General features: G+C 34.9%; 37 protein-coding genes. 22 read left to right on the forward strand and 15 right to left on the reverse strand.

Annotated features, from left to right (window positions below; translation table 11 throughout):
• Positions 1-800 precede the first annotated feature (800 nt).
• From PQO00_RS10000 to PQO00_RS10040, 9 genes are all read left to right on the forward strand, one after another.
• Positions 801-5003, forward strand: a complete 4203-nt coding sequence (locus PQO00_RS10000) for a hybrid sensor histidine kinase/response regulator transcription factor (RefSeq protein WP_274184712.1) — start codon at positions 801-803, stop codon at positions 5001-5003.
• Between the two features lie 202 nt (positions 5004-5205).
• Positions 5206-8262 (forward strand): TonB-dependent receptor, encoded by a 3057-nt coding sequence (locus tag PQO00_RS10005; RefSeq protein ID WP_274184713.1) that lies wholly within the window; start codon positions 5206-5208, stop codon positions 8260-8262.
• A gap of 10 nt (positions 8263-8272) precedes the next feature.
• Positions 8273-9760, forward strand: coding sequence for a RagB/SusD family nutrient uptake outer membrane protein (locus PQO00_RS10010; RefSeq protein ID WP_274184714.1), 1488 nt, complete (start codon positions 8273-8275; stop codon positions 9758-9760).
• Positions 9761-9943: 183 nt separating this feature from the next.
• The gene (locus PQO00_RS10015) at positions 9944-11269 is read left to right on the forward strand and encodes a hypothetical protein (RefSeq protein ID WP_274184715.1); all 1326 of its coding nucleotides are present in this window, start codon (positions 9944-9946) and stop codon (positions 11267-11269) included.
• 25 nt (positions 11270-11294) lie between these two features.
• Positions 11295-12350, forward strand: coding sequence for a glycoside hydrolase family 130 protein (locus PQO00_RS10020; RefSeq protein ID WP_274184716.1), 1056 nt, complete (start codon positions 11295-11297; stop codon positions 12348-12350).
• A complete protein-coding gene (locus PQO00_RS10025) occupies positions 12344-13612 on the forward strand; it encodes an MFS transporter (protein ID WP_274184717.1) in 1269 nt (422 codons plus the stop codon). The genes PQO00_RS10020 and PQO00_RS10025 overlap by 7 nt, the downstream gene beginning before the upstream one ends.
• 65 nt (positions 13613-13677) lie before the next feature.
• Positions 13678-15582, forward strand: a complete 1905-nt coding sequence (locus PQO00_RS10030) for a hypothetical protein (RefSeq protein ID WP_274184718.1) — start codon at positions 13678-13680, stop codon at positions 15580-15582.
• 32 nt (positions 15583-15614) lie between these two features.
• The gene (locus tag PQO00_RS10035; RefSeq protein ID WP_274184719.1) at positions 15615-18062 is read left to right on the forward strand and encodes a hypothetical protein; all 2448 of its coding nucleotides are present in this window, start codon (positions 15615-15617) and stop codon (positions 18060-18062) included.
• A 52-nt stretch (positions 18063-18114) separates the two neighbouring features.
• Positions 18115-18345 (forward strand): hypothetical protein, encoded by a 231-nt coding sequence (locus PQO00_RS10040; RefSeq protein ID WP_274184720.1) that lies wholly within the window; start codon positions 18115-18117, stop codon positions 18343-18345.
• Between the two features lie 693 nt (positions 18346-19038).
• Here the strand turns inward: PQO00_RS10040 and PQO00_RS10045 are convergent.
• From PQO00_RS10045 to PQO00_RS10075, 8 genes are all read right to left on the reverse strand, one after another.
• Positions 19039-21228, reverse strand: a complete 2190-nt coding sequence (locus PQO00_RS10045; protein ID WP_274184721.1) for a beta-1,3-glucanase family protein — start codon at positions 21226-21228, stop codon at positions 19039-19041.
• Between the two features lie 27 nt (positions 21229-21255).
• Complete coding sequence (locus PQO00_RS10050; RefSeq protein WP_274184722.1) at positions 21256-23679, reverse strand: carbohydrate-binding protein; 2424 nt, start codon at positions 23677-23679, stop codon at positions 21256-21258.
• Positions 23680-23886: 207 nt separating this feature from the next.
• On the reverse strand, positions 23887-25335 hold the full coding sequence (locus PQO00_RS10055) for a carbohydrate-binding protein (protein ID WP_274184723.1): 1449 nt from the start codon (positions 25333-25335) through the stop codon (positions 23887-23889).
• A 360-nt stretch (positions 25336-25695) separates the two neighbouring features.
• Entirely contained in the window at positions 25696-25797 is a 102-nt protein-coding gene (locus tag PQO00_RS20395; RefSeq protein ID WP_369128010.1) for a T9SS type A sorting domain-containing protein, read from the reverse strand.
• Between the two features lie 69 nt (positions 25798-25866).
• Positions 25867-31689, reverse strand: coding sequence for a glycosyl hydrolase family 18 protein (locus PQO00_RS10060; protein ID WP_274184724.1), 5823 nt, complete (start codon positions 31687-31689; stop codon positions 25867-25869).
• A 319-nt stretch (positions 31690-32008) separates the two neighbouring features.
• Entirely contained in the window at positions 32009-32524 is a 516-nt protein-coding gene (locus PQO00_RS10065) for a transcription termination/antitermination protein NusG (RefSeq protein WP_274184725.1), read from the reverse strand.
• Positions 32525-32964: 440 nt separating this feature from the next.
• Positions 32965-33183: a hypothetical protein gene (locus PQO00_RS10070; RefSeq protein WP_274184726.1), complete on the reverse strand. Its 219-nt coding sequence runs from the start codon at positions 33181-33183 to the stop codon at positions 32965-32967.
• Positions 33184-33373: 190 nt separating this feature from the next.
• Complete coding sequence (locus PQO00_RS10075; protein WP_274184727.1) at positions 33374-33655, reverse strand: hypothetical protein; 282 nt, start codon at positions 33653-33655, stop codon at positions 33374-33376.
• 189 nt (positions 33656-33844) lie between these two features.
• On the opposite strand from PQO00_RS10075, the gene PQO00_RS10080 reads away from it, so the two are divergent.
• Positions 33845-34078: a hypothetical protein gene (locus tag PQO00_RS10080; RefSeq protein ID WP_337992835.1), complete on the forward strand. Its 234-nt coding sequence runs from the start codon at positions 33845-33847 to the stop codon at positions 34076-34078.
• A gap of 298 nt (positions 34079-34376) precedes the next feature.
• Here the strand turns inward: PQO00_RS10080 and murF are convergent, their stop codons facing one another.
• Positions 34377-35660, reverse strand: a complete 1284-nt coding sequence (gene murF, locus PQO00_RS10085; protein ID WP_274184729.1) for a UDP-N-acetylmuramoyl-tripeptide--D-alanyl-D-alanine ligase — start codon at positions 35658-35660, stop codon at positions 34377-34379.
• 93 nt (positions 35661-35753) lie between these two features.
• Positions 35754-37460: a gliding motility lipoprotein GldJ gene (gldJ, locus tag PQO00_RS10090; RefSeq protein ID WP_274184730.1), complete on the reverse strand. Its 1707-nt coding sequence runs from the start codon at positions 37458-37460 to the stop codon at positions 35754-35756.
• A 264-nt stretch (positions 37461-37724) separates the two neighbouring features.
• On the opposite strand from gldJ, the gene porU reads away from it, so the two are divergent.
• The 3 genes from porU (at position 37725) to cdd (ending at position 43660) form a co-directional block, all read left to right on the forward strand.
• Positions 37725-41615, forward strand: coding sequence for a type IX secretion system sortase PorU (porU, locus tag PQO00_RS10095; protein WP_274184731.1), 3891 nt, complete (start codon positions 37725-37727; stop codon positions 41613-41615).
• A 78-nt stretch (positions 41616-41693) separates the two neighbouring features.
• Complete coding sequence (gene porV / locus PQO00_RS10100) at positions 41694-42896, forward strand: type IX secretion system outer membrane channel protein PorV (protein WP_274184732.1); 1203 nt, start codon at positions 41694-41696, stop codon at positions 42894-42896.
• 281 nt (positions 42897-43177) lie between these two features.
• Positions 43178-43660 carry a cytidine deaminase gene (gene cdd / locus PQO00_RS10105; RefSeq protein WP_274184733.1) on the forward strand — a complete coding sequence of 161 codons (483 nt, stop codon included), beginning with the start codon at positions 43178-43180 and terminating at the stop codon, positions 43658-43660.
• 371 nt (positions 43661-44031) lie between these two features.
• On the opposite strand, the gene PQO00_RS10110 is transcribed toward cdd, so the two are convergent.
• The 3 genes from PQO00_RS10110 to PQO00_RS10120 form a co-directional block, all read right to left on the reverse strand.
• Complete coding sequence (locus PQO00_RS10110; protein ID WP_274184734.1) at positions 44032-44316, reverse strand: response regulator; 285 nt, start codon at positions 44314-44316, stop codon at positions 44032-44034.
• A 33-nt stretch (positions 44317-44349) separates the two neighbouring features.
• The gene (locus PQO00_RS10115) at positions 44350-44613 is read right to left on the reverse strand and encodes a hypothetical protein (RefSeq protein ID WP_274184735.1); all 264 of its coding nucleotides are present in this window, start codon (positions 44611-44613) and stop codon (positions 44350-44352) included.
• A gap of 123 nt (positions 44614-44736) precedes the next feature.
• Positions 44737-44979 (reverse strand): PAS domain-containing protein, encoded by a 243-nt coding sequence (locus PQO00_RS10120; RefSeq protein WP_274184736.1) that lies wholly within the window; start codon positions 44977-44979, stop codon positions 44737-44739.
• 504 nt (positions 44980-45483) lie between these two features.
• Between PQO00_RS10120 and pdhA the strand changes: the two genes are divergently transcribed.
• From pdhA to PQO00_RS10165, 9 genes are all read left to right on the forward strand, one after another.
• Positions 45484-46482, forward strand: coding sequence for a pyruvate dehydrogenase (acetyl-transferring) E1 component subunit alpha (gene pdhA / locus PQO00_RS10125; protein ID WP_274184737.1), 999 nt, complete (start codon positions 45484-45486; stop codon positions 46480-46482).
• 3 nt (positions 46483-46485) lie between these two features.
• A complete protein-coding gene (locus PQO00_RS10130) occupies positions 46486-48117 on the forward strand; it encodes a pyruvate dehydrogenase complex dihydrolipoamide acetyltransferase (protein ID WP_274184738.1) in 1632 nt (543 codons plus the stop codon).
• A gap of 100 nt (positions 48118-48217) precedes the next feature.
• Entirely contained in the window at positions 48218-49204 is a 987-nt protein-coding gene (locus tag PQO00_RS10135) for a M20/M25/M40 family metallo-hydrolase (RefSeq protein ID WP_274184739.1), read from the forward strand.
• Entirely contained in the window at positions 49197-49880 is a 684-nt protein-coding gene (locus PQO00_RS10140; RefSeq protein ID WP_274184740.1) for an SDR family oxidoreductase, read from the forward strand. The genes PQO00_RS10135 and PQO00_RS10140 overlap by 8 nt, the downstream gene beginning before the upstream one ends.
• 142 nt (positions 49881-50022) lie before the next feature.
• A complete protein-coding gene (locus PQO00_RS10145; RefSeq protein WP_274184741.1) occupies positions 50023-52821 on the forward strand; it encodes a gliding motility-associated C-terminal domain-containing protein in 2799 nt (932 codons plus the stop codon).
• 15 nt (positions 52822-52836) lie between these two features.
• On the forward strand, positions 52837-53748 hold the full coding sequence (locus tag PQO00_RS10150; RefSeq protein WP_274184742.1) for a type IX secretion system membrane protein PorP/SprF: 912 nt from the start codon (positions 52837-52839) through the stop codon (positions 53746-53748).
• A gap of 2 nt (positions 53749-53750) precedes the next feature.
• Complete coding sequence (locus tag PQO00_RS10155; RefSeq protein ID WP_274184743.1) at positions 53751-55778, forward strand: OmpA family protein; 2028 nt, start codon at positions 53751-53753, stop codon at positions 55776-55778.
• A gap of 11 nt (positions 55779-55789) precedes the next feature.
• Positions 55790-56143: a hypothetical protein gene (locus PQO00_RS10160; protein ID WP_274184744.1), complete on the forward strand. Its 354-nt coding sequence runs from the start codon at positions 55790-55792 to the stop codon at positions 56141-56143.
• Entirely contained in the window at positions 56083-56424 is a 342-nt protein-coding gene (locus tag PQO00_RS10165) for an HAD-IA family hydrolase (protein WP_274184745.1), read from the forward strand. Before PQO00_RS10160 ends, PQO00_RS10165 begins: the two co-directional genes overlap by 61 nt.
• A 320-nt stretch (positions 56425-56744) precedes the next feature.
• Here PQO00_RS10165 and PQO00_RS20335 read toward each other — a convergent pair whose 3' ends face one another.
• Positions 56745-56960 carry a type II toxin-antitoxin system RelE/ParE family toxin gene (locus tag PQO00_RS20335; RefSeq protein ID WP_337992836.1) on the reverse strand — a complete coding sequence of 72 codons (216 nt, stop codon included), beginning with the start codon at positions 56958-56960 and terminating at the stop codon, positions 56745-56747.
• 70 nt (positions 56961-57030) lie between these two features.
• A complete protein-coding gene (locus PQO00_RS10170) occupies positions 57031-57270 on the reverse strand; it encodes a type II toxin-antitoxin system ParD family antitoxin (RefSeq protein ID WP_274184746.1) in 240 nt (79 codons plus the stop codon).
• Positions 57271-57671: the final 401 nt, after the last annotated feature.

Raw genomic sequence — 57671 nt, forward strand, 5'->3', positions numbered from 1 at the left:
AACTATTGGCAAGGGTTTTTGCTGTAGTGAACAGAGGGGTACCATATGTTGATACAATGGGATATGCCGCTTAAGACAATAGAGAAAATTTATGATAAAAAATTTGCTAAAGTCATAGGATACGAAATGCTAATAAAAACTAGAACTCCAATAGGTCTTCGACTTTAGCCTGTCTTGAGCGGAGCCGAAAGGCTCAGACTGACATTACGGCCTTAACTTAATGACATTGAGCCGTAGCTACGGTTTTTTTTCTAATGAGTTAGAATGGGAAAAAGGGTGTTTTATTTCAGTAGATTCTATTGATGTTTGGTATTTAGCACGACATTCGTTGTAGTGGATCGGGTGTCGTGTTTTTTTAAAGAATAGAAAATAATATATAAATAGTAGTTTTTTTCATACCATTTCAATAAACTGTTAGTCATAGTTTATTTGATTGTAGCATGGACACTTTAGCCTTATAGAGTGTCCATGTTTATTTAATAGAATGTTCAAGAAAAACCATAATAGGTTATGCAAATATCACAACCAAAATATATTAAAATTGGTAAAAGAAAAGGAGTTAGTTTGGACTTTGAACATTGCTTTCAGCAGTATTAGGAATAATATTGTTTTCAAAAGACTTACGTATGTCTATTCGTCCTACAATGACTAATCAATATTTTGGTCGATATTTTTAAATAATCATTAAAAACCAAACAATATTTTTGTAAAATTCGTATTCTTGTGTATATAGGGGTAACAATTGTCTAAAATGTTGTTTTTTATTTGTTTTCCTAAGTTTTAATCAATCAAATTTAGTTTTGAAGTCTAGTCAATTATTATTAGCAATCATTTTTTTATCAATTACTGGTTGTACTAAAAAACATGGGCAAGCATCATTAAATATTCTCCCTAAAAATAAAATTGAAATATCTTCATTAAAAGACACTAATATTGATAAATCAAACGCTTTTGATGTTAAATACTCTATAGAGCAATTAGATAATACAAATGGACTTTCCAATAGTTCGGTAAATACCATTTTTCAAGATTCTGAAAATTTGTTATGGATTGGTACATGGGATGGATTAAACAGATACGATGGTCATAGTTTTAAGATTTTCAGACCTGAATTGAATAATGATAACAGTCTTACCAACCAAGTAATCCTTAAAGTTAATGAAGATAATACTGGACATATTTGGGTATTGACCGTGCATGGCATAAATAGATATGACAAAAAATCTAACACATTTAACAGATATTATTTTTCCAGAAAAGACAAGCCTCCTTTTTCTGAATCAGAATTCAATATGGCCCTTGACAATTCCAAAATGGTCTTTTGTGCAGTTAAAGACTGGGGAATTGGGTATTTTAATGGTGACAGTTTTCAATTATTGAAAATTAAAAACCTTCCTAGTCATGCTGTTAATAAAATGACTTTCTCGCAAAACGGCGAATTACTTTTACTATTAGATAACAATGAACTTTATTCCTTGAAAATAAAGACCAATACGGAAGGCGCAAAAGTAGTTTCTAAAGTTGAAAGGATTTTAACGAATGTAAGAGATTTTGATGTTCTACCTCAAAAGAAATTGTGCTTCATCACCCTTTCTGGCAATCCTGTTTTGTATTCTTTTAATGATAAAACTGAGAAAAAAATAGATGAAAACAACATTAGTAAGGTTGTGTCTAGAACTAAAGGGGGGCTTTTGTTATATAATGATTCAGGGTATTTTGTCATTGATAGTTTAGGAAGGACAATACATAATACCTGGACCAAAAAACTTAAGAACCAAAAAATAACAACCTTGTTGCAAGGCACTGAAAATGTTATTTGGACAGGAACCGATGGTGATGGCCTTTTTAAAATGTACCCACAAAAAAAAGTGTTTAATTTGGTTTCTAAAGCGCAAATACCTGAAATAGATGGTGGTATTGTAAGAGCATTTTTAGAAGTAAACGGAAATTCATTTTGGGTAGGAACAAAAGGGAAAGGCTTGTTTCGTTTTCCTTCAAAATTCTACTTAAACACCAACCAACCATTAACATATCAAAACTTCAATGAGAGTAATAGCTCCATCAACAATGCGGTATTTTCACTTTATGAGGGCCAAGACGATCTGGTTTTTGTTGGTACTGATGGTGCAGGAATCAATGTTTTTGATTTAAAAAAATCAAAACTTCTTGGTTGGCCTGATATTATTGGACATGAAGCATGCTCATATTTTAAGTCTACTTACGCTATTTATCAAGATGAGAACGGGTTCATTTGGTTGGGAACCAATGGTTATGGAATGATTCGGTTTAAAATTTCACGTTCTGGAGAGGCTTTAAAAATAACGGACTTTAAACAATATCTGGCTGCAAATGGCGCAAAGAAATCTTTAAGCAGCAATATTATTTTTTCCATAATACCCAAAAACAATAATGAGCTTTGGATAGGAACCAGGTTAGGTGGCTTGAATCTTTTCAACAAGTCGACTAGTATTTTTGAAACATTCAAAAACAAAAAAAATGATCCTCAAAGCTTGTCAAACAATGATATTTTATGTCTTCATACCGATTCAGCAAAAAGACTTTGGATAGGAACTAGCTTTGGCTTAAATGTACTGGAAGCGTTTAATAGCGGTGAAGCGCCTAGATTTAAAAATTTTACTGTAAAAGAAGGTCTTCCAAACAATACGGTGCACGGGATTGTTTCAGATACAGAATCCAATCTTTGGATAAGCACAAATTTTGGGTTGTCTAATTTTGTTTTCAAAGAATCAAAGTTCATTAATTATAGTAAAAATGAGGGTTTGCAAAACAATGAATTTGCAGACGGTGCTTTTTATCAAAATGATAATTCGGATTTTATTTTTATGGGAGGAATAAAGGGGTTTAATTATTTTTTGCCTTCTAAAATAGAAGAATCCCAAGTTGTCCCCGACATTCTTATTGATAAAATTAGTGGTCAAAATCAGGAAACCCCATACTATCAAGGATTGGTAGTATCTCCAAATTCAAAAACATTTCCTTCTATAGTTTTGCAACACAATCAAAACTTTTTTGATGTAGAACTGTCAGCTTTAACATACATAAACAGTGAAAAATGCCAATACGCTTATAAATTAAACAATTTTGATCAAAATTGGAATTCCATCAATAACAGAAAAATCATCTCTTTTACCAATGTGCCAAAAGGATCTTATTCTTTATGGATTAAATGGTCCAATAGTGATGGTATTTGGAGTAACCCCGTTCATGCTATTGATATTGAAATCAAACCTGTTTTTTGGCAATCAAATGTGGCCATATTCGTTTATTTTATTTTACTGTTTTTATTTCTCCTTTTTGTTTGGAGCTATTTTAATAAACAATATAAATTAAGACAAACTATTCTTTTCCAAAAACAAGAGGAGGAAATTCATCAAAATAGACTGACGTTTTTTACAAATATTGCCCACGAATTTCAAACACCTCTAACCTTAATAGTAGGACCTGTACAAAAGCTTGTCGAATCTGAAAATATGGGCGAGCGAAGTAAGAAGTTTATAAATATGATTCAGAGAAATTCTTCTAGGCTTCTTTTTTTAACACAACAATTACTTGAATTTAGAAAGGCTGAATATGATTATTTGGAAGTTACCGTAACGCAGTTTGATTTGGTCAATTTAATAGAGCAAATAGCAGAGCTGTTTGATGAATGGGCTTTAGATAAAAATATTGAATATGATTTAGAATTACCTACAGAATTAATAGGTTGGTACGATAAGGACAAAATTGAAAAAATAATTTTTAACCTGTTGTCCAATGCGTTTAAATATACACCTAAAGATGGCCATATCAAATTAGAGTTCAATATAGAGGGGGATGAATCAAAAATACTATCCATAAAAGTATCCAATTCAGGAAAAGGAATTTCCAAAGAAAAACTTGACTCTTTATTTGATCGGTTTTTTTTAACGGATACAGCAGATAAATCAGATAGGGATTTGTTTAGAACTGGGATTGGATTGGCGTATATTAAAAAACTGGTAACGGTGTTGAGGGGAGACATCGATGTGTCTAGCAAACCAAATAAAGAGACTGTTTTTTCAATCATGATTCCATGCAGTAAGGAATCATTTAAGAGCAAGGAAATTGATATAGAGGAAAGTCAAGTTTTAATTTCAGATTATCTTAAAAATATACTTGATGAAAGTCCAAATGACTCAGAAGGAGTATTTAACAAAATGTCATCACTTGAGGCCTTTTTAGAAAAGCGTAAAGTGATATTGATTGTTGAAGATGAAATGGAAATACAGTTGTTTTTGAATGAATTATTAAAAGAAAAGTATAAAATCATTATTGCGAATAATGGCTTGGAGGCTTTGGAAAAGATAAAAAGTAATCTTCCCGATATCATTATTACGGATGTTATGATGCCGGTAATGGATGGTATTGAATTTTGCAAAAAAGTTAAAAACGATGATAAGACCTGCCATATTCCTGTTATAATGCTTACGGCTAAGAGTTCTATTTTACACCGTATTGAAGGGTTGGAGAGTGGAGCGAACTCATATATTCCAAAACCATTCCATCCAGAGCATATCCTTATCAGGATTAAAAAACTTTTACAAGAACGGGAACTTATTTTAAAACATTTGGCTCAAGATACGCTTATTGAAAACATTAAAGATCTTGAAGTACATAATGACGATAAGGAATTGTTAAGAAATGTTATCGATTTAATTCGTAATAACATAGAAAATGACAATCTGCAAAGCTCGTTTATTGAAGAAAATCTAGGTATTAGTAATTCACAATTATATAGAAAAATTAAACAAAATTTTGGTTTTTCTCCAGGAGATCTAATTCGAACCATAAGGCTACAGTATGCAGCCGAACTATTGAAAAAAAGCAATTTTACCGTCTCAGAGATTTGTTATCGATCAGGTTTTAATAACCGATCTTATTTTTATAGGGAGTTCAAAAAAATGTATAATCAAACCCCTAAAAATTATCAAATCAAAAATAATTCGAGTATAAATCAAGAATAACTCATTTTAATTGTCTTAAAAAGAGGTTATTAACAGTTAGTGTACATTTTTGACGACATAGTGTACACTATTTGTTGTGCTCTCAATCTATATTTATCATCAGATTTTCAAAATCAGATTTGATAACATATTAACTCACTAAACTAATTAATATCATGAAAACAAGTACTCAAATTATTAATCAATTTAATTCTCTTTTATTATGAAAAAGCGCATTATATATAACCTATATTTTATAGGATTTATGTTATTTGGAAGTGCGTTATGTGCACAAACCGTAACGGGAATTGTAACAGATAACAATGGCCCCATGCCTGGTGCAAATGTTATTGTAAAAGGAACATCGTTAGGAACCGCAACAGATTTTGATGGAAATTACACTATAGAAAATGTGGCTTCAAATGCTGTACTTGTTTTTAGTATGGTAGGCTATGCAACTCAAGAGGTTAGTGTTAACGGACAATCCCAAATCAATATCAAATTGACGGAAGATTTGCAGTCATTGGATGAAGTGGTGCTTGTGGGATACTCGTCAAGAAAAAAATCAACCTTAACAGGTGCGGTTTCTGTAGTGGACATGGGAGACCTTGAAAAAACAAGGGTGGTAAATGTTACACAAGCCTTACAAGGACAAATTGCTGGTGTACAAGTAACATCCAGTACGGGTGCTCCTGGTGACCCGATTGAAGTGCGTATTCGTGGATTAGGAACTATTGGTGATAATAACCCATTATATGTAATAGATGGTATTCCAACAAGGGATATCGGGTTTTTGAATCAGGCTGATATAAAATCAATGACCGTTTTAAAAGATGCATCTGCTGCCGCTATATACGGTTCAAGAGCTTCGGGTGGTGTAGTACTAATTACAACAAAAAGTGGAAATGAGGGGAAAATAACTTTTGATGTAAACTATTTTACAGGACTACATTATGCCTCTAACTTACCAAATATGCTGAATGCAGAACAATACATGAATACTGTTGAAAAGGCATGGAATAATTCTGATAGAACAGGTGTAAATCCTTATACGGCAGACAAGGGAAGAGCTGATTTCTCTAATACTGATTGGCTCGATGAATTATTTGAAACAGGAAGATCCCAAAACCTGCAATTTACGGCAAGTGGAGGAAGTGATAAAATCCAATTTTTAATGTCATTAGGGTATTATGGTCAAGATGGTATGGTCATATTTGATAATGACAAATACAAAAGATTAAGTTATAGAACCAACCTTAATGTCGATTTAACAGATCGTTTAAAAATTGGAACCAATCTTCAGTTAACTTATGCCACACAAGATAAATTATCATCAAAGGGTGATGCGCCTGGAATTATAAGACATGCACTATTGAGACCACCAGTTATTGGGGTTTATAAGAATGTTAACGATCCTACCTATTCTCAAAGAGATCCTTTTACAGATTTGCCTTTTTATTTGCATAATGATAGAGATAATGGCGGATGGGAAAGTGATAAATACGAATGGTCACAAAACCCGATTGCATTGGCTTATTTTACAGATGATGTAAGAAAGGATTTTAGAACATTTGGAAACATATATGCCGAGTATTCTTTTTTAAAGGATAAAGAACTGACTTTTAGAACTAATGTTGGTGTCGATTTATCATTTATTCACAATAAGGCATTTCGTGAAAATTTTGGTGATGATGATGGCGGTGGAAATGCTACCGACCAAGGATTGGGAAGACAAAATCGCCCCAATAATTTAAGTGAAGAACGAGGCGAAGCCCGTACCATTACGTTTAATAATACATTAAACTATGCAAAGGCTTTTAATGATAAACATGATATCAGTGCTTTGATAGGAATGGAATATATTGATAATTATAGCTCTTCAATTGGAGCGAGCAGAGCGCGTTTTGATAATACGGATAGCACCTTTAGATATATTGATTATGGTGCAACAGAAGCCGATTTATGGAATGGAGGAAGTGCTTCAGAATGGGCATTGTTCTCTTACTTTGGTTCGGCATCCTATGTGCTTGATAGTAAATATATGGTTACGGCCAATATGAGGGCAGATGCATCTTCAAGATTTTCAGAAAAAAACCGATGGGGTTATTTCCCTTCAATTTCTGCTGGATGGAAAATTTCTGATGAAGCCTTTTTAAAAGATGTGAAGTGGCTATCCAATTTAAAGCTTAGAGCAGGTTGGGGTAAATTGGGAAATCAAGAGATTGACAACTATGCCTTTTTAACTTTAATTAATCAAACAGACGGAAAGGTTGTTGTAAACCGATATGGAAACGAAGATTTAAAATGGGAAAGTTCAGAATCAACCAATATAGGTGTTGATGTAGGTTTCTTAAAAAACAAATTGATTTTTTCAGCGGAATATTATGTAAAAAACACATCAGATATTCTATTGCCAATTGGTTTGCCAAGTATTGTTGGAGATGTTTCCCCTACCATTGTAAACGCTGGAGAGGTAAGCAACAAAGGGTTTGAGTTTTCTTTAAACTATAGAGAGTCAAGCAAAGCATTCCAATACAGCATAAACGCAAACTTAGGAACTGTAGTAAACAATGTTGAGAAATTACATCCTAATGTTCCAAACCTTGTTGGAGAAGTGACAAGAACACAAGTTGGTCAACCCCTAAATGCATATTACGGTTATAAAATGATTGGAATTTATCAAAATCAAGCTGAAATTGACAGTCATTTAAGCGGCACCTTAAACCCTAGTGTAAAACCAGGGGATATTAAATTTGAGGATTTAAACGATGATGGCATTGTCAATTCTGATGACAGGAAATTCCTTGGAAGCTCCATACCAGATTTAACTTATGGAATGTCGTTTTCATCATCGTATAAGAACTTTGATTTTTCTTTCCTTTTTCAAGGTGTAGAAGGCGTTGATAGATATAATGACTCGAAGAAAATATTAGACTACGATACGCGCCCATTTAATTATACAACCAACATTTTAGGTGCTTGGGACGGTGAAGGAACCAGCAACACAATTCCTCGTGTCGCTTTTGAAGATAATGGAAGCAGTAAAGTGTCAAGTATTTTTGTTGAAGATGCTTCTTACTTACGTCTTAAAAATATTGAGTTGGGATATACCATAAATAGCGTAAAAGGAGTTCAAGACATCCGTCTTTATGTCTCTGGTCAAAATTTATTTACTGCAACCAAATATACAGGTATGGATCCTGAATCCACAGATTTAATGGATAGAGGAACGTATCCTTCATCATCATCGGTTTTGTTCGGTTTAAATGTTAAATTTTAAAAGCTTAATTATGAAAAAAATATATAATAGTTTAATCGCAATTTGTATCATAACAACCTTTGCAGGTTGTAATGATGAACTAACCAAAGACCCCATAGGTCTACTTACTTTGGATCAAATCGATACAACACCAACCATAACAACGCTTGAGTCTTCTGTAAGCTCCTCATATCAACTTCTCGCTAGCACTTTGAACCTTATAGGTGAGTGGAATTGGGATGGAGGAGCCGTTCTTAGAAATGATTTTATATTACAGGACATTGCATCCAATGACATGAATAAAAAATGGAACCCAGATGGCGATCAAGCATGGATGGATGAATTGAGTGCATTTAGTTTTACACCAGATAATGGTGCTTTTAACGGAATTTGGCTTTATGATTATGAAGGAATTAACAGGATAAACTTGGCCATAAGTTATTTAACCAACCCTGAAGTCATCCAGGAAGTTGGTATTGCAGAGGCCCGTAAAAATCAATTATTGGGAGAAGCTTATTTTTTAAGAGCCTTCTATTATTTTGATTTGGTAAATAATTTTGGTGATGTACCACTTTTAACCGTTCCATTAAAATCATTTGAAGAAGCTTTCGACGTTGCAGTACGAGTACCAGCTACAGACATTTGGACACAGATAAATTCAGATTTGACAGAAGCAAAAACGCTATTGCCAAATTCAAAATACCCATCTCCTTCTGAACCGTGGAGGGCTTCAAAAGGAGCCGTCATTGCATTGCAAGCTAAAGCAGCCTTATTTAATGAAGATTGGGCAACGGTGATTAGCCTTGTCAATGAATTGGACGCCCTTGGGTTTTATAGTTTAAACACTAATTATTTTGATAGTTTTGACGTCACCAAAGAGTTTTCCGAAAACGAGGTCATTTTTGCTTACGATCATATATCAGATCAAAACCCTAGAAAAGGCAATGGCTTATGTGCTTTAGTGGGTTGGGGCTTCATAGCACCAAGTGCGGACTTTATAAATGCTTTTGAACCCAATGACCCTAGGTTATTGTATACCGTAGATGTAGCCAATCAAAATGTTTCAAAATTATTGGGCAATACCGTTGGGGATTATAAAGGAAATGATGATGCGCCTAACAACAAAATCTATATCCGTTATGCCGATGTACTACTTTGGAAAGCAGAAGCGTTGAACGACACAGGAGATTATCCTGGAGCTATTGCAATTATAAATCAAGTTAGAGCAAGGGCAAGAACAACTCCCACTGCAGATGGCTCTATGGTTCCTGTAGGGACTTTAGCCGACAGACCAAGTTCAACAGATCCAGCGCAAATAAAAGGATGGCTGATGTCTGAAAGAAGAGTTGAATTAGGTTTTGAGTCTCAAAGATTCAATGACCTAAAACGATGGGGAACTGCAAAATCTGTTTTAACAGGCCTTGGAAAGAATTTTCAAGACAAAAATTACTTGTACCCAATTCCACAGGGAGAAATTGATAAGTCAGGGGGAACTATCACCCAAAATCCTAGTTATTAAATTGTCTTTCAAAATAGTCAATTTTTGAGTTTAGTTTATTTGTTTAAAGAGAAGTAGTTATTAGTTTGCTACTTCTCTTTTAACCAAATATCATGTGGTTTCATCTTTAAAACAATCTACACTTGTTTAAGTGCGGTCATAACTAGTTGGCTAACCAATAACTATAAATACAAATTTCAATACATGATATTTACGTTTAAAATAAATACCCATTTTTTAATTATGTTGCTTTTGTTAGTGTCATCATGCCATGATAGTAACACCACTTTTCCTGATAAGGCCCCTGCAGAAAATATTTCAAATCCTGATATGGAGATCATCCCTTCTGAACCACTACCAAATGGAGCAATAAATTTTAGCCATTTCAACCATCTTTATAATGAGATTAATTTTAATGGTAAAAAAGTTGGGATCATTCATATCTACAGTGAATATCCAAATTATGCGTATGCCATTGAACCAAACGAGGGCTTTACCTGTGTAGATGATGTATCAAGGGCCATGGTCATGTTAACCAAATATTTAGAATTATATGGGGATGATGACATAGCAAGGGAAAAGCTTAAAAACCTTACCGAGTTTGTGTTACAAATGCAAAACGAAAATGGCTACTTTAATAATTTTATATGGAATGACCTTACAGTAAACACGACCTACCGGACTTCAACGGCTACTCTTGATTGGTGGTCATTCAGGGCATTATGGGCCATAGAGTCTGCGTATCCTTTTTTGAAGTCTGATGAGGATATGGCAAATAGAATAGCCATGGCTTCAGAAAGATTGATAGCAAATATTAAAAGAGACCTTCCAACATCTTATTTAACTACAGAAGTTATTAATACGATTGAATTGCCAACATGGTTGCCTGGAAAATCAGCTTCAGACCAATCAGCGATATTAATTCTGGGATTGTTGAATAATTATATAAGGACAGGAGATAACGATTCCAAAACTTTAATTGATCATCTAGCTCAAGGCATTATCCTTATGCAAAAGGGCGCTGCTAACAAGTATCCTTATGGTGCTTTTTTAAGTGCTGAGAATTTATGGCACGCTTGGGGAAACAACCAAGCTTATGCACTATTGAGAGCAGGTCAAACTTTTGATAACCAAGACTATATTGATAGCGCTCTCATGGAGATTGAAAATTTTTATCCTTGGTTGTTGCAAAATGGGCTTGCTGAAGCTTTTTGGATACATAAAGTAGATACTAATTTTATTGAAGTAGAGAAGAATAAGTATCCTCAAATTGCCTATGGCATTCGACCCATGCTTTGGGCGACGGCCGAAGCATATCGTTATTCAAATGACGATAAATATTTGGTTATAGCCAAAGAACTAGAATTATGGATGTCTGGTAAAAACGATGCTAATAAAGCCATGTATAACCCAAGTACAGGAGTTTGTTTTGATGGTATTACTGGTTTAAATGAAGTCAATAAAAACTCAGGGGCAGAATCAACTTTAGAAATGTTACTCATGCTATTGGAAATAGAAAAAACAAAATAGCGAACCATTATAAATTTAAATTTTTATGAAAGACATATCACATAGAAGCGATCAAAACCCGCTTTTGTCACCAAAAGATTTAAACCCCAGCAATAAGAACATGATTATTGAATGTTTGCTTAATCCTGGGGTATTTGAATTTAAAGGAAAAATAGGACTTCTAGTGCGTGTGGCCGAGCGGACAGTTCAAAAAGAAGGATTGTTGTCTGTGCCTCTATATAATTCTATCGGTAAAGTTGAAATTTTACATTTCAACCTTGATGACCCCAAACTGGATGCTTCAGATGCCAGGGTTATCAATTATAATGGGAAGGACTATTTAACAACCATATCGCATTTGAGATTGCTTTTTAGTGAGGATGGTGTAACCTTTAAAGAAGACAAGGCGTGTCCGTCACTTTTTGGAGAAGGAGACTATGAATCTTATGGCATAGAAGATTGTCGCGTTTCAAAAATAGAGGACACCTATTATTTAACCTATACCATGGTTTCAGATAATGGTGTAGGCGTAGGATTAAGAATAACAAAGGATTGGAAGACTTTTGAAAAAAAAGGAATGATTTTTAGTCCTCACAATAAAGACTGTGCCATTTTTGAGGAGAAAATAAACGATACATATTTCGCTCTGCATAGACCGAGCAGCCCGGAATTAGGAGGGAATTATATATGGCTAGCAGAGTCACCAGATGGCGTTCATTGGGGCAATCATAAATGCATTGCTAAAACCCGGAAAGGAAAATTTGATAGTAAACGTCTTGGAGCGGGAGCAGCCCCCATAAAAACAGATAAAGGCTGGTTGGCAATTTATCATGGAGCAACAGAAAAACATCGGTATTGCCTAGGGGCATTGCTGTTGGATTTGAAAGACCCATCTATTGTCATTGCACGTTCTGAAGACCCCATTATGGAACCAATAGCCACTTATGAACAAACCGGTTTTTTTGGAAATGTGGTTTTTACTAATGGACATTTAGTTGATGGAGACACTATTAAAATGTATTACGGAGCATCAGATGAACATGTTTGTTTAGCTAGCTTTTCAATTAACCAAATATTAAAAACACTAGAACAATCATGTTAGATTTAGCAAAAGTAGGATGGAAAGATTTTACAAGAAGCGCAAAAATATTGATCATTACCAATATTATTTATGCCTTTGTATTACCTGTAATAGATATTTTTGTGGCCTCATATATCATGCGGAATTCCAATGATCCTTCCAAAGTAATTTTTTATCAAATGGCCATTTATACCGGAATACCCATTACCTTTTTTATTAATGGTTTTTTGTTGAATAGAATTAATATCAAGCGATTATTCTCTTTAGGCATGTTGTTAAGTGGTATTTCTATGGTTTTTATGATGTCCTTAAAAGAAATAAATTATTTTGGACTGGTAGGAGCAGGTTTAATAATGGGAATGTCCTTTGGATTATATTGGGCTAATAGAGATTACCTGGTGTTGGCAACAACCAAAGATAGAACAAGAAATTTTTACTATGGATTGGAAACTTTTTTCTATACCATCATAGCAGCTGTGGTGCCGGTCATGATTGGATGGTACCTAATGAATGGAAATGGCTCTACAAATGAAGGTGTAAACTCGGGATATAAAGTAGTCACTGTCATTGTTTTTATTATCACAATAATTGCCTCAATAGTATTTCATTTTGGAAAATATGAAAAACCAAAAAGCGAAAAGTTCCTTTATTTTAAATTTCATAAACTCTGGAAAAAAATGTTTCAATTAGCCTTGCTAAAAGGCTTGGCTCAAGGATTTATTGTGACCGCTCCGGCAATGCTGATGATGAAATTTTTTCATTCAGAAGGCGCTTTGGGTACGGCTATATCCATTGGTGCTGTCATTGCTGCTGTGATTATGCTCATTCTTGGGAAATATTCACAACCAAAACACCGGCTAATTATTTTTAGTGTTGGTTTAATAGCTTTCTTTTTGGCTTCCTTTTTTAACGGATTACTGTTTAATTCCGTTGGGGTTATTATATTTATGTTTTTGTTATTAATAGCCAGACCGGTTCTTGATATTGCTTATTTTCCTATCCAACTTAAAGTTATTGATGTTTTGTCTAAAATAGAAAACAGAAATGAATTTTCTTATATATTGAACCACGAATTTGGGTTATTTGTTGGTAGATTAATAGGGGCAAGTACTTTTTTAGTGATTGCGTTTTTTATAAATGCAGACATTGCCTTAAGATATGCCTTATTGATTATTGGTGTACTTCAATTACTTTCCATAATTATTGCCAAACAACTTTTAAAACAACAAGAAATATTGGAAAAGGAAACATCAGAAAAAGAAAAATTAATTGAACTTATTTAAACTTTTTTAGCCAATTGTGAAAAGTTTAAACGAGTTCATTATTAAAAATATAAACTTACAAGGAAATGCATAAAATAAATTATACCAATTTGAGTATAAAATGTCGTATTAAAGCCGATGTTATTTTTAAATATAAAAACGCTGTGATTAGATTGCATAGTGTTTCTACGGAATTTATGAACAAGGCTTTTAAATTTAAAAAGAACGAGTCGACATGCGACATTTTATATTCAAATTGGTATTATATGGTAATCTTGATAGTTGGATTGGTTTTTTATTCCTGTAAGACGGAGCCATCCAAATTTATCATGGAAAATCCAATCAATCAAATACAACTGAGCCGAATTGACTCTATGCCCAATTTGCCCAGACCTTTTAAAATAATGGATTTTAAAAATTTAACCAAAGGATTTGATTCTTTGGTTTTTGATGAGACCCAAACAGGAGACTATTGGCCATTAATATGGAAAGACGATTCGCGTAAAAATTTCGACCAAGAAACTTTTGGAATCTTTACGGCTATGGGCGACTTAAGGCAAGGAGCTAACCATAACAACGGTATTTTTCATGAATCGCTAGCAACCATAGGGGCTGTTTTTGGAGCAACGCTCGTAGGCATAGATAAGTCAAACCAAAACGGAAAGAATTATGTTTCCATGTTGAAGAATTATTTTAATTCTGATACCAATTGGAATATTGTGATGAATAATACGTGTCCTGAGGTAGCATTGTTGGGAGGCGGTTATGCAAGGGATTGGTGGTACGATGTATACCCAAATGTATTATTTTATGGATTAGCTAGTTTTTACCCTGAAGAAAAGGACTATTCAAAAATTATGCGTTCAGTGGCTGATAAATTTTATGAAGCAGATTCTGTTATGGCTGGGAACTATGGATATTCCTATTTTGATTATGCAAAACTAGAGCCTAAAGATAATTGGATTTGTAAGCAACAAGATGCAGCGGCAGGTCATGCTTATGTGTTGTATTCAGCCTATAAAAAGTTTCAAGACCCTAAATATTTACAAGGTGCCAAATCGTCTTTAGAAGCGCTTTTGGCACAAAACGACAATAGGTTTTACGAAATATTGATGCCCTTTGGAGCTTATGTGGCGGCACGTTTAAACGCTGAAGAGGGAACTAATTATGATTATTCAAAAGCCCTTAATTGGACGTTTAATGGCACACCAGAATGTAGAGAAGGGTGGGGTGTTTTAGTCGGAAACTGGAATGGATATGATATCTCTGGAATTGTAGGAAGTACGGTAGATCATGGTGGTTTTGGGTTTCTAATGAACACCTATGATGCTATGTGGCCCTTAGTGCCCATGGTTAGGTACGATCAAAGGTACGCCAGTGCTATTGGGAAATGGATGCTGAATGCGGGTAATGCCTTGAAATTTTTCTATCCTTATGAAATAGCCGATGAGCACCAAACCATTCCAGAACAAAAACAATACACCAAAGGTGTGATAGCTTATGAAGGACTCATCAAAGAAGCGCATTTTGAAAAATATGAACATTTGCAAGCGCCTGTAGCTATAGGCGATGGCCCCCATTGGGTAAAAGGAAATCCAGATGTGTCGCAATTTAGCGTTTATGGAAGCGGCCATGTGGGCATTGCAGGGGCTATTATTTCAAATACAAATGTTGAAAACATCCTTCAATTAAACTTATTGGCAACCGATTTCTATCGGGACGATGCGTTTCCTTCTTTTTTATATTATAATCCTAATCCAGAAGCAAAAGAAGTCACAATTTCAATAGGAGAAAAGCAGTTAAAAATTTATGATGCCATAAAAAGAGCATTTATAGCCGAAAATGTAAAAAATAATTTCACGTTTAGTCTAGCTAAAGAGCAGGCTTCGCTATTTGTGTGGGTTCCTCAAGATGCCGTTATATCTGAAAAGGACGGCAAATTATATGCAGATGATGTTATAATAGATTATAGATATTCTTCTGCAAAGTAATATATTAAAAAATGACTGAATTATATAAAAAAATGAGAACAATACTTCTAATTCAACTGTTCTGTTTCATTGGAACCATTGGATGGAGTCAAAGTATTAATCTAAAAGTAGTTGGAAATACAGAAGCGGGTTTTTATGTGGATATTTATAACGGTGACCAATTAGTAATTCATAACACCGAAGAATTTAAACTTAAAGTCGCTAATTTGGATTTAAGTGAAACAACCGAAATCAACGATTGGAAAGGGTCGGAATGGACAGGTGATGAAACCCTTGTAAAGCTATCAAAAGAGACTTATTTATCGGATTTTGACTTGAATTTGTCAATGACCGTAACCTATGAAGTCATAAACGCCCAGGTGGTTAAAAAGAGCATTGATTTGTTTCAATCGGGTATGCCATCGCTGTATTATACTATTGAAGAAAATTTCAAGCCTGCCGAAATACCTATCAAATATGTCACTTTTGAGCATGATAATTTTCCAGGAGGTTTTGTCCATGAAATGTTTCCATCTGCTGGTTTTATAACACCCAATAATCAATTGATTGGTGTTTTAATGGATGCAGGATACAAAAACCATTATACACGTACAACACGTCGCAGGTTCAACGGGCATGGTGGCGGTTTTGTGGGAATGAGACAATTGCCTGATCCCGAATTGGTTTCAGTTGCTAGCTTAGAAGAAAGAGCAAAAGGACAACAGTATATCCAACAAAAATTTGGTGAGATGTACAATCTGGATACTGGTAAAGAATTGGCATTGAAAATTAGTGATGACTTTCAAAAAGTTGGAGCTGTCGACATTAAAAAGCAATCGGGACTAATTTCACTTAATTGTAAACCATCAAGCCGTGCAGGATTTGAAATAATAGCCCCTTTTAAGGACCAAAAGACATATACCATCTCGTTTCTTTCCAAAGGGAATTCGCCCATAGCTCTTAAGCTTTTCAGAATTAAAAATGGGAAAAAAACCATTGAATTGGAAGATGGTATTAAATACATTGATCAATTTCCCATAAAAGAAAATGAATGGACACTTTTTAAAGGAAGTATTCTAGTGCCGTATATAGAAAATGATAGTGTGTCCATGTTTTTAGGAACACAGTCAGGAAAAGAAGCAAACATACAAATTAAAGACTTGAAAATTGTTGAAAACCAGCCTCTAAAGCAGCCTTACAACAGAATGGATATGGGTAAAAAGGATACCAAAACAAGCTATATATTTGTGGAACCTTGGACCAATCACCATGATTTTGTGGTGTCTTCCCAATCACGTCTTGCCGAAGGAAAAGGTTTTAAAGGGGCCTTGATAGAAAAAATGTTATATGCAAATTTCAACATGTTAACATGGATCACATCAATTAATGATTTTACACCTTTGAATGTTCCCAACATGAACTATGCGCCGGATATGTATAATAGGGATTCGTTTTTTTCCATAGTTTCCAGTTATAATGAAGCCCTTAATTTAAAAATATGGGAACAATGGGCCAAAACCCAAAATGCTAATGGTGCCGTAGCAACTATTATAACGCCTTATATGGGAACTATAGAATGCAAGGATAATGAGGCTACAATTCAGTTTTTAATTTGGGCCATGATGAATAAAAGACGCTATGGCGTTACCTTACCTAAAGATAAAATCGATAAAGCGGTAAATTATGTTTTAAACGAATTCGATGATGACCGAGATGCTATCTGTAAGTCACATTTTACATTAAGTCAGGTTGATATTAATAAATATGAACCTAAAACCGATAAACTGGCAGTAAATCAAGGCATGTTTGCTATTGCACTAAAAACCATTAAGGAATTGGGGTATGAGATATCTGATGCATATATTGAAAAAGCAGAAGCTGCCTATCTTGATTTTTATGATGCACAAAGAAAACATGTGTTGTTTGATAGGGATTTCCCAAATGTGATTACAATGACCGATTTAGAACCAGAATTTTTCTCGTTGTGGTTGTTCAATAAACCAATGCTGACCGATGACATGGTTATCAATCATTTAGAGCAAATGCCAATATTGAATAAAGTTCCAAATTCACCGCACCCGGAATATGGTACAACCGCGCCTGTTTGTGTTCGATTGGATAAGAGTGAAAAAGGATATGCCTATTTAACCTCAGACTATCAGCCTTTCAGGGAATTTGGAGAAGCAAACTATAAAGATGGAGCAAGAGATGGCTTTTATTATAATGGTGGGAGTTGGATGCGACCAGAATACTGTGGCTATGTAGTTGGACTTCGACATGGATGGAAAAAGGCAAAAGCACTCATGGAGAACAGAGCTTGGGCAGAAATCAATCTCAATCCGAAATGGCCCTATAGTAAAGAATTTATTCCAACAAAATGGACCACAACAGATACTTGGTGGGAATCAACCCGAGGCCTGTGTTGGAATGTATTTATACTCATGGCTAATGAAGTAGCAGGACTTCGTAAACCTGATATGGATCCTGATTTTAAAAAATAGAGGACTCTTTTTGTTGTTCTAGTCTTGATTGAAGTTCAAAACAATCTAAAAAATGAAACTTTTAAAACCGGCATTATTAATTTTGATTGTTAGTTGCATGGCTTCATGTAAAACTGAGAAGGACAGAAATACTCAAGGCGTTTGGTGGAAAGAAACGGTGTTCTATAAAATTTATATGCCCAGTTACAAAGACAGTAATGGAGATGGGTATAGTGATTTTAAAGGGTTAACTTCAAAGTTGGATTATATTCAAAACTTGGGGGTTATACCAAATGAATTTTAAAATGATTGGTAATAAATTTGAAATATATTTACATTAGAAGAGATAAAAAACATAAGCATAGCCTAGTTCAATGTCATTAAGTTAAGGCCGTAATGTCAGTCTGAGCCTTTCGGCTCCGCTCAAGACAGGCTAAAGTCGAAGACCTATTGGAGTTCTAGTTTTTATTAGCATTTCGACTGCGTTCAATGTGACAAATAAAGAACAAATTTCCTTAACTTAATGACATTGAGCCTAGTTAAGGATATGTTTTTTATTGAAATATAAAGGAAATAGAAATCGAAGATTCAAGAACACCAATTATAAAAATAAAGATAGTGAGCTAAACGGTTTTAACCAGTTATTTTGAAGTTTATTTGGTATTAAAGGCATTTTTTATAAATACCAAGGAGCAAGAAAGTCCTGATCTAGTTTATTTAGGTCGTATATCTATTGGATCAAGATAAAAAAAAACCTCATTAGGGATTTATTCTCTAATGAGGTTAAAAAAAATACTGAATGTCCGTAATCATACATAATGATATTTTTGTCATTCAGAACGAAGTGAACCTGCCTGCCGGCAGGCAGGGAATCTGCTGATAATCAATGAGATCCCCCGTTGCCTCGGGATGACAAAAACAATATGTTTTTAGGTTTATGACAAATTACGGACAATCAAAAAAAATATAGAAAAAGGGTTAAAGTGTAATTTTATTATTATTTTTTAATGACACGAACGGTTTCTGTAACCCCATTTTTTTCAATACGAATTAAGTATAACCCTTTGTTAAGGCTAGAAAGATCAACCGGTTTTCCAGATTCTATCATTTTTGATGATAGCATGGTTTGTCCGAGTGTATTAAATACAGTAATCTTTGCATTTTTTTCTTCAAAATTGAATTGTAGTGAATTTTTAAAAGGGTTTGGATACAACTTGGCTTTACTTATTTGCTTTACTTTTTCATTAATGTCTGTGTTATTAGCTAAAATGGTCTTAGCAGATTTTAAGCTGGATGCACTTGTTATTTTTATCCAATTAATATTCCATCCACCAGATGCAGCAAACAGACCAAAAGCATACGTTCCTGCATTTATATTCACGGTGTGAGATCTGGTAGTCCAGTTTTGCCATCCACCAGTATTTGGAATGTTAACTTGTCCGAGAACAGTTGTGCCAGCATTTAAATCGGCAGATAAAGTACCGCCGCCAACTTCGCTTGCCACACGGTATTCAATAAGATAATTACCAGAAGTGGGGAAATTAATATTAGCATAAGCCATCCAGTCGCCAGTATCTATATACCCTACGTTTTGACCGCCTTCAGAACAGTCTTCTGGTTCAACACCAGACATAGAGGTGTAGTTTTCTGCTTCAATTAGCTGACTAGGACCACTACTTCCCGTTTTTGAAACTATGATAGAAGTCATTTTATCATTCCAATTACCATCGTTAGTTAAGCAGTCATCATCCGAAGTTTTTTCTAAACTGTCTCCTCCAAAATTGTCATCCCAATATAAGGTTGCTTTATATCCTGATTCTACACGTAATGATGATACTTGATCGTTAGGGATTCCCAAAGCGTTTAATTGAGCCATGGTATAGCTTCCTTCATACAATGCTGCTGAGTTTCCTGCAAAAGGGCAATCCAAATATAAAGTCACATGCCCTGTAGGGTTAGGATTTGAACCTCCTTCTAAACCACCTAGCGTTATTTTTATGTTTTGAGGGTTAGGTGTATGAATTGTAGCAGATTGGTTATACACATCATCATAAGCAAATGTATAGGTTTGGCTTTCAAAGCTAATATCTGTCTGATGGAAAAATTTAGAATACCAGTTGTATGGCCAGGTTTGATAGTACTTAGAAGTATCTCCAAAATCCTGCAGAACTCCAGAAGGTACATTTAAATCTAAAGCATGTCTTGTAATTGCCGCAACCATCTGAGATTGTACTACTTTATCCCATTGCTCTCCAGATGCCATAACGCCACTCCCTTCCATAGCTTGAATTGTAGTTGGTTTACCAGGGATTCTTCCAATTTGGCCATCACTATCTCTTGTAAACACGAATTGATTTCCGCCTTGCACGCTGCCTCTCCATGTTCCTGCATCCGATGTAAATGCGAGCTCTTGATTAGTATATTTAGACCAAATAGCATTAATATATCCATCCATAAAGTTTTTAGGGAAAGTTTCTACTTTGGTAGGAAAGTGAATACTACCTTCTTCAGTATTTAACAAACTTTTAAACTCATTAGGAGCGGTTGCTTGCCATTGTGATATAATATCTTCATGGGCTTTTAGCTCCCCTACTTTTTTATAAAAATTATCTCCCCATATTTCAAGCCCAATAGGGTATTGATATGAATCAACTCTCGATGTATTACACCAAAGACCAATATCGTTGAAAGTTAATTCAACCAATTCAAATTTGATGCCTTGGTTAGGGTCTGTTGGGTTTGCCAGATTTGGAGCCGCATATCCGCTAGGATCTCCAGAATGTCCAAAAAAGTACAAATACAGTTGACTTTTAAAAGAGATCATTATTCGGCATCCTGCTATTTTAGGGATATTAATTGTTTTATTAGGAATATCACTTAATCGTCGGAAACAGTTTGCATATTTTCCATTCCCTCCTGGGCCTTGGTTGCCATCAATTATTGGCCCTGATACTGTGTTATTTGAAGGGTCCATACGGTTTACTTGACCTGTAACGGCATCCACCCATACGTGTCCATCTGTAATACCTACAATAGCAACAAAGACCTCGTTGTCTGGGTAAATGGACTTATTGGTAATTTCATAAGGAAGTGTTTGGGCTTGGCTAATTGCTCCAAAAAGGAATAATATCCCAACATATAATAGATGGGTTATTATATTTTTTAATTTGTTATATTTTATTTTCATTCTGTAATATTTAAAGTTTATAATTGATTATTCTTTAATGACACGTACGGTTTCTATAATGCCATCCGTTTCTATATTAATTAGGTATAATCCTTTGCTAAGGTTAGAAAGGTCAACCGGTTTTCCCGATTCTATCGTTTTTGATGATAGGATGGTTTGCCCGAGCGTATTAAATACAGTGATTTTTGCATTTTTTTCTTCAAAACTGAATTGTAGTGAGTTTTTAAAAGGATTTGGATACAACTTAGCTTTACTTGTTTGCTTTGCACTTTCACTAAATTCTATGTTATTAGCTAAAATGGGGTTAGCAGGTTTTATACTGGATACACTTGTTATTTTTATCCAATTAATATTCCATCCGCCAGATGCAGCAAACAGACCAAAAGCATACGTTCCTGCATTTATATTAACTGTATGAGATACGGTGGTCCAGTTTTGCCATCCACCAGTATTTGGAATGTTAACTTGTCCGAGAACAGTTGTACCAGCATTTAAATCGGCAGATAAAGTACCGCCGCCAACTTCGCTTGCCACACGGTATTCAATAAGATAATTACCAGAAGCAGGGACATTAATATTAGCATAAGCCATCCAGTCACCAGTGTCTATATATCCTACGTTTTGACCGCCTTCAGAACAGTCTTCTGGTTCAACACCAGACATAGAGGTGTAGTTTTCTGCTTCAATTGTTTGTCCAGATCCAACTTGGTTGGTTTGTGAAATTATAATAGAGGTAACCTCATCATTAAACCCATCGTCAACAAGACAATTGACATCACCAGTTTTTATAATTGAAGTTCCTGTAAAGTTATCATCAAAGTATAATGTAGCTTGATATCCAGATTGGATCTTTAGAGAAGAAATATCATCATCTTCGGCCCCTAATCCAATTAATTGGCTTCTTGTGTATGAACCCTCTGCTAAACCTACAGCATTCCCACCATATGTGCAATGCTTGTAAATTGTAGCAACATTATTGCTTGAACCTGGGGGTATAGTACCTGAAATTGAAAAAGTACCTAACGAAGCATAATCTGAATATCCGTTTGTAGCAGGATCTCCTGCGCCAGTACCATCAATACTAATGTAATATCTACCGGCACCTAAATAAGCTTCAAGGTGTGTATTTAACCCACTACCGTTAAAAGTACCTATTTGATTTCCTGAAGATCCTTCATATAAGTTTACTTTTATATCTAAATTGCCATGTCTGTTTACCGTATTAATATCTAAAAACAGATTACCTGTACCACAATCAAAAGCAAACATGTCTTGATCTCCTCTAGTTTCTATGACGCCGTGTTGCTGAGTAATAGTGCCTGAACCATTTATATTTATGTAAGTAGCATTATTAAAAGTATTACCATGATCGTCATTTCTAAACATAATAAAACCAGACATAACTGATAAATCATTTTGTCCATTGTTAGCATTGTTATATTCACCTTGACTCCATTGGGTTATACTTTTTCCGTAGCCAACTCCCATAATAGGAGCCCAGTCTCCATGACCACCAAAATACTCTTCACTAGGGTTTGCACGGCCATCATGTCCCAGACCTAATGTATGCCCTAATTCGTGCGAAGCTGCTTCACCAGAAAATTTAGCGCCCCCTTGAAAAACCCAACATACTTCGTTCTCAATAAAACCAAATGAATTTATATAAGCGACACCTCCATAACCAGGGGCAGCTGTATTGGTTGGTGTAAAGACACACCACATTCTCCTGTTAGGCGAATAAGAATCGAAAACCGCTTTATTCGTTGTGATGTTAATGTTATAAGGGCGAAAGTCCTCAGATACAACTTCCCATGATTCCTCAATTTGGGCATCAGAAAATCCAGAGTGGGCTGCATCTATAGGATTTCCATTATTCCATCGGGATCCTGCTGGTAAATAGTGACCATCATAGTCTAGATAAATACAAGCTTCGGCTCCAGGCTTACTCTGAAGATCGTTTGCTGCTGCTATCTTGTTATCAATCGATGTTTGCGATGCTTTCTCTCCCTTGTCAACAACAACTTGCGGAAGTGAAACGCATATTACTTTATTAATATCCTTCTCGGTAATAAATACCTGACCAGATTTTGAGTAATATTCGTAAGCCTCATTCGTTTCTCTAAGTATAATGTTTCCACTAACGTCTCCATCATGCATTTTTATAAAGAATGTACTATTTGGCATATTGCTAATAGACCCTACAATATTAAAGCCATTTTTTGTAACCTCTTTAAACTGAATATCCAGTTCGATATTTTTAGACTGTGAAATTTTTGATTTTAATACTAACTTTTCTCCTTTTTTTAAAGCTGTAGCTTTAATTTTTTGAGTAATACTTTCTTCAAAAGAGCTTATTGTTCCTAGAAGAATTGGATCTTTTTTGCTTTGAGCCTGTGCAAGGCTTAAGAAGCCAAATGTTATGGCTATTAATGATAATTTGAAAAAATTCATGAGTTATGGTTTTTGTTATTTAAATATTTAATGATGTGATAAAAAGAACGTGTCTAAAAAGTATACGAATTGTTATTTTGAGCATTACGAAAGAAGTAAGTGTAGCTTAGCGAAAAATCCCAACACACTCATAATTGGGTGTTTCATTTTAGCTAGATGCTTCATTTTATTCTGAATGCTGCTTTTTAGACATCTTCTTTTGCTATTTTACTTTTTTATAAATTTGATGACTTTAGAAGACATGTCGTTTTTCATCTTTATAAAATATGCGCCCGATTTTAGTGCACTAATGTCGATTCTAGTATCACTATCGGATGCATCTATCTTAATTGTTTTAACTAATTGACCGTAAAGATTAACAATTGATATATTCGATCCTTTGTTAGCTCCCCTAAGGTTCAATTCGTTGGTGGCAGGAATTGGAAACAATTGTACTTTTTGTTCAAAAGAGCTTTTAATTAATTTTTTAGAAGCGAGTTGTGTTGTTCTTGTTGCAGAATTTAGACTTGTAATTTTTATCCAATTTATATTCCAGCCTCCAGCTACTGCATACATACCAAAATCATGTGTTCCAGCATTTATATTAACTGTATGGGATACCGTAGTCCAGTTTTGCCATCCACCAGTATTTGGAATGTTAACTTGTCCGAGAACAGTTGCTCCTGCATTTAAATCGGCAGATAAAGTACCGCCACCAACTGCACTTGCCACGCGGTATTCAATAAGATAATTACCAGAAGTAGGGAAATTAATATTAGTATAAGCCATCCAATCGCCAGTGTCTATATACCCTACGTTTTGCCCGCCTTCAGAACAGTTTTCTTTTTCAACACCAGACATAGATGCGTAGTTTTCTGCTTCAATTAATTGATCTTGATTAGGTGTTCCGTTATCATCATCTCTGTATACACGTACATAATCTACAGACATGCGTGCTGGTAGTCTACTCTCATCAACCGTAAACCCTGGCCAGTTACCACCAACAGCTAAATTTAGTAGTAAAAAGTATTCATTATGAAACTCGCTTGTTCCATTAACGCCATTACTTATATTAACTTCATGGAATTGATTCCCATCTACAAACCATTTAATAGTATTTTCGTCCCATTCTATGGTATACAAATGGTAATTATTAACATTAACAGCGGTATGCCCTCCATAATTTGCATGATCACCATTATGATCTTCCCAATGTATGGTACCATGAACATCTGGCGAGGTATTAACGTGTTCCAGAATATCTATTTCTCCACATGCAGGCCATCCTACAGAAGAAATATTATTTCCTAACATCCAGAAAGCAGGCCATAACCCTTGACCAGTAGGCAAAGCGATTCTTGCTTCTATCTTACCATATTTAAATGATTTTCTGCCTTGAGTTTTCATTCTTGCAGAAGTGTAATGAGCGGTTCCGAAATCTTGTCTTCTAGCTGTAATAATTAACTGGCCATTTTCGACTGTGGCGTTCTCACTACGATAATATTGTAGTTCATTGTTGCCCCATCCCGAAGAACCTCTTCCGGTTTCAAAAACCCAGTCTGGACTTATTCCGTTGGTAAACTCATCTTGCCAGACCAGTTGCCAGTTTTGAGCCTCCACTGCGGAAGCTGCAATCATAAAAAAAATTAAAAAAAATAAAGTGTTGATTGTTCTCATTTTAAAAGTATTTATAAGTTAATATTTGGGTTTGTGTTAGATGAAGGGTACTAAAAAGTGTCATTCAGAATAAAATGAAGCATCTCGTTAAAATTAAATACTCAATTATGAGTGTGAGTGTATTGAGGTTTTTAGGTGAGTTATGCTTGTTACTTTCTTTACAAAAAATATTTTGCAGTTAAGTAATGCTCAAAATAACTGTTTGTAGACTTTTTAGATAGCCTCTATCAACGTTATTGTATTAAGAGAGAAACTTGTAATTGTTAGTTTGAGCCTATCGAAGATTATTTAAATATTTGTACGTAATTGAATTTCTATAGGCTCGGAGTGATATTTTAAAACCTTAATTTAAAGGCATAGTTAGGGGTGTTGTTTTATTATTTTTCCAGAATAACTTTTATTGGCGACTTTGATTTTATAGATGTATAATCCTGATGCTAATGATTCAATATTTATTTTAATTCTCTTTTTAAGGTTTAATCATTCGGTGATATTTTTTTAATATATCACCGAATGATTAAAAATAAGGGTCTAGTGTTTTATCATAACCTTACCATGAACTTGTTCGTTTGGTAAAGAGATAATATAAAAGTATAAACCTTCTTGAAGTCTACTTACATCAAAGGATTTAAGATTATTTCCTTGTTGTTTAAGTGTACTTTTAGTCTCTAACATCTTAATTCCGCTAGTATTGAATATTTGCAAATTAAAATCTGTATTAGCTTTAGATGCTTTTACAGTCATATTCATAGTACCTCCAATAACAGGGTTGGGACGTACATCTACATTATTAATTGTTAAATTACTAACAGGGCTAAGACGCAGATCTGCATTTAAACCACTCAAAGCATCTAAATATGTTCTGTGAGGATTAGAGAATCCAAAACCACCTGCTTTATCCCAATTAATAGACCAGGTCATTAACCCTCTAAAGTTACTATATCCAGATGGGTTTCTTAATGTATAGCGTCCTCCAAAAGATTGCCCTTTTATAATATAATCTAAGGCTTTATGTACTTCTGCGGGTGCTGTATATCCACTTCCTGATGCAGAACTAGTTGCAGGTAAACCAATAGCCACCTGATCTGGTCTTAGAGCAGGAAATTGTTGTCCTCCTGCTACTGGGAATCCTTGTAATAATAAATCTGCCATGGCTACATGGAAATCTGCATTAGCCGAACTGTAGCATAACCCATCTAATCCAAGCATACATCCTGTGTTATAATGTTGTACATGAATATAATTCATGTTGTCACGTAAGGCATGAATTATAGGAAGATAAGCTCCTGTTACACCACCGTAAGAACTGAAACCTCCTTGAACAAATAAAGTCTCTGGAGCCATCGATAATATAAAATCTGAATTAAATTGTGATATAATTGTTCTAAAGGCACTAATAAGGTTAACAACTTTTGGAGATGTAGGGTTTTTAAAATCGGTATCTCCTGCTACAAGAGAAATAGATTGTCCTTCAAAATCGATATCCATTCCATCAAAACCATATTCATTAATAATATTAATCATGGAACTGCTAAAAGCTTGTGCATCTGCAGCGGTATTAACACCAACAACTCCAGTTTCGCCTCCCATTGAGATTAATACTTTTTTACCTTTACTTTGTAATACCGCAACATCATTTTTAAATGCTTGCACACTGGGATAAATAGCAGGGTCTGGTGTGAATGTCATGGTAGATCCTATTGGTGTTGTAGGCACAGCAAAAGCAATATTGATAACATCCCATTTATCTGAAATTTCACTAAGCTTCATCGGGCCTGCCTCATTAATAAAATTATGCCAGTATCCTACTAATATTCGCTTAGGTAGGTCTCCTCCTGGAGGGTTTATTGATCCTACAGTTATTGTAACTGGTGTTGCATCTGCTGTTGTATTTGTATTATTGGTTGCTTGTGCTGTAAGTGTATGACTTCCAGATGTTGCAATCCAATTTGCATTATAAGGTGCAGAAAAGTCTTCTCCTATTATACTTCCATCTACGTAGAATACTACTTTAGTAACAGAACCAGCTGTATCATTTGCATTTGCTGCTATATTTACAGATTCTCCTACAGTAAAATTAGCTCCAATAGTTGGTTGCGTTATAGAAACAGTAAATGTACCATCGCCACCTGTACAATCTCCAATTTCTTTCCATGCATTTGGCCAAGCCCAGCCATCTGGATCACCAGGGGCATAAGGACCTCCTATAGTACACCATCCACCAACAATACATTCATATTTTTTATCAAAGTTCTGTACCACATCTCCTGTATTGTAGGCAGAACCATCTACATATTGAGCGGCGTCACAATTACTTTCTGTATTTACAGTAATATTTACAGCAGTAGAAGTACTGGTAGCTGCATCATTATCGGTTGCTATTGCTGTAATACTATGATTTCCTAGAATTGCAGTCCAATTTGCAGTATAAGGTGGCGATGTGTCTTCGCTTATCATAGTATTGCCTAGGTAAAATGAGACCTTGCTTATACTACCATCGTTATCACTTGCATTAGCAGCTATGCTCACACTTTGTCCAACAGTATATGTAGATCCCGCAGATGGGTTCGTAATGCTTACCGTTGGGAGCTCATTTCCTGTTTCTCCTGTTACTGTTATTGCAATTGAAGATGATGTCGTTACAGCACCTTCATTATCAGTCGCTTTTGCAGTAAGTGTATGGTTTCCTGTGGTAGCGGTCCAATTAGCAGTATATGGCGACGATGTATCTTCGCTTACCATAGTATTGTCTAAATAAAAGGCTACTTTGGTAAGACTCCCATCACTATCTGATGCGTTTGCATTAATAGTTACACTGCTTCCTGTAGTAAAAGATGCTCCAGATGCAGGAGAAGTAATGACCACCGTTGGAGGCATATTATTTTCTCCACACGGGTCGCCTGCTACCTGATTAATTGCTGTTAATAAAGATGTAGCTTGATCGTTAGTGTCATTAGACAGTTCCCACATCATAATACCGCCACCTTTTTCTAAGGCCAGTTCTGTTTTTGCTTTTATGGTAGGTATACCATTATAGTTCATGCCTTGATACGAATCACTATTAGCGCTTGCTCCCATAGCCAGTAACTCAGCATAACTTTTTACTTGCGATCTGCTATAGAAAGGAACTCCCAATACAGCTTTAGATTTAGGTAAACCACGATTTAACCAGTAATTTAGTCCACCTTCTGCCTGTGCCATTGTAGAATGATCTGGGCCATCGTATGCCATGATATTTAAGAAATCAATATCATCAAAAACACCAGCTAATATACCATCGGCGTTCCATCCAGATACTACAACAGCAGCAGTTAATAATTTCCCTCTACTATGCATCGCTTCTCCTAGCTCTTGCATTAATAACTCATAGTTTTGAGGTTCGCTACCTTCTCTAGGGTATTCCCAATCCATGTCTACACCATCTAGGTTGTATTGATTTACAAAATTTACTAGGTTATTTATAAATGTAGTTCTTGTGGCTGGATTAGCTGCTAGTGTAGTAAATGCAGAATCATTTCCATTTAACCAACCTCCCACGGCTATTAATACTTTGACACCTTGAGTATGTCCTTGTGTGATAATTTGCTGCATTTTTGCAACACCCTCCATAGTTTGAAGGCTTCCATTACTGTTAGGTATTAAGAAAGAATAGTTAATATGTGTTAGCTTATCATATTGAATGTTAGAGGCACTACCTTGCCAACTTGGCATATATCCTACTACTTTAAAATTGCTATTTCCTGTACATCCGCCATCATTTGAAACACTTATTGAAATGGCACTAGAAGTGCTTTGTTCGTTATCATTATCTGTAGCTTTGGCTGTTAAAGTATAACTTCCTATAGCAGCATTATTCCAAGTATAACTGTATGGACTTGTTAGGTCTTCTCCTAACTTGGTTGTACCGTTATAGAATTCTACTTTAGATACAGATCCGTTACTATCTGATGCATTCACATTAATAGTGATGCTATTTCCAACAATAATGTTCGTTCCCGAAGTAGGTGATGTTATTGCTACTTGCGGAGCCGTTGTACCGTTGCCGTTACAGGGGCCTATTAATTCCCAAACACTTTCTCTGTTAGTAACAGGATCATTGTTTTGTGTCCACCAGTTGGCTTTGTATTCATTCCCTTGATAAGATACTATGTCGCCTCCTGTATATACGGTGCCATGTACGTATGCGGGTGCTGTACATGAGCCACCTGTATTATTTACAGTAATAGAAACAGACGAAGAACTTTCACCATTTTTATCATCAAAAGCTTTAACGGTGATGGTATAGTTTCCTTCAGAAACATTATTCCAGCTATAGGTGTAAGGGGCACTCGTTTTTTCACCTAACAGGATAGTGCCATTATAAAATGCCACTTTAGCAATCGTACCATCGCTATCACTTGCAGTAGATGAGATGCTAATATTAGCACCCGAGGTAAATGTGTCTCCAGCTTGTGGAGACGTGATCGATATGATAGGTAATTGATTACCTCCACTTCCAGTGACTGTTATTGATACTGTTGAGGTAGCTGTGCCTCCTTTATCGTCTGTTGCTTTAGCTTTAATCGTATAATTGCCAGCAGAAACATTATTCCAGTTATATGTATATGGTGCCGATGTAGCTTCTCCAATTTTAGTATCACCGTTATAAAACGCTACTTTGGTAACCGTACCATCACTATCGCTCGCATTTGCTGCTATAGTAATGTTTGAGCCTTCTGCAAATGTGGCACCAGAATTAGGAGAGGTCATTGAAACTGATGGTAATATATTATCAACACCACCACTAGCAAAGACTTCATTTACCTTATTAATTAATGGCGATTTTACGTTGGACCATCTTTTTAATTTGGTTCCGAAAGATTGAACAGACCCACTCATTTCTAAGTCCCCATAAACGGTCCAAACAATGGTTCCAGCAAGGTTATTGTCTTTTATATATTGTGCCTTTATTCCTATAGACTCTTCATCATCATAGCTTAAAAAGAAATTTCCTTTGGTCATATAAGGAACTTTAGCCTGATCATCCCACTGTCTTGTCCATCCACTTCCTGCTCCAGTTTTTTGTTTAATAAAGAAATGATTTGGCGTGCCATCATATACTTCTTGTGGCCAGTTTGTATAATCGGCAGCTGTACTTACAGGGCCGTCTGGTTGTATGGTTACATTCCTTTTAACCGTAGGCGCATTTAATGCTGCATTTCCATTTGTTACAACACCTCTTCCATAGAAAGGAATTCCAAAATTTATTTTATTGGAAGGGATTCCCATTGATATCATTTTATTCAATAAAGTTTGCCAGTTAAAATCTGGTGCTTCAGCGCCATCGTATGGATATACAGGTGCATTATGTCCTGCTTTATTGGACCACCCACCATTAAAATCGTAGGTCATCATGTTAAAGTAGTCCATAGTATTGGCAAGCTTAGACCAGTTAAACCCTTCTAATTTTTTATAGTCAGCGGCCATAGCAGCTGTGATCAATTTATCTGGGCCAATAGCATTCCTAATTTCCTGAACTAAATTTTCAAAATTTGCATAGTCTGCATTTGTGCCTGTAAAATTCATTCCAGAAAAAGGCCCTGGATATTCCCAATCCAGATCAATACCATCAAAGCCCATACTGATTAGTTTTTTGCAGTCTTCTATAAAACGAGCTCTTTTAGTAGCATCTGCAGCCATTTCAGGAAAGTGTTTACACATGCTCCAGCCACCTATGGAAGCCATTACTTTTACGCCATTTTGATGGGCTAATTCTAATAGCCCTTTTCCCCCACTGCCTACTTTTGGTAGCGGTAATGGTAAAGTACCTTGAAGTCCCCATTCTGGATGGCTCCATGTGTTTCCTCCAACAGTCACTTGATAGCCAAGTGCTTCGGCTCGTAGTTTTACGGCTTCGCTTATATATTGAATAGGTTCTATTTCACCAAACAGAATATGATAATCCCAACTACTATAAACGTCACTAAATAGGATGTCTCCAGGTTGTTGTACAGATCCTGATTGGTAAATTTGTTTATTTCTAAGATCTCCACTGTGTAGGGAGCCATCGTTAGCAACTCCAAAAAAGGAGTAGTTAAGAATGGTATATTTAGAATAATCAATATTAAGTTGTGTTAATGCTCCCTGAGCAGGCACTCCGGCAGTAGGTTGTTTCCAAGCATCCCAATTGGTTATATAGCCAATAATTTGCTTGGTATGGTTCGATGTACTAGAGTTGCCTCCAGTGTTTACTTGAGCATTTGTTCTATGATGCTGTAGTAGCAGTAAGAGGGTAATAAAACACGAGAAAATTTTTAATGTGGTTTTGGTAAAAAGGGCATTCCTATAGAAATACCTATGCATAATTGGTTTCATGAGATAAAGATTTGGGTTAATTTGATTTTTTGTAATAATTGGGTGTGTGTTTTCATAACATAAGTAGTGTGTTTAGGGGGTTTATATTAAAGTTATTAAGAGGTGTAACTCGCTTTATATAAGACTATAAAAGGCCAGTTGTTAAGATGGGTTTATTATTAATTTTGGGTAATATTTTCTGATTAAAGAAAAGGATATATAAAATATTTTAAATTATTATTTAGAGTAGTTAATGCCGAAAACCAATATTTAATAAGGCATTTTATATAAAATAAAAGCTTAGTTTTTTTATGATGTAGTATAATTTAAAGGTATTATACTACTCGGAAAGCACAGCCAGATGTGATTTGTTTAATTCTGCACTGATGCAGCTTTTTAAGGAGTCTATGCGAACTATAACTTTTTCTTTCCCTTTATGACCAATAACAAAACAGTCGTATCCAGAAAAGGGACCAAAATTAATTCTTCTCTTTTCACCTATACAAATTTCAAAAGGGGCTAATTGTATATTGGAAAATTCTCCAACAAAAAGTTTAATGGAGTTTATTTCTACATCTGTGACTAGAGCTGGTTTTCCTTCAATACTAATATATCCATAAACTCCTGTTGTTTTCAATGCAAATAATTGATCTTTCGGGCTTTTTAAATGAATAAAAAGATATGACTTGAATAAAGGTTTTTCTACACTTTTTTTTCTGTCACTCCATTGTTTTACCATTTTGTTCATGGGAAGGAAAACATCGAAATTATTTTTTAATGTATTGTATACTTTTTTTTCATAGTTAGATTTGGTATGTATGACATACCAACCTATTCTAAATTTGGGGCTTTTCATAAAAATAAATTTATAAGTAGGAATAAAAGTTTGATTTAACTAAAGTGTTCTTTAATGATTAAGCATAGCTCCGCCATTTTAATCACATTGGGTATATGAATAAAAAATTTATTTAGAAATAAAACTGAGAGAAATGTTAATTATAAGTATATCAAGAATACTGCTTATAAATACGAGAGAAATCTAAATTAAGATTAAATTTACATAATATTTTAATTAAAAAAAAAGAGTAATTAAAAAAAAGAGTAAATTTAATGTGAATTATATAGTTTAACGAGTTTGATGTAATCAATGTTGTAAATCAAATAGTTGGCATCTGTAAATTTTATAAAAACTAATAAGCCCCCTATTTAGAAGGCTTATTTTGACTATTTCCCCACAATAAAACTAATAGTCAATTTTTGATTGCTCACAATCAAATGAAAATTTAATGAGCGTATTTACCAAAATTCAATAAATACGCCATGGGAAGTGTTTTTAAGTGTGACACTAACTGGTATTTCTTCACATAGTTTTGCCAATAGAATTATTTGATGTTTAACCAAAGGTTCATTAACTATGGTTGTTAAACCATCAAAGTTTCCTTTTTGGGTCTCCGTTTTAAAGATGTCTTTCAAACCTTCTTTAATTCTTTTATGATATTTTTTATTTACAGCCATTTTTAATTAGATAGGTTTCGGGATTTTATTATGGTATTAGTATTTTTTTAGGGTTCAATACTTAGGATTTGTCTTGTTTCTTTTTTTAAATTTTAATGCCTTATAGGCTGATCTCAAGGGTGTTTGTCGTTTTGGATATTAAAAATAATAATCAAGCGATCATATATCAAGGAAGCATATAATCTTTATGTTATTTATTGTTTTTTAGATTTTTCTTCAAACGATTGGCCATGACCTTATATTCTTTGGCAACTTCAATAATAGCATTAAAGACCAAGATGTTTTTTGAGATACCTGCCTTTGTATTTCTTACAGTTTGTGAATCGACTATGACTTTATTAGCACTTAGTTTGTCTATAACCTTACTTGTGTATTCTTTTGGAAGATGCTTGATAAGTAAATCTTCAAGGGCTTTCTGTTCTTTAAGAATACGGATATCGTATAATGCGTATAATTTGTTTAAATTTGTCATATTTTGTATGTATTTGTGAAATATTGAGTGAAATTACACACAAATATATACAAATAATTAAATAAATTAAAAATATTTTAATTATTAGTATAATTTGTAATTGTTCTAAATATGTTATTTAAAGAAAAACTAAAACAATTAATAAAGACAAAATATAGCAGATACGGCGATTTAGCTGATAAATTCGATATGAATTATACGCAATTGTCGCAATATATAAATGGTAAGAAAATATCGATTGATTTTTTAACTAAAATAATTCAAGAATTTCCAGATGCAGATCTTAATTGGTTATTGAGAAATGACGATGTATTACGTGAACATGTAGAGCCTTACAAGGCAACATTGACCAATCAGCAAATTATAGATAAAATAGAAGTATTGTTGGGGGATTTAAAAGAAAGAATAAAAGAAGAAGAGTAATATTTATCTTTTTGTATTATTGCTGTCCGATAAAAACTATAGACTATAATTAGAAGCCCATCAATAATAGTAAAAGTAAAAGCATTACAGATTAGACACCTTGCTTTAAATACCAGTAAAAACAAACAAGAAATATTTAGGTTTCAGAAAGTAAAACAATAGAGGTGTCTTTGTTTGTCAGTTAGTAACAATCAAGTCTTTGTTCTTGGTTCAAATAGCGAAGCGGTCTTACGTCTTTAGTCGGACACTAATGGTTTTGTATTTAAATATAACCATGTTTTTCTTCATATAAACTCATTTAAAGACATTCCAAAATCCTTTCCAAAGCCATACCCCTGGAACCTTTAATAAGTATGGTAGTGTTCTCTATTTTAGAGCTGCCAAACCAATCCTTAAAATCATCAAATGACCTAAATTGTTTTGTTGTGTTTGGTTTTGTTTGTGTTTTAAAAAAGTTTTCACCAATGAGAATAACCTGATCTATATTTAAGGATGCTGCTAGATCGGTAATATTTTGGTGCTCTTTATTTGTGTCTTTTCCCAGTTCGAACATATCCCCAATAAAGGCTATCTTTTTTGTACTTAGTTGCTTTTCAAAATTTAATAAAGCAGCTCGCATACTTGTCGGGTTTGCGTTGTAAGCGTCTAAAATGATCTTGTTAGTATCTTTCTGTATAATTTGTGAACGGTTATTGTTGGGTGTATAATTTTCGATAGCGTTTTTTATATCTTTATTTTCAACTTTAAAATAATGGCCAATAGCAATGGCAGCTGCGATGTTATTAAAGTTATAATCGCCAAGAAGCTGACTTTCTATTTCTAGTTTATTGTACTGGGATTTTACAAAGGGGAGCGCATTAATGAAATCGATATTTATATCAAAATCACGATTTTTTTTACTAAATACAAATCGATTTGCGTTTTTTGTTTTTTCAATTTGGATACTATCATCGCCATTTACAAAAATGGTTTTGCCGTGGTTAATCAGGAAATCGTACATTTCACTTTTCCCTTTAATAACCCCTTCAATGCTTCCAAAACCTTCTAAATGTGCTTTTCCAAAATTAGTTATATAACCATAGTCTGGTTTGGCTATGTCGCAAAGGAATTCAATTTCTTTTTGATGGTTTGCACCCATTTCTACAATCCCAATTTGGGTATTGTTTGTCATAGATAACAATGTTAATGGCACGCCGATATGGTTGTTTAAATTCCCAACAGTAGCCGTGGTTTTATATTTTTGGGATAATGTTGCATTAATTAATTCCTTAGTGGTTGTTTTGCCATTACTACCCGTTAACGCTATTATAGGAATGCTTAAATATACTCTATGGTGAGAAGCCAATTTTTGCAATGTTTCCAGAACATTTTTAACCAAAATGGTTTTATCGGATGTATTAAAAGGGGCTTCATCAACAACGGCATATTTTGCGCCATTTTTTAAAGCGAGCTCTGCATAGGCATTTCCATTAAAATTTTCGCCTTTAAGAGCGAAAAACAAATCGTTTTTTTTAATCTTTCTTGTGTCGGTACATACCGAATTACATTCTAAAAAAAGCGTGTGTAATTGTTCTATTTTCAACAGGTAGAATTCTTTTAAGTTTACAAAATTAAATGTATAAAAAAAGTCCTAACATTTGCTAGGACTTTTAATAATATTATAAATAATAGGATATTAATTCTTTGTTTTGTTTTTGTTTTTGGATTTTGAACCTACACGGGACATCGCACATCTAAACCCAATATAATCAGTAGCCATATCTTGTGGGAAGTAACGTCTTTGAGCTGGATCTAGCCAATACTCTCTATCTTTCCAAGATCCTCCTTTGTAAACCCTAACTTCGTCATTAATTAAAGAAGTTCTGTTATTACCTTTATCATATTCTCTAATAATGTTTCCTAAAGAATCTCTAGAGATTCTATGTTTAGGGGAGTTATACATTTTTCTGGTATCAGAATCTTGTTTTTCATCACCTTTACCTTCACCTTCATAGTCATTAAAACTTTCATAATAACGGGAAGAGCGTTTGTCACCATCTCTAAAGTTTACCTCATTACTTCTATCAAAGTTAGTACGCAAGTATGTCTCGTTTTCGTCAATCGGGACTTGTTTTATTTCACCAGGTAAATTTCTAGCGATCACTTTTCCGTTTGGTAAAGTATCGTATACAATATCATCTGCAGTAACAACTTTTACTGTACCATCAGGATTTAAAGCATTCTTGGTGTAAACATTACCACGATAATAGTTAAAGTCGTTAAAATCATCATCTATTATAGGTCTGTAAACATCAGCAACCCATTCGGCAACATTACCGGCCATATCATATAATCCAAAATCATTAGGGTCGTATGATTTAACAGCATTTGTAATATCTGCTCCATCATCAGACCAACCTGCAATACCACCATAATCGCCTTTTCCTTGCTTAAAATTGGCTAATTGATCACCACGAATTTTACGTTTGTCAGAACGTGTATATTGTCCGTCCCATGGATATTTTTTACGTCCACGATATAGGTTGTAATTTCTAATTTCGCTTAATCCTAAGGCGGCATATTCCCACTCAGTTTCGGTTGGAAGCCTATATTTTGGTGAAATTATTCCAGTTTCACGAGTGGCATAAATATTAGATTCATTACCATCGGCATCTACTCTAGCATATCTTTTATTACGACCTCCTTCGGCATTAATAATTTCTTCATTACCACCATACGTTAGGGTAGGGGCATTAATATAGGTGTCTGTATTAAATGTTGATTCTGCATTAACATCGGTGATTTTTGCATCACGTTTTAAGTAACCTGCTTTTTCCAAGTTGTATTCATTAACACGATCTGATCTCCAATTTGCAAATTCAACGGCTTGAATCCAACTTACACCAACAACAGGATATTCTCCATAACCTGGATGACGTAGATAATTGTTTGTCATGACTTCGTTGAAACCTAATCGGTTTCTCCAAACCAATGTGTCTGGTAAAGCGCCATTATAGATGGCTCTAAAATTTTCCTCAGATGGTGGGTAAACTCTTTTAATCCAATCTAAATACTCCATATACATGGCGTTGGTAACCTCTGTTTCGTCCATGTAAAAAGATTGTACATGTTGCTGAGTTGGACTATTGTTCCAATCGTGCATCACATCATCTTGAACACGCCCTTTAGTAAAAGTGCCTCCCTCAACAAATACAAGTCCAGGAGATGTTTCCTGTTCCCTGAAATCTGTATTGTACTGAAAACCACCTTCCCTGGAGTTAATCTGCCAGCCTGTAGCTCTTGAACTATTCTTTGAACTCGAAGATTTCTTACAACTAGTTGAAGCCATAGTTAGAGCTAAAACTAATAAGATCTTGAATGCTACTACTTTTTTCATATCCATACTTTTAAGTAAGCTAAATAATATTTTGGTGCTGCAATATAAGAATTAAACCTAATAACACAAGCTCTTTTTTACATTTTAGCCAAAAAAAAGTGTATTTCACCCTATTTTTTTGACATTACAACGATGATTTTGTTGTTTTTCACGGTTGTTTTGTGATGTATTAACGCATGTTTTACTAATTTATTATTGTATTTTTGATACAGTTTTTAAAATTGTCGATTTTTTTAATAATAACAAGACTTTAACTACGTTGTTTTAACAATGAAAAAGAACATTTTATTTTTATTGCTTATTTCTTGTACAATAGCTGTATTTGGGCAACAAAAAAAATACACCATTACCTGGGAGGACTCCAAAACAATTTCCGGAGGAAGCTATACCATTAAAATACCTTCTTTTAATAATGAAAATTTCAGCTACGGTTTTGAAGAAGGGGTGCTGTTTGTAGACCAATGGGAGGTAGATCAATTAGTAAACGAATCTTCTGTAACTGTTAGCCATGTTGTTTATGCTTCTATTTCTAAAGCCAATTTAAAAGACTTAGCCCTAAATAAGATTCCGGAAGTATTAAAATTTAGTTTAAAAAACTCTAATGCAAGAGATAAACAATATGCGGTTTTGGAACTCTCGCCCATTGTTAAGGATTCTAGGGGAGGTTATAAAAAAGTTATTTCGTTCCAGCTAGATTATAAAAATAGCTTAGCTGCTAATAGTACATCTTCATTGCGTAAAGGTTTTAAAACGTCTAAAGTCATTAGTAATTCGGTATTAAACTCGGGAGAATGGTACCGTTTTTATGTTGATACTACTGGGGTTTTTAAATTATCAAAAAGCTTTTTGCAGCGTTTAGGAGTAAATGTAAACAATGTAGATCCTAGAAATATAAAGTTATATGGACATGGAGGACGCATGATCCCTTATTCTAATGCCATAGCTTACCCTTTTGATATGCCAGAGAATGCTATAAGATTTGTGGGAGAAGAGGATGGTGTTTTTAACAATGAAGATTATATATTGTTCTATGCCCAAGGTCCAAAAGCGTATCATGCAGAAAGCAACACGCATATAAATTGTTATACAGATAAAACATATTATTGTATAAATGTGAGCGGGGGGCTGGGCAAACGCATACAACAATTTGCACAACCCAGCGGGCCCGTAGATTTAGTTATTGATACATTTGAAGATTATAGGTTTCATGAAATGGATACCCATAATATTGCTTTTTTAGGAAGGCGTTGGTTTGGCGATACATTTGATGTAGATACCAATAAGACCTTTGAATTTGATTTTCCAGATTTAGTGACATCAGAATCAATAAACCTAAGGGTGTTTACTGCTGCGGCATCAACTACATCGAGCATCATAGAGGTGGCCGTAAACGGAACGCCGGTTTCTACATTAAACATGAGCGGGTCAACATCACCCAATTTAGCGAGTCAGGCTTCGTTTAGTGGTAGCGTTAGCGTGAACAGCCCAAAAGTACAAGTAGGGCTTAATTTTAATAACCAGGGCAACCCAGGCACACAGGCTTATTTGGATTATATATCCATAGAGGCAACGCGTTCTCTGAATTTTTCGGACAAACAATTTCAATTTAAAAATAGTGCAGTGGCTTCCGCATCAGGAATAGGACAGTATAATATGACTAATACATCCCAAGTTTCAGAAATATGGGATGTAACCGATATATACAATGTTTCTAACTATTTAAACACGGAGGGTGCTTCAAACCTTAGCTTTACATCTAATTTGGGGAGCTTAAAAAGCTTTGTAACAGTCACGCCTTTGGATTATTTTGAACCGAAAATAGATTCAAAAACAACGATTAGCAACCAGGATATAAAAGGTAGTATTTTTCAAAATAACCAAGGTGTGTTCCAGGATGTGGACTACATCATAGTTGCTCCAAATAATATGGTTAACGAAGCGGAGCGTTTAGCACAGATAAACAGAGATCAATATGGTTTAAATGTTAAGGTACTGGGTTTGGATGAAATTTACAACGAATTTAGTTCGGGCAATCAGGATATTGGAGCTATTAGAAACCTAATTAAGTATGTTTATGATAATGCGAGCGTGCCAGAAAATAGAATAAAGTATGTCTGTTTATTTGGGGATGGTTCTTTTGATTATAAAGATAGAATTCCAAACAATACCAATATGGTCCCTTCGTGGTACTCTTATAACAGTTTTAATCTTACCAGTTCATTTGTCTCTGATGATTTTTATGGTATGATGGATGCTAATGAAGGCACCATGTCCACAAGTGATAAGTTAGATATTGCAGTAGGTAGGATTTTAGTGGATACGCCACAAAGGGCCAAGGAAATGGTCGATAAAATAGAATCATATTATGCAAAGGAAGCGTTTGGTGCTTGGCGTAATAATTTTGTGGTTATTTCGGATGATGTTGACAAAGATTGGGAAGGTATATTGCAACAAACAACCGATAATGTAGGTAATTTAGTTTCCCAAGAAAAACCTTTTATGAATGTCGTAAAAATACATTCCGATGCTTTTCAGCAGGAAACATCGGCAGGAGGAGACAGGTATCCCGAAGTAACAAACGAGATTGTAAATGCTGTTGATAATGGTGCATTGGTTGTAAATTATTTTGGTCATGGAGGAGAGGACGGTTTGGCGCAAGAACGTATTCTTTTAAAGCCAGATGTTAACGGATTTCGTAATTTTTGTAAATTAAATTGTTTTGTAACCGTAACATGCGAGTATACTAAGTTTGATAACCCATTTAGAGAGACAGCAGGTGAGTTTACTTATTGGAATAAACAAGCAGGGGCTATTGGTTTGATTACAACTACTAGACAAGTATTTGTTAATTTCGGTATTACTTTTAATAATACTTTAGGGCAATATTTATTCTCTTATAGTAATAATGATACTTATCAAGATCATGAATACCCTTCTATAGCTGAAGCATTAAGATTGGCAAAAAATGATCCTGTTATATCCGGGAATTCTCAGAGGCGTTTAGTGTTCTTTATTGGAGATCCAGCTATGAAATTAGCTTTTCCTAAGCCAAACATAAGATTAACGGCTATTAATGATGTGCCTATTGCTCAGGCCACAGATACATTAAAAGCATTAAGTTATGTAAAATTAGCAGGTCAGGTAGTTGATGTATCTGGAAATTTAATCACTGATTATAATGGGACACTTTCGACTACTATTTATGATAAGTCAATTAACAGACAAACGCTTGCTAATGATGGTACACAACTAAACGGACAAACAGTAAGATTAGACTTTGAAACACTTGGGGAAATTATATTTAGAGGTCAGGCATCTGTAAAAGACGGTCAATTTGAGTTTGATTTTGTAGTGCCAAAAGACATCGGCATTCCCGTTGGGTATGGAAAAGTAAGTTTTTATTCAAAAAATGAAGCGTTATCCCAAGATCAGGCTGGGGCGAGTATCAATACAGTTAAAATAGGAGGGGTGAACGAAAATGCTGCAGAGGATAATATAGGGCCTGTTATTACACTTTATATGAATGACGAGAACTTTGTGTCGGGAGGTATCACGAATGAGTCCCCTACGCTGTTGGCTAAAATGGAAGATGCCAACGGGATTAATACAGCAAGTGGCATTGGGCACGATATCGTTGCTATAATAGACGGAGATGAAAAGAACCCTGTCGTTCTTAATGATTATTATCAAACTGAAGTAGACAATTATCAGAAAGGTGTTGTGAGTTTTCCATTTAGGGATTTAGAGCCTGGGCTCCATACTCTAACTTTAAAAGCTTGGGATGTCTATAACAATTCGTCAACTTCTGAAATTCAGTTTGTTGTATTCGATAAAGATCAGGGATTGGTTATAAATAATGTACTTAATTATCCAAATCCTTTTGTGAATTACACAGAATTTTGGTTTAACCACAATAGTTCGGAACCTTTAGACGTTTCTATACAGATATTCACTGTTTCAGGAAAATTGGTAAGAACGATTAATGGACAAACAACAGGAGGTGTTAAAACGACAAGCTCGCTATCTAGAGAGATTGTTTGGGACGGTAGAGATGATTTTGGGGACAAAATAGGTAAAGGGGTTTATATTTATAAGCTTACGGTTCACTCAAACTTATTAAATAAAAGCGTAGAAAAAATCGAAAAACTCGTTATATTGTAATCAAGATAAGAATAAATATCAGATTAAAAACAGATGGGTTTTTAAAATAAAATTATATTTGTTAACTAAACTTAATACATGAATAATAGAATATTAATAGTATTGGCTTTTCTTTTTGTGTTAAAGCTAAATGCTCAAGAGACCATTGTTTTTCCAAATCAAGATAGAAGAGTTATAACAACAGGAGTTCCATTTGTTTTAATTGCTCCAGATGCTAGAGCTGCTGCTATGGGGGACATGGGGGTAGCAACGGCTGTTGATGCATTTTCACAGCAATGGAATTCATCTAAATATGTGTTTTCAGAAACTAAATCGGGCATTGGGGTAAGTTATACACCTTACTTGAGCAAATTGGTCAATGATATTTTTTTAGGAAACATTACTTATTTTAATCGTTTAGATGAACGTAGTGCATTTGCAGCAAGTTTAAAATATTTTTCCTTGGGAGATATTGAGTTTGTAACCGATGAATTTTCAACAGCATTAATACAAAGACCTAATGAGCTTACTATAGATGCTTCTTATGCGTTAAGGTTATCAGATCAGTTTGCCATGTCTGTAGCGATGCGTTATTTAAGGTCAGATTTAAGATTAGATGGCGTAGATGGAGATGCAACGCCAGCAAATACGTTTGGTGTGGATATTTCTGGTTATTATCAGAGTGAAGAAGAGGCTTATGCTGATTTTAATGGGCGTTGGCGTGCAGGTTTTGCAATTCAAAACATAGGGCCAAAGTTTAAATATGACGAAGGAGGGGTTGAGAATTTTCAACCTACAAACTTGCGTTTAGGAGCAGGTTTCGATTTTATATTTGATGATTATAATAAAATTGCTGTCACTGCCGAAATAGGAAAACTATTGGTGCCAACACCACCTGTTTATGGTTACGTCGATACAGATGGTGATGAAAATCAAGATAGTGATGAGCCGACTATTATTGTTGAAGGTAAAGATCCAGATGTGAGTTTTTTAACGGGAATGTTTCAATCATTTGGAGATGCTCCAGATGGTTTTAGTGAAGAGTTAAAGGAGTTTACCTGGGCATTGGGAGCAGAATATGTATATCAGGATTCTTTTGCCTTTAGGGCAGGTTACTTTAATGAAAGCGAGGACAAAGGAGCCAGAAAGTTTTTGGCATTAGGAGCTGGGTTTAAAGCCAATGTTGTAAATATTGATTTATCGTATTTGTTTTCGGCATCAAAAGTACAAAGCCCTTTAGAAAATACGCTACGTTTTTCATTAACGTTTAATATTGGTGCAGATACCTATAACGAGTATTAATTAGCGACGATACAAATTTATATATTAAAAAACTATTGCTCAATGAGCAATAGTTTTTTGTTTGAACTCATTGAAGTGGCTTAAACTTTTAATAATTGGCTGCAAACGGTCCTTTTATCCCCACATTTTACCTTTTTATTGCTCCGTAGTGATGCTATGCAGTGCAAAAAAGCCTTTATGTAGGAATACCTGCCTGCCGCCTTTAGGCAGGAAATCACTATTTTCCGCTTCAATCAAAAAACTTTAAATGAGTTCTTTGTATTATTTCGTAAATTTAAAATATGAAGAAAATAAAAATAGAAACTACTTTATATATATACGAAAGCTTAGATGAACTTCCCAGGGAAGTCGTTTCGCTTATGCAAAAAGCTTTTGAAGCACGTGAAAATGCCTATGCCCCCTATTCTAGTTTTAATGTTGGAGCAGCATTATTGATGGATAATGGCGAAATCATTACAGGTAATAATCAAGAAAATGCATCATATCCGTCAGGGTTATGTGCAGAACGTACGGCGATCTATTATGCAGGCTCACAATATCCAAAAGGAAAAATACTTCAGATGGCTATTTCGGCAGGCTCAAAAAACAATACAACAAACAAACCTATTCCACCTTGTGGCGCTTGTAGACAAGCCATTGCAGAATATGAAATAAAACAGGATGCCCCTATAGCCATTTATTTTATGGGAGCAACGGGAAAAGTTGCTAAATCCAACTCACTTGTAAACTTATTGCCTCTAGTTTTTGATAGATCGGTGCTTTAGCCTAATTTTTTGTATTCCACTACCTTCTTTAGGTTCTATGGATGGATATCTATGACTATGATGCTGGAATGCGTGGAATCCAGTGAGATTTATAATTTTATACTAGTGCTCGTTTTATACCATTTTCACTTTAAAGTGAAAATGGTATTATATAAATCTAATTAACGTGAGTTCGATGTAAGCATAATATTATTGATCTGACTATCAATAATTTAGTCTTGGTTGTCAGGTTGAGCGCAGTCGAAACCCATTTAAATAGCTAGTTTTAATGACTGCGCTCAAGGCGACAAATCGCTTTATTAGTAAATTTATTGTTAAAAATTCCCTTGTTTTAAATCGAACTCACGTTAATTAAACAGAATAGTTGCTTTTTATAGTATTCTTCTTAAAATATTTACCAAATTTTTTCTTTTAAATGGTTTTTCAAGAAAAGCGGCCATACCATTTTTTATACAATTTTCAACATCTTCCTGAAAGGTATTAGCTGTTGTTGCAATAATTTTTACAGGCTTTTCCGTTTTTGAAGCCTTTTCCAATTCCCTAATCTTTATAGTGGCCTCTATGCCATCCATCTTGGGCATACGGATATCCATTAATATAACATCAAACACATTTGTTTTAAACAATTCAACAGCTTCCATGCCATTTTCAGCCAATTCAACATATGGCGACAGTTCACTTAGTACTATTTAAGATACCTTTATGTTGATTGGATTGTCCTCTACGATAAGAAACCTCTTGTTTTTATGCTCCATGTACTGGTATTTGTCTTCTATGTGCTCTTGTAGCACTAATTTTTCTTGCTGCATTCCCAAAACTTTTAAGACGACATTCAACAGTTGATTCATTTTGATCGGTTTGTTGAGCCCTTCTTCAAAACCAATCTCATTCATTTTCTGTATTGGTCTGGCATCAGTTATTGAGGACAACAAAATCAATTTTAAATCACTCATTTATTTTGCACCTTTAATTCGTTTTGCAAATTCTTCACCGTCCATACCGGGCATCTGGTAGTCAACTAATACCAAATCAACAGGCTTGCCTGCTCCATATGTTTTTTTAAGAAGGATAATGCATCACTTTAAGAAGCTTTCCAGTTTATTTATAATTGGTATTGAACTTCTCATAATGTTCTGTTCATCTTCAAAAGCTGCTTTTGCATGAACAGGATCATGGAAATCAAAATTAGTCTTTCCATATAATTCCTCAGGAGAACTAACTCCGAAAATTTCAGCTATGGCCATATTGCAACGAATAAATCTGGATGCTTTATCTTTAAAATAAATCCTATCGGGCATATTGTTCATTAACAAATCCATATCAAGTTGTTATTGCTAATACAGTTTGAAATGACCTTGCTAAATTCTGCACCTTTAAAAAGTAGAGCGTCAGGTTTTTTTTGTTTGATAGCTAGATCCAGTAATTTTGTTTCGCTAAAAAATGGTAGGAGACCTCATTGGATTCTGGCAAAGATTTTAGTAAGACGTCAAAACTATATCTGGCAAAACACAAATAGGTTTTTTATTTTTTAGTTGATTTAAAGCTGTTAATCTATTTTAGATGAGTGAATCTATACTTTCAGTATAGTTTTCCTGCTATTATAGATACTAATGGCGTAGGGTGAAAACTTGTCTAAAGTTCATTTATAAGTATATTCACTCGAATATATGAAAATATCTATTAAATTGATTAAACAGAATGAGTAATAAGGGCCAGTAAATTATTTTTTTGATATTTTTTTTTACTTTAATGAATTTACGTTTTTGCAATAACTAGCAATGTATTACTTTTGTAGTTGCTTAATTAAAATGTAATATTAGTCGATGCAAAAAATCACTAAAGAGACATACCTAAAATGGTATGAGGATATGCTGTTTTGGAGAAAGTTTGAAGATAAACTGGCAGCTGTTTATATACAACAAAAAGTAAGAGGATTTCTTCATTTATATAATGGTCAGGAAGCAGTTTTAGCAGGTGCTCTACATGCTATGGATTTGACTAAAGATAAAATGATTACTGCTTATAGAAATCATGTACAGCCCATAGGTATGGGGGTTGACCCCAGACGTGTTATGGCAGAATTGTATGGTAAGGCTACAGGGACCTCACAAGGACTTGGAGGTTCTATGCATATATTTTCTAAAGAACATCGTTTTTATGGAGGTCATGGTATTGTGGGGGGGCAGATCCCTTTAGGAGCCGGTATCGCTTTTGGTGATAAATATCATGGTAGTGATGCTGTAACATTATGTTGTTTTGGAGATGGTGCGGCCAGACAGGGATCACTTCATGAGACTTTTAATTTGGCAATGCTTTGGAAGCTTCCAGTAGTGTTTGTTTGTGAAAACAATGGTTATGCTATGGGAACATCGGTAGAACGTACTGCCAATCATGACGAAATATGGAAACTAGGTAAAGGTTATGAAATGCCATGCGGGCCAGTGGACGGCATGAATCCTATTAAAGCAGCTGAAGCGTTTGATGAAGCTATACAGCGTGCACGACGAGGTGAAGGGCCTACATTTTTAGAGTTGAAAACATACCGATATAGAGGGCATTCTATGAGTGATGCACAGCATTATAGAACTAAAGAAGAAGTAAAGGAATACAAGAAAATAGATCCTATTACTCAAGTAAAAGATATTATTCTAGAAAAAAAATATGCTGATGAAGATGCCATAAAGGTGATTGATAAGCGTGTAAAGGATTTGGTTTCAGAATGTGAAAAATTTGCTGAAGAATCACCATTTCCAGATAAGAACGTGATGTACGATGTCGTTTACGAACAAGAAGATTATCCATTTATACAACATAAATTATAAACTATGGCTATAGTAATTAATATGCCGCGTTTAAGCGATACCATGGAAGAAGGAACAGTTGCGGCTTGGTTAAAGAAAGTGGGGGATAAAGTTGAAGAAGGCGATATTCTAGCAGAAATAGAAACGGATAAAGCAACTATGGAGTTTGAGTCTTTTAACGAAGGCACTTTACTACATATTGGTGTTCAAGAAGGGGAAACAACTAAAGTAGATGAGCTTTTAGCGATCATAGGTGAAGAAGGCGAAGATATAGATGATTTGCTAAATGGAGGTGGAAGTGCATCTAAAGCCGTTGAAGACGAAAAAACAGATGATGCCATTCAGAACGAGAATGAAGCATCTCAAGATAAGGCAGAAAGCGAAGTGGCGCTGCCAGAAGGCGTTATTGTTGTAACCATGCCACGTTTAAGTGATACTATGGAAGAAGGCACCGTTGCAACATGGCTCAAAAAAGTAGGTGATACCGTTGAAGAAGGTGATATATTAGCTGAAATTGAAACAGATAAGGCTACTATGGAGTTTGAATCGTTTCAAGCAGGCACATTGCTTCATGTGGGATTGCAAGAAGGAGAATCTGCAAAAGTAGATGACCTATTGGCTATTATCGGCCCTGCAGGAACTGATGTTGCAGATGTTGCAAGTAACTTTAAAGTAGGTTCAGGTTCAGCAAAAAAGGAAGAGGCACCTAAAAAAGAAGCACCTAAAAAAGAGGCTCCAAAAACAGAGGTAAAAAAAGAGGCTGCGAAGCCAAGTATACCAACACCTGTACCGTCTTCAAATAACGGGCGATTATTTGCGTCTCCATTAGCTAAAAAGATAGCAAAAGAAAAAGGTATTAATTTATCTCAAGTTCAAGGTTCTGGGGAAAATGGCCGCATCATTAAACAAGATATTGAGAATTTTGTACCAGCTTCTTCAGGAGCATCCGTTGGCAAATTTGTCCCAACAGGGCAAGAAGATTTTGATGAGGTTACTAATTCCCAAATGCGTAAAGCCATTGCTAAGGCATTAACAAATTCAAAATTTACTGCGCCACATTATTATTTAAATGTAGAGTTCGATATGGAAAATGCTATAGCATTCCGTAAACAATTCAACTCTATTCCAGATACAAAAATATCATACAATGATATCGTTGTTAAAGCTTGTGCTTTAGCATTAAAACAGCACCCACAAGTAAACTCGCAATGGTTCGCAGATAAAATGCGTTTAAATAACCATGTTCACATTGGAGTAGCAGTTGCTGTTCCAGATGGGTTGGTAGTTCCTGTGGTTAAGTTTGCTAACGAGCAATCGTTACCACAAATAGGGGCAGCAGTTAAAGATCTTGCAGGAAAAGCCAGAAACAAAAAATTAACACCAGCCGAAATGGAAGGCAGTACATTTACGGTTTCTAACTTGGGCATGTTTGGGATAGAAAGTTTTACGTCTATTATCAATCAACCAAATTCAGCCATTCTTTCCGTAGGAAATATTATTGAGAAACCAGTAGTTAAGGAAGGCAAAATAGTTGTTGGAAACACTATGAAGCTGTCTTTAGCCTGTGATCATAGAACTGTTGATGGCGCTACCGGAGCACAATTTCTTCAAACATTAAAGGAGTATATTGAAAACCCGGTAACGATGCTCGTGTAATAAATTCCTGCGTAGACAGGAATCTTTTCATAAAACAAAAAACCTGTTTCATTTGTTTGAAACAGGTTTTTTTTATCTTTAAAACTTAATAAAGTTCACAATGAAAAAACTATTAAATATTATAATAACTATAACGCTCTTAAGTTGTGGTTCGCAAAAAAAGACCTCGGAAGCAAAAGTGGATACAGAAAGCATGTCACCTCTTTCTAAAAAAACAACAGTTTTAAAAGAAGATGTAAAGGCGAGTTTGGAATATATGGCTTCCGATGCTTTAGAAGGAAGAAATACCGGAAGCCCAGGCATTGAAAAAGCAGCTGTTTTTATCGAAAACTATTTTAAAGAAAATAAGGTGGCACCTTATTATGAAACTTATAGGGACAGCTTTAATTTAGATAACATAGTAGGTTATAATATTGTGGGATATCTAGAAGGACATGACTCGGAACTGAAAAACGAATTTGTTATACTTGGCGCTCATTACGACCATATAGGAACTATAGAACCTGTAAATGGAGATAGTATTGCTAATGGGGCCAATGATGATGCCTCTGGCACGGTGGCCGTTTTAGAATGGGCCAAGTACTTTTCTAAATCAAAAAGCAATAAACGGAGTATTTTATTTACACTATATGCCGCCGAGGAAATGGGGCTAAAAGGTTCTGGTCATTTAGCAAAACGATTAAAAGGCGAAGCACTTCATTTATATACCATGATTAATTTTGAGATGATAGGGGTGACTAGAGCAGGAAATCAAACGATGGCTTATATTACAGGATATAAAAAATCCAACATGGCAGAAAAACTAAATGATTATGCAAAAGAAGAGATCGTTGGCTTTTTACCACAAGCCAAAGCCTATAATCTGTTTATGCGCTCTGATAACTATCCTTTTTTTAAGGAGTTTAAGATGCCAGCTCAAGCTATATCTACTTTCGATTTTACAAACTTTGATTATTACCACCATGTAGACGATGAAACCGATAAAATGGATTTTGAACATATGACATCTTTTATAAATAAAATGATTCCAGCCTTAGAAGGGATGATTAATGCCAAAACAAAAGAAATAAAAATGAACGATGAGTAAAAACATTATTATAACGGGAACAAGTAGAGGTATAGGTTTCGAGTTGGTTCAGCTATTTGCTAAAGCAGGTCATAATGTGTTGGCATTATCCAGAAACAGTAAACCCATAGAAAACCTTCGGTTAAAAAATGTGACATTTTTGTCATTTGATTTAAGTAAAAATGATGATTATAAAAAAGTAGAGACCTATATGGCTTCTCATTGGAGCCACGTAGATATTTTAATTAATAATGCAGGGACTTTGCTTAATAAACCTTTTTCGGAAACTTCAATGGTGGATTTTGAGAAAGTATATAAAACCAATGTTTTTGGAGTTTCAGAAATGATCCGAATGGCATTGCCTTTTATGAAGCGTCATAGCCATGTTGTAACGATTAGCTCGATGGGTGGTGTGCAAGGGAGTATAAAGTTTCCGGGGCTAAGTGCCTATAGCTCGAGTAAAGCGGCCGTCATAACTTTAACAGAATTATTAGCAGAAGAATACAAAGAAACAGGACCAAGTTTTAACGTTTTAGCTTTAGGGGCAGTACAAACCGAAATGTTGGAAGCCGCTTTTCCGGGGTATGAAGCACCGATTACAGCCTTGGAAATGGCACAGTATATTTTTGATTTTTCACTTAATGGGAGTAAATATTACAATGGAAAACTACTTCAGGTCTCTAATTCTACTCCTTGATCAATTATATTTTCGTCGTTGTAAAGAGCATACGTTCCGTAACCTATTGCTGTATTATTTATCTGTTTAAAATTAGTTAATTGTCTACCTGTTAGTTCGTTGAAATAATTATCTTGCTATTAATTTAAAAACTCACAAAATATTGAAAAGAATACTATTTTTAGCCCTAATAATTTCGCCCCTGATCAAAATTCAAGCCCAGTGTGATCCGCCTCAAACCATTGTTATTTGTGATATGACCATCGTTGATGGTGATAGCGACGGCACTCCTGATGGTATTATTAATTTGTACGATGAATATAATGCCGTATCTGGAGGCCCACCCATTTCTCTGGCAACTGGTGCTTGGTTTGACCCTAATTTTAGTTTTGCACTTGATGAAACAACTGGAGATCTACACTTATGGGATTTAACAAATGTCTCAAGAACGACAACCGATTATCAATTTACAATTAATAATGCCAGTTGTAGTAGCGGTCCCGCGATAACGCTTAACTTGATTTTAGGACCGTTTTCCGGTAATGCACTGCCAGTAATTAATGCAGATGATATAAATATAGAAATTTGTGATGGAGGTTCTACACCAACGCAGGCATGTAGCATAGTTTCGGATATAGATCTCTTTCAGGCTTTAGAATCCATTCCCAGCCCGCACCTTAATGGTACATGGAGATATAATGGGAGTAGTCCTAATTTTGTGAGTTTAGTAGGCTCTAATTTAACCGTGACCATTCCATACCAACAGGGACCGCCTTTGGTGGATGAAGAAACTTTTGAGTTTACCTATAGCGTAACAGGTTTTGGACCCTGCAATTTTACTGTGGAAACAGATGTGAACGTTTCGGTTGTTAGACAGGTATTTTCTGGATTTGCCCAAAATAAACGTATTTGTGAAACGGATATATTAAACGGAAATTATGATGCAGATATAGACTTAAGCGATAACCAATTCTTATTACTGGAAGATCTTGAAGGTGTTTGGGAAGCAGATCTGTTTGGACAAATAACTTCGCCGGCAGATTCAGAGATTAATATAAGAAGTGTTTATCAACAAATAGTATCTGGCAATCCAAAGTTTGGATGTAGAGAAGTCAATTTCACTTATTCGGTAGATCAACGCTCTGGAGTTTGTGGGGATGCCGCTTCTACGGTCAGCTTTAAAATATATGAATATCTGAGGCCTTTTAGCCAACAAACCACTAATCCGTTTGAGTTTTGTGAAGATGATGTTTCCATGCCTGCTTCAATAAATTTATATGATCAATTAGAGTTCACCACAGAGAACGGTGTTTTATTCGATTATAATAGAAGTTCTTGTACAGATTGGAATTTTATTTCCGGTCCGTCAGATTTAGGTTTGGTATCCAATACTTCTGATAATCCTTGTACGCCTTCGTTAGGCTATTCTTCATTAGGAACCGTTAATTTATTAAATGCAGATCCAGGGGTTTATGTTTTTGAATATGTGGTTTATCCGGAATATAACTGTAGCTCAGATTCGTTTGAAGCGCTAGATTATAACCCGGATATTTGCGCCCCTAATGTTGATCTAAGCGGGTTTTGTAATGAAGAACGTGCTCTGGTAACGCTCACTATTCATCCTAAAAACTACGCAGGAGAAGATACTTCAGGGTTGCAGTTTTGTGAAACGGATCCAACCATAGCCAGTCCATTGGACCTGTTTACTTTATTAACGACAAATGGTATTGATGATCCCATTTATCAAGGACCATTAGGGACTTGGGTCGATCTATCAACGGGAAGTATTGTTATAAACCCGATTACTTTACCAAATGTAGATGGTCAGCAAACATTTAATTACTTATATAGTACGACCACTTCAAATAATTGTGTAGATAGCGCCAGTTTATCTTTTACGGTGTATGAAGCATATCAATCTGGTATCAGTACGACCATAGATGTTTGTAATACAAATTCAACTTTTAATTTATTTGATAGCTTGGGAGGGAGTCCCAATACCACTGGAACCTGGTCTGGACCAAACGGATTCACTACTACGGATCATAATGCGATGTTCGACCCTACATCCTCTGATGCTGGAGATTATATCTATACAGTGCCCGATAATAGTGATGGTACTGGTACTGTGATGTGTACTGGTAATTCAGCAACTATTACGGTTAGGCTCCACCAAAGCCCTAGTGCTGGAAGTAGTGGTTTATATTCGGTATGTCGTTCAGATTTACAAATAGATTTGGTTGATTATTTAAGTACTACAGCAGATTTGGGAGGTACATTTGTAGATTTAGATACTACAAATGCCCTTTCGGGAAGCTTGTTGGATGTCTCTCAATTAACAGCAGGAACGTATGGATTTCAATATGGGATTCAAGGGCATTCGTCCTGTAGTTTGAGTACGGCCCTAATTTCAATAGAGGTAGTGGAAGTTCCACTTCCAACAACCACCAATCAAACGTTTTGCGCTAATCAAGGTGCTACAGTTTCAGATCTTCAGGCAAGTAATGGCATAGATTTTAATTGGTACGATACAGCAACTTCAACAAATCCACTGCCATTGGGAACTGTTTTAATAGATGGCGAAGATTATTATGTGTCTGCGTTGGATAGTGATCATTGTGAGTCGGAAAAAGTACAAATAATAGTTACCGTTTTGCCATTAAATCATGCGGATTGTGAGCGTTGTTTTAAAGATGGTATTTCTGTTAATGGCGATGGTGAAAATGATGACTTTGATTTATGTGGCCTACCTACTGTATTTCCAAATTTCGAATTGAACATTTACAATAGGTTTGGGACTGTTGTTTATAAAGGAAATAGGAATACACGGCTTTTTGAAGGCATTTCTAATGTGTCGTTAACCATTGGAGAAGCATTGCCATCTGGAGTCTATTTTTATGTGTTCGAGCCGAAAGACGGAGTCACTGCTCCTATTCAAGGAAATTTTTATTTAAGCAGATAATAAGCCATTTATAGCATGAAAATTAAAATATTTATAGTATTTATAATATGCGGTCTATCTGCATATGCCCAACAAGAAGCCCAGTATACTCAATATATGTATAACATGGGGCTAGTAAACCCGGGTTATATGATTAACGAGCCCAGTATGGTACAAGTGGGGAGTCTGTATCGTACGCAATGGGTTGGTATAGAAGGAGCACCTAAAACGGCGAATTTATTTGCGAATATTCCTTTAAGCGAAAAAATCGAGCTAGGAGTAAACTATTTAAACGATAATATAGGAGGGAAGATAAACCTTAGCGAAAATATATTTAATATCAATGCAGCATATAAAATTAATATTAAGAATGATCTGAACCTGTCTTTTGGTATTAAAATGGGATTCGACCATTTAAATTTTAGTAGTTTAGGCAGTAATGTTAGTGGCGATCCCTTGTTTCAAAATTCAAATAAAACGGTCATAAATATTGGCGCTGGAGCCTTTTTATTTCACGATAATTATTATGTGGGGCTATCATCACCCAACCTTATTCCGAGCGATTTAGATGCTGATAATGGCATCTTGTATAAAGACAAACCTCATGTGTTTTTAATTGGAGGTTATGTGTTTGATATTAATAGCGAATTTAAATTAAAACCATCTACAGTGGTTAAGTATGTTACGGGAGCACCGTTGTCGTTCGATATATCTACGAATGTTCTTTATCGGAACACGTTTGAACTAGGGGCGTCCTACCGGTATCAGGATGCCATTTCTGGTTTGGCAGGTATTCATATTACCCCGCATTTAAAAGTTGGATATGCTTACGATTTTAATACCAGCAAATTAAAAACTTTTAATAATGGAAGTCATGAATTTATATTGTTGTATAAGTTTGATGTGTTAGGCTTAAGTAAAAAGTATTCATCTCCAAGATTTTATTAATTATGATAAAAAAAACAACTTTCATTGTCATAGCTTTATTGATAGCACAGATGTCATTCGCACAAAAAAAAACGATGGCAGATCGGTTTTTTCTAAAAGGGGATTATATAAAGGCTGCTGAATATTATGAGAAAGAACTTAAAAAAGAACGCCGCAAAAAAACTATAGAAAACATCGCTGTTTGCTATTACAATATATTCGAATATCGTTTGGCATCGAGATACCTTAAGCAATTAGTAAAAGGGAAATATATTGATAAGGATAAAACGTATCACAATACCTATAATTTTAAATTATATCAGGTATTATCAGCTTTAGGAGACTATGAAGCAGCTTTAGAATATTTTAAACAATATAAAGAAAACGACTCAATTTCTTTAAATAAAGCAGAAGCTATTGAAATTATAGAAGCATTTAAATTAAAAAGCCCGGATTATAAGATTAAAAAGGCTCAATTTAACTCTGATGCATCCGATTTTGGGGCTGTGAAATTTAACGATAGTGTTTATTTTACTTCCGATAGGGATAATAAACAGCTTTTAAGAAAAAAGTATAAATGGACACATCAATCTTTTCTTGATATCTACGCGGTAAAGGTGAATGAAAATAATGATACGATAGGAAGCGTTAAATCACTTACAAAAACAATAAACTCTAAATTACATGAAGGTAATTTCTGTTTTACGAGTGATGGAAATACCCTTTATATATCAAGAAGCAATTATACAGATGGAAAGAAAGAATTTAATGAGCAGTCCGCTAACAATATTCATTTATATAAAACCACTCTAACCAATGGTACATGGAGCAAATTGGAGAAGTTACCATTTAATAAAAATGGATTTTCTTATCAGCATCCAGCGTTGGGCCCAGATGAAAAGAAGCTCTATTTTTCATCAGATATGGAAGGCGGTTATGGTAGTTTTGATTTGTATTATGTAACTATTGAAGTAGACGGAACTTTTAGCGAACCAGTTAATCTGGGAGAAACTATTAATACCAAAAATAGAGAGCATTTTCCATTCATATCAGAACAAGGTCATTTGTTTTTTGCATCTAACGGTCATTTGGGATTGGGGATGTTAGACAATTTTGTTTCAGAACGTGTTAACGATACGTTTACAAAGCCTATTAATTTAGGTGTGCCTATCAATTCTAGATATGATGATTTTAATCTAAATTATTACGATGCTAAGGAAGGATTCTTTTCTACAAATAGAAATAAAAAGAACGATGATATTTTCAAGTTTAAACAAACTGGGGAAATTTTTATAAGGGAATATATTAATAGGTTTGAAGTAAGGGATCTTGAAACAAAAGCATACATTCCAAATACAGAAGTGGTATTAAAAGATAAGAAAGGTACTGAAAAGTATACCAATACCTTAGACTCCTTAGCTTTTTTCAATATGAATTTACTAGCGGATAGTTATGAATTTGCAGCTAAAAATGATGCTTATTTACCCAATACATTAAACGTAACGGTTGTTGAAGAGCAAGACCAAAAACATGTGCTTTATTTAAAGAAAATCCCACCGCCGCCGCCAGTAGATCCCGTTGAGGAAATTATTGTAGAAAAGAAAATTGATAAAAAACTAAAAGAAGAAGATCCCAAGCGATTTGAATTGTTAACCGATCTTGAAGGACCCCCTGTTGTTGAAAGAGATGGTAAATTGTTTTTCCAATTAGCTCCTATCTATTTTGATTTTGACATGTGGAATATCAGGGCAGATTCTAAAAAGATATTAGATGAATTGGCAGCTAAATTAGAACGATATCCAAATATTTATTTAAAAATAAGCTCGCATACAGATAGTAGGGGAACGGTACGTTATAATCAGATTTTATCTGAAAGACGTGCAGAGGCCACAAGAAATTATTTAGCATTGGAAGGTTTTGTTAACGCCCGGCGAATGAAGTTCCAGGGCTTTGGAGAATTAGATCCTATTGTACCATGTCCTATGCTGGATTGTACCGATGAAGAGCACCAATTAAATAGGCGTAGTGAATTTGAGATTGTTAAGTATTAGAAAGTTTATTTATGGGCAAATACAAATGCGTTATTTTTGACTGCGATGGTGTATTGGTAGATAGCGAAACAATAGCTGCCAGGGCTTTGGTAAATATGGCTAATGAGTTGGGAGCAAATATTAAAGAGGAAGACGCAGCGAGCCTGTTTAAAGGAAAGTCGTTTAGTTTCTGTATGGACGTAGTTTCAACCTCAATAGGAAAACCATTACCGGAAACATTTGAAGCAGATTATAGAGCGAAAAGCTTTAAGGCCTTTAAAGAAAGTATCAAGCCATTGAGGGTATTAAAACGGTATTACAACACTTGGAATTACCCTATTGTACGGCGTCTAGCGGCCCAGAAGATAAAATCCGACTTAATTTAGAGCTTACCGGTTTATTGCCATTTTTTGGAAATAATATTTTTAGCTGTTATACTATCAAAAAGTGGAAACCAGATCCAGCCGTTTTTTTATGGGCTGCCAAAACGATGGGGTTTAAACCTAGTGAATGTTTGGTTGTTGAAGATAGTTTGACAGGTGTAAAAGCTGCCAAGCGTGGCGGCTTTGATGTTTTTGGGTTTACAGCGCATGATTATAATAATGAGTTAGAAGCTGAGGCTACTATGACGTTTGGTAGTATGTCGGAATTCTTGAAAATGATATGATGTTTTGCAGGTTCTTTTAACAGTTTTGGCTATAAGTAGGTGAGCTGGGTTAGGGTAGATTGTCTATTGCCCGAAGCTAACAAAAGGAAACGAGAATAGGATATCGGCCCTTTTGACCGAACTTCCTTAGGACTATTATGCAGCGTTTTTACTTTATTAATTTCAATGAATTTTTTCTGTGGTATAAAATGCCAATAAAAAGTGAAAATGGTATTAAGTAAAGGAACAAACCAGTTCCAAATTCTAATCATTAAAAAATAAACTTAAAAAGATTCTGATTTTAGTTCATTGTTATTGACAACAGTTTTTTGTTAGTTCAGTTATAGATTTTCACTCATATCTTGTCTTCCGACTATTGCCATTGCCATTATTTCGACAACGTTTTCATTGATTTTATAATAAATACTATAAACTCCACAAACACATCGTCTATATCCTTTTCTTATGTAATCCATTGATTCAAAGGAAAAAGGTCGTTCAGTAATAATGTCGAAATATTCAAAAAACGATTCGAAATATTTATCGGCTTGGGTCATCCCAAATTTTTAAACTCCGTAAAGGTGAATCCGAATCAAGTCATTTTTTGCTTCGTTCGTCAGTTTGTATTTAGCCATTTTGCAAAGACTTTGCTTGAGCTAAAATACTTTCTTTACTGTCATTCGTGAATCCGCTGTTTTCAGCTTTTTCTAGTTTAGCTCGAATCCAGTTAATTTGAACTTGTTGTTTTCGGGCTTGTCTAATCAAGTCGTTGACCAACTCACTTTTGCTTGAATATTCTTTATTGTCTACTTGGGCTTTTAACCACTCATCATTCGGCTTTGTAAATGATATACTTTGTCTTGACATAATTTTATTTTTGGTGTAAATATGCATCAAAAAACGAATCATATCCAAATTATAGCCAAGGGTGTGGCTGTGGTGTGTATCCCGCAGGGTATGTACTATAGCCGTTGTGTGTGGCCAGCATGGGCATCTTTCTCTTACGTGAAAGTAGGAAATTAATTTAGAGGGTGCAAGTCCCTTATGCGCAGGGGTGTAAACCGTGAGGTTTTATCTGAAGAAAGCGAGACTACAAAACTCGGTACTGACCCTGAGTCAAGCTCAGGACAGGCCAAGCAGAAACCGTATACAGAGGCATAATGACTCGGGTAAGCAAGCACATCATTGTAACGCCCAAAAGATTATCAAAAGGGTATTTATGTAGATACGGCAGTGATTGAGTGAATTTAGCGAAGCGTTATCATGAA

It is taken from the genome of Flavivirga sp. 57AJ16 (genome assembly GCF_028736925.1).
Lineage (GTDB): Bacteria > Bacteroidota > Bacteroidia > Flavobacteriales > Flavobacteriaceae > Flavivirga.

Coding starts and splice junctions, on each gene's coding strand:
- PQO00_RS10135 (WP_274184739.1), top strand. CDS start 48,218: ATGAAAAAACTATTAAATATTATAATAACTATAACGCTCTTAAGTTGT.
- PQO00_RS10005 (WP_274184713.1), top strand. CDS start 5,206: ATGAAAAAGCGCATTATATATAACCTATATTTTATAGGATTTATGTTA.
- PQO00_RS10140 (WP_274184740.1), top strand. CDS start 49,197: ATGAGTAAAAACATTATTATAACGGGAACAAGTAGAGGTATAGGTTTC.
- PQO00_RS10020 (WP_274184716.1), top strand. CDS start 11,295: ATGAAAGACATATCACATAGAAGCGATCAAAACCCGCTTTTGTCACCA.
- PQO00_RS10010 (WP_274184714.1), top strand. CDS start 8,273: ATGAAAAAAATATATAATAGTTTAATCGCAATTTGTATCATAACAACC.
- PQO00_RS10050 (WP_274184722.1), bottom strand. CDS start 23,679: ATGAATTTTTTCAAATTATCATTAATAGCCATAACATTTGGCTTCTTA.
- PQO00_RS10155 (WP_274184743.1), top strand. CDS start 53,751: ATGATAAAAAAAACAACTTTCATTGTCATAGCTTTATTGATAGCACAG.
- PQO00_RS10115 (WP_274184735.1), bottom strand. CDS start 44,613: ATGAGTGATTTAAAATTGATTTTGTTGTCCTCAATAACTGATGCCAGA.
- PQO00_RS10055 (WP_274184723.1), bottom strand. CDS start 25,335: ATGAGAACAATCAACACTTTATTTTTTTTAATTTTTTTTATGATTGCA.
- pdhA (WP_274184737.1), top strand. CDS start 45,484: ATGCAAAAAATCACTAAAGAGACATACCTAAAATGGTATGAGGATATG.
- cdd (WP_274184733.1), top strand. CDS start 43,178: ATGAAGAAAATAAAAATAGAAACTACTTTATATATATACGAAAGCTTA.
- gldJ (WP_274184730.1), bottom strand. CDS start 37,460: ATGGATATGAAAAAAGTAGTAGCATTCAAGATCTTATTAGTTTTAGCT.
- PQO00_RS10170 (WP_274184746.1), bottom strand. CDS start 57,270: ATGTCAAGACAAAGTATATCATTTACAAAGCCGAATGATGAGTGGTTA.
- PQO00_RS10040 (WP_274184720.1), top strand. CDS start 18,115: ATGAAACTTTTAAAACCGGCATTATTAATTTTGATTGTTAGTTGCATG.
- PQO00_RS10080 (WP_337992835.1), top strand. CDS start 33,845: ATGAATTATACGCAATTGTCGCAATATATAAATGGTAAGAAAATATCG.
- PQO00_RS10075 (WP_274184727.1), bottom strand. CDS start 33,655: ATGACAAATTTAAACAAATTATACGCATTATACGATATCCGTATTCTT.
- PQO00_RS10035 (WP_274184719.1), top strand. CDS start 15,615: ATGAGAACAATACTTCTAATTCAACTGTTCTGTTTCATTGGAACCATT.
- PQO00_RS10030 (WP_274184718.1), top strand. CDS start 13,678: ATGCATAAAATAAATTATACCAATTTGAGTATAAAATGTCGTATTAAA.
- PQO00_RS10130 (WP_274184738.1), top strand. CDS start 46,486: ATGGCTATAGTAATTAATATGCCGCGTTTAAGCGATACCATGGAAGAA.
- PQO00_RS10070 (WP_274184726.1), bottom strand. CDS start 33,183: ATGGCTGTAAATAAAAAATATCATAAAAGAATTAAAGAAGGTTTGAAA.
- PQO00_RS10065 (WP_274184725.1), bottom strand. CDS start 32,524: ATGAAAAGCCCCAAATTTAGAATAGGTTGGTATGTCATACATACCAAA.
- PQO00_RS10060 (WP_274184724.1), bottom strand. CDS start 31,689: ATGAAACCAATTATGCATAGGTATTTCTATAGGAATGCCCTTTTTACC.
- porV (WP_274184732.1), top strand. CDS start 41,694: ATGAATAATAGAATATTAATAGTATTGGCTTTTCTTTTTGTGTTAAAG.
- porU (WP_274184731.1), top strand. CDS start 37,725: ATGAAAAAGAACATTTTATTTTTATTGCTTATTTCTTGTACAATAGCT.
- PQO00_RS10025 (WP_274184717.1), top strand. CDS start 12,344: ATGTTAGATTTAGCAAAAGTAGGATGGAAAGATTTTACAAGAAGCGCA.
- PQO00_RS10120 (WP_274184736.1), bottom strand. CDS start 44,979: ATGGATTTGTTAATGAACAATATGCCCGATAGGATTTATTTTAAAGAT.
- PQO00_RS10045 (WP_274184721.1), bottom strand. CDS start 21,228: ATGAAAATAAAATATAACAAATTAAAAAATATAATAACCCATCTATTA.
- PQO00_RS20335 (WP_337992836.1), bottom strand. CDS start 56,960: ATGACCCAAGCCGATAAATATTTCGAATCGTTTTTTGAATATTTCGAC.
- PQO00_RS10160 (WP_274184744.1), top strand. CDS start 55,790: ATGGGCAAATACAAATGCGTTATTTTTGACTGCGATGGTGTATTGGTA.
- PQO00_RS10015 (WP_274184715.1), top strand. CDS start 9,944: ATGATATTTACGTTTAAAATAAATACCCATTTTTTAATTATGTTGCTT.
- PQO00_RS10150 (WP_274184742.1), top strand. CDS start 52,837: ATGAAAATTAAAATATTTATAGTATTTATAATATGCGGTCTATCTGCA.